Raw genomic sequence first — 54,782 nt, 5'->3', positions numbered from 1 at the left:
CGCGCACCTCGTCCTGGGTGACGATGCCATCGGCCTTGGCCATCTTGGCCGACAGCGCAATCATCGCCACCGAGAAGGCAACGCGCCGGCGCAGATCCGCATCGCCGGAGAAAACCGTGCGCACGGCTTCGACCACTTCGGCGACGCCCGAAGTAGCTGAAGAGGAAACGCGGGTGATGAACTCGCCGAGGCGATCCCAAATCGACATGAAGGCTTATTAGGGCCGCCGGCCACCGCTATCAAGCGAAGACAGTGCCGCAGGCGCCGCCAACCGGTTCACGAAGAGGTCACCAACTCGGCAGCAGCCGCGCTGCGCCGCCAGGCATCACAAGGAAAGGCCGGCATAAAGCCGGCCTCCCTACTCGTCAGAACTCAACTCGTCACGCTACTACTGCGCAGGGGCAGCAGGAGCCGGTGTTGCCGGAGCCGGTTCAGCAGGCTTCGTTGCATCCGGAGCAGCAGGCTGCAGCGGCTGATCGGCGGCCGGCGGGTTGGTGCTCTGGGTGGTGGTGTTGTCCGTGCCGCTATCGCTGCACGCGGCTACGCCGAGCAGCGCAAGGGCGGAAATCGACGCGAGAATGAGCTTTTTCATAACATCTCTCCTTCAAGACACGCTCACATTGCCGTGAGCGATCGAAAGGAAAATGCGCCAGCAGGCCATGAGTTTCGTAACGTTGCGTGTCCGCATGTAACATCCAGCGCTTGACCGTTGCCGCCCAAGCCATTGCGAACTAACAGATGGCATCGATGAAAGTGCCGGGGCTACCGCATGAGCGCACAATGGGATTTCTGGATCGACCGCGGCGGCACCTTCACCGATGTCATCGGCCGCGATCCGCAGGGCTGCCTGCATCCCAAAAAACTTCTGTCGGAAAATCCCGAAGCCTATGCCGACGCCGCCATCCAGGGCATTCGCGACCTGCTCGGCGTTCAATCCGGCGCTCCCATCCCCCCGGGCCTGATCGGCGACGTCAAGATGGGCACCACGGTGGCCACTAATGCGCTGCTGGAGCGCAAGGGCGACCGCGTGCTGCTGCTCATCACCAAGGGATTTCGCGATGCGCTGAAGATCGCCTATCAGGCGCGGCCCGACATCTTCGCCAAGGAGATCATCCTCCCCGAGCAGCTCTATGAGCGCGTCATCGAGATCAACGAGCGGGTGCGCGCCGACGGCTGCGTCGAACAGTTGCTCGACATCGCCGCCTGCCGGCCGGCGATCGAGCAGGCCAAGGCCGACGGCATCGATGCGGTGGCCATCGTCTTCATGCATGCATGGAAATATCCCGACCACGAAAAGGCGGTGGCAAGGGTCTGCCGAAAACTTGGGTTCGGCCAGATCTCGGTCAGCCACGAGGTCTCGCCATTGATCAAACTGGTCGGCCGCGGCGACACCACGGTGGTCGACGCCTATCTGTCGCCGATCCTATCGCGTTATGTGCAAAGGGTGGCGGGGGAAATCGGTCCGTCCCCTCACCTGATGTTCATGATGTCGTCAGGCGGTCTCACCGCCGCCGATATGTTCCAGGGCAAGGACGCGTTGCTGTCCGGACCGGCCGGCGGCGTCGTCGGCATGGTCGAGACGGCAAAACGCGCCGGCTTCGAAAAAGTCATCGGCTTCGACATGGGCGGCACCTCGACCGACGTCGCGCATTACGACGGCGACTATGAACGCGCCTTCGACACTGAGGTCGCCGGCGTGCGCATCCGCGCGCCGATGATGCGCATTCACACCGTCGCCGCCGGCGGCGGTTCGATCCTGCACTACGAGGCCGGGCGTTTCCGCGCCGGCCCGGACTCGGCCGGCGCCAATCCCGGCCCCGCCGCCTACCGACGCGGCGGCCCGCTGGCTGTCACCGACGCCAATGTCATGCTCGGCAAGCTGCAGCCGGATTTCTTCCCGGCCATTTTCGGACCCGGACAGAACGAAGCTCTCGACGTCGAGACGGTGCGTGCAAAGTTCACGGCGCTTGCCACCGAGATCGGCGATGGCCGAACACCCGAGGCCGTCGCCGAGGGCTTCATCACCATCGCCGTCGAGAACATGGCCAACGCCATCAAGAAGATTTCCGTGCAGCGCGGCTATGACGTCACCGAATATCTCCTAAACTGTTTTGGTGGCGCCGGCGGCCAGCATGCTTGCCTGGTTGCCGATGCGCTCGGCATGGAAGCCGTGTTGATCCACCCCTTCTCCGGCCTGCTTTCGGCCTATGGCATCGGCCTGTCATCGGTGTTTGCCTCGCGCCAGCAGGCGCTACTGAAGCCCCTTGCCGAAGAGTCCAGAACCGAAATCGGCAGCCTCATTGCCACCTTGAGGAAAGCGGTCATCGCCGAGCTCGCGGCGCAAGGCATCGCCGAGGATGCGGTTGCCGCGAAACCGGTGCTGCACATCCGCTATGACGGCACCGACACGACACTGCCGGTGAATTTCGAGGAAGCCTCGATTTTCCAGGCCAGGCGCGATTTCGAAACCGCCCACAAGGCGCAGTTCGGCTTCATCTATGACGACAAGCCGATGATCATCGAGACCGTCGGCGTCGAAGGCACCGACACCGGCGGCACCGGCCGCGACGAAAGCGATTCAGTTCTTGAGGACATCGTCGCAAGTCCTTCCAAGAGTCGGAAAATCTTTGCCGATGGCATCTGGCACGATGCCGGCATCTTCCTCCGTGAAGCGCTCAAGCCGGGCAACAAGATCGCCGGCCCTGCCCTGATCATCGAGCCAAACCAGACCATCGTCGTCGAGCCCGGCTGGCAGGCCGAGATCACCGCCAAGGACCATGTGCTCCTGCGCCGCATCGAAGAGAAGCAGCGCAAGGCGGCGCTCGGCACCAAGGCTGATCCGGTGATGCTGGAAGTCTTCAACAACCTCCTCATGTCGATCGCCGAACAGATGGGCGTGACGCTGCAGAACACCGCCTATTCGGTCAACATCAAGGAACGGCTGGATTTCTCCTGCGCCGTCTTCGACCGCACCGGCGCGCTGGTTGCCAATGCGCCGCATATGCCGGTGCATCTCGGCTCGATGGACCGCTCGGTCGAGACCATCATCCGGTTGAACTCGGGCGACATCCACCCCGGCGACGTCTTTGCCCTCAACGCACCCTACAATGGCGGCACGCATCTGCCCGACATTACCGTGGTGACGCCTGTATTTTCCCTCCCCCTCGAGGGGAGGGTGGCCGCGAAGCGGCCGGGTGGGGTCCTCTCAGAAGGAACCACCGGAACGTCTAGCACTGCCGCAGCGACCCCCTCCGCCGCCTTCGGCGGCACCTCCCCCTCAAGGGGGGAGGAGATACTCTTCTACGTTGCCTCACGCGGCCACCATGCCGATATCGGCGGCACCGCGCCCGGCTCGATGACGCCGCTGGCCACCACGGTCGACGAAGAAGGCGTGTTGTTCGACAATTTCCGCATCGTCGATCGCGGAAAATTCCGCGAGGCGGAACTGCACACGCTGCTCACCGATCATCGCTGGCCGGCGCGCAATCCGCACCAGAACATCGCCGACCTCAAGGCGCAGATCGCCGCCAATGAAAAAGGCGTCGCCGAATTGCGCAAGATGGTCGCGCATTTCGGTCTCGGCGTGGTCGAAGCCTATATGGGCCATGTCCAGGACAATGCCGCCGAAAGCGTGCGCCGCGTGCTGGAGCGGTTGCCGGATTCGTCGCAATACGAATACCCGACCGACACCGGCCAGGTCATCAAGGTGAAGATGTCAGTCGACCGGCAAAAGCGCGAGGCAACGGTCGACTTCACCGGCACATCGCCGGTGATGAAGAACAATTTCAACGCGCCGGAGCCGGTTGCCCGCGCAGCCGTGCTCTATGTTTTCCGCGTCATGGTCGAGGACATGATCCCTATGAATGCCGGGTGTCTGCGGCCCATCAACATCATCATCCCAGACGGTTGCATGCTGAAGCCGGCCTATCCAGCCGCGGTCGTCGCCGGCAATGTCGAGACCTCACAGCATGTCACCAACGCGCTGTTCGGCGCCATGGGCGCGATGGCCAACGCGCAAGGCACGATGAACAACCTCACCTTCGGCAACAAGCAGTACCAGTATTACGAGACGATCTGCTCAGGCTCGCCGGCCGGACAGATGAACTCCGGCCGTGGTTTTGCCGGCACTTCCGGTGTTCACACCCACATGACCAATTCGCGCCTCACCGATCCCGAAGTGCTGGAACTGCGTTTTCCTGTCCTGCTCGAGGATTTCCACATCCGCGAAGGTTCGGGCGGCAAGGGCAAATGGAGCGCCGGTGACGGCACCAAACGCACCATCCGCTTCCTCGAAAAGATGGAATGCGCCATCCTGTCCTCGCATCGCAACCGCCCGCCGCAAGGCATGGACGGCGGCGGTGATGGCGAGGTTGGCTCGACCAAGGTCCGCCGCAAGAATGGTCAGGTCGACATGCTGAAGGCCTGTGACCAGACGGTGCTTGAGGCTGGCGATGCCGTCATCCTGACGACACCGACGCCTGGCGGTTTTGGTCGGCCATGACGGGTGCTTGCTAGACGCCTGTCGGCGGGGCAATGGTGCGGCAGGTCAGGAGGCGGGTCGATGAGCGAAAGCGAACACGAAGAGGCGACGCATGTCGCATCGATCGAACTGTTCTTCGACCTTGTCTTCGTTTTCGTCATCACCCAGTTCACGCAGCTTGTCGAAGAAGCCCACTCGCTGGGCGATATTCTTCTGGTATTGTTGGTGCTGGTGCCTGTGTGGTGGATGTACGCGGCCTTCAGCTGGCTGACCAACAATGCCGGTGAGAGTACGCTGCTGCGCCTGATCCTGATCGCCGCGATGGCAGGGTTTCTGGTGATGGCAATCGCCATCCCCGATGTCTTCGGCGACGGCGCGCTTGTCTTCGGCTTCTCCTACCTCTTTGTCGTCATCCTGCATCTGTTCGGCTTTGCCTGGCGCGGTCGCCATGGCGCAGCGCGCGCCATCCTGGCCACCATGCCGATCAATCTCGGCGCATCCGCGCTGCTGATCGGCGTTGCCCTGGTGGACAAGCCCTGGAAGTGGCCGTTGCTTGTCGCCACGACGCTCATCTTTGTCATCCAGATCGTCCGCATGATTACCACGCATGAACAGCGTTTCGCTCTAAGCGGCGGCCATTTCGCCGAGCGGCACCGCCTGATCGTCATCATCGCGCTTGGCGAGTCGATCGTGGCCGTCGCGGTGGGTACCGGCGGCAACGCCACCGAAATCAGCGGGCTTTCAGGTCTGGCGCTGGCCCTGGCACTGGTCGCGGCACTGTGGTGGAGCTATTTCGACCACGAAGACCAGCGCGCCGAAGACCATTTCGTCAATGCCGCGCCCGACATGCGCACCCGCATGGCTCTTCTCGGTTACTGGGGCGGCCACCTCGTCTTGCTGTTCGGCATCATCCTGGTTTCGGCCGGCATCAGGGAATTGCTCGATACAGGCCATGACGCCTCGTCGCATGCTCCATGGCTGCTCAGTGGAGGCATCTCGGTGTTCATGGTTGGCGAGATGCTCTTTCGGGCAATGCTGGGCATTCGCCCCCTGCTGAACAAGCTTGTCGCCGCGGTGCTTGCGCTTGCCCTCGGCCTGATCGGCTCGGCATGGCAGCCAATGGTCTTTCTGGCCATTGCCACCGCGCTCGTCATCGGTGTTGCCGCGGCCGAACGGCGATTCCAGGTGCGCTAGCCCCAACCCTGGCATTTGCATTGCCAACTGCCACTGTCATGCACCTGTCATCAGCCGGCGCTACCCGCTTGCGACAAAGCAAATGGGGAATCAGCGGCATGACGGACGTTTCCGGAGAACTGGTTTTTCGCCGCGGCAAGGAAGTTGGAAAAGCCGTCTACCAGAACCGCCCGCTGTCGAAGGCCGGCCTCTCCGAACGGCTTTTTGCCTTGCTGTTTTCCGGCCTCGTCTATCCGCAGATCTGGGAAGATCCCGATGTCGACATGGATGCCATGCAGCTTGGCAAGGGTCACCGCGTCGTCACCATCGCCTCCGGCGGCTGCAACATCCTCGCCTATCTCACGCGGTCACCGGACCGGATCGATGCCGTCGATCTCAACGCCGCCCACATCGCGTTGAACCGCATGAAGCTCGAGGCGGTGCGCCATCTGCCCTCGCAGCGCGACCTGTTCCGCTTCTTCGGCGCCGCTGATACCCGTCACAATTCGGAAGCCTACGACCGCTTCATCGCCCCGCATCTCGACCCGGTCAGCCGTCACTATTGGGAACACCGCAGTTGGCGCGGCCGTCGCCGCATCGCCGTCTTCGACCGCAATTTCTACCAGACCGGCCTGCTCGGCCTGTTCATCGCCATGGGCCATCGCACTGCCAAATTCTTCGGCGTCAACCCGGCCGGCATCATGGAAGCCAAAAGCATCGCCGACCAGCGCCGCTTCTTCAACGAGGAGCTGGCCCCGGTCTTCGAAAAGCCACTGCTGAAATGGGCGACGTCACGCAAGGCCTCGCTGTTCGGCCTCGGCATTCCGCCGGCGCAATATGATTCACTGATAACCTCGGGCGACGGCACCATGGCCAGTGTGTTGAAGGCCCGCCTCGAAAAGCTTGCTTGCGACTTTCCGCTGGAGAAAAACTATTTCGCCTGGCAGGCTTTTGCCCGCCGCTATCCGAACCCCGGCGAAGCCGCCCTGCCCGCCTATCTCGAAGAGCGCAACTACAAGGCGATCCGCAACAACATCGATGGCGTTGCCATCCACCACGCCAATCTGATCGAGTTCCTGGCCGGCAAGGACGCTGGTTCCGTCGACCGCTTCGTCCTGCTCGATGCGCAGGACTGGATGACCGACGACCAGCTCAATGCGCTGTGGGCAGAAATCACCCGCACGGCCTCGGCAGGCGCGCGTGTCATTTTCCGCACCGCCGCCGAACCCAGCCTGTTGCCCGGCCGCGTGTCGAATTCGCTGCTTGATCAATGGCGCTATGAGGACGAGGCTTCGCGTGAGTTTTCAGCCCGCGACCGCTCGGCCATCTATGGCGGCTTCCATCTCTATGTGAAGCAGGCCGCATGAGCACGACCGAGCTGCCGGCCAGCCATGCCGAGCTGATGGACGGCGTCTACCGCTGGCAGCGCCATATCTACGACCTGACCCGCAAATATTATCTGCTTGGCCGCGACCAGATGATATCGGGGCTGGATGTGCCGGCCGGCGGCACGGTGCTGGAACTCGGCTGCGGCACCGGTCGCAACATCATCCTCACCGCCCGCCGCTACCCCGATGCCCGCTTCTTCGGCCTCGACATTTCGGCCGAGATGCTGGAGACAGCCGGTGCCGCCATTGCCCGCGAAGGCCTGTCCGGTGCTGTTGTGCTGGCACGCGGCGACGCCACCGATTTCAGTGCGAAGGCTCTGTTCGGCATCGAGCATTTCGACCGTATTTTCGTGTCGTATTCGCTGTCGATGATACCCGGCTGGGAGAAGACGGTGGCGGCAGCATTCGCCGCGCTTGCGCCCGAGGGGTCATTGCATGTCGTCGACTTCGGCCAGCAGGAAGGCCTGCCGCGCTGGTTCCGCACCCTGCTGCGCGGCTGGCTCAGGAAATTCCATGTCGCGCCGCGTGAATCTCTGCGCGAGGTTCTCGAATCGGAAGCTGCGAGAATCGGGGCAAGCCTCCGATTCCAAAGGCTTTATCATGGCTATACGTCGCTCGCGGTCATCAGGCGCGCAAGTAACCGGGGCAGCGCCGGTTGAGGCCTTGGCGGCTGTCCAGGACAGTTCGACGCAACGCACGAAAAATGGTATATCGGCCCGTCTCTATTTCCCTCAAGGAGGAGAACATGAGTGCGCGGGGACTCTTTTCGTTAGCTGCTTGCATGATTTTTTTGAGCTCGTCTGCAATGAGCAACTCGAGCCTGAATGTGCCAACCAAGTTGAATATTTCATACCCTGGCAATACCGAACAACAAAGCCGGCCGACAAACCAATTTCTTCAGACTGCGCAGCAGGATGTCTGCTGTCCTGGTGGCTATCCCTGGTATCGCAATTCGACAAATACGTGCTACGGCAGCTATGAAGACTGCCACGATACTGATGGCGGAGGTTGGTCCTGCAGACAGGTCAACGCCTGCTAGGATCATGACCGATTAGATCGCGTGCTAGTGCAGCGCTTTGACCAGCGCTGCCGCCATCGTCTGCGGCCGATAGCCGAGCTTGGCCGGCGTCAGCCCCAGCCGCACCACCACCAGTTGCTCGGACGGGATGATGGCGACCGTCTGCCCATCATGGCCCTCCATCCAGTAGGTATCCTTGGGCAGGCCTGAGGCAATGCCGGCGCCGGGGCTTCCCTCGTCGCCCGGGCCTTCGATCCAAAGCTGGCCCTTGCCGTAGACCTTTGAGGCCGGTGCCGGCTCCCGCATCCAGTCGACGAAGCCGGCCGGCAGAATGTCCTGGCCGTTCCAGACGCCACCCTGCAGCAGGAATTGACCGAAGCGCGCCCAGTCATGCGCCGTGGCATAGAGATAGGACGAGCCGACAAAAGTGCCCTGCTCGTCGGTTTCCAGCACGGCGCTGTTCATACCGAGCAGCCCGAACAATGCGGTCCGCGGCCACTCCAGCGCCTTATCCTTGTCGCCGATGGCGTCCTGCCACAGCCGCGACAGCATCACCGCCGTGCCGCTCGAATAGGAAAACACCTTGCCGACGTCGCCATTCAGCGGCTTGGCAGCGGCAAAGCCGGCCATGTCGGGTTCGAGGTAGAGCATGCGTGTGACGTCGGCGACGTCGCCATAGTCCTCGTTGAACTCCAGCCCGCTCGACATCGCCATCATGTCGGCAAGGCTTATGGCGGCGCGGCCATCAACCTTCCATGGCGCGAACAACCCCTTGTCGGTGACAGTCATCTTGCCGTCCTTGACCAGCGTGCCAAGGATCGCCGCATTCACCGTCTTGGTCATCGACCAGCCGAGCAGCGGGGTCTTTGGCGAAAAGCCGTCGCCATAGCGCTCGGCAACGATATGGCCGTTTTTCACCACCACCACGGCCCGCATCCCGGTGCCTGTCTCGCCCGGATCGTCGAGAATTTTGGCGACCTCGGGATCCTGTGAGCTGTCGACCCGCTCGCCCTCCGGCCACAACACGTCCTGCTTGGTAGCGGCCGGTTCGATATGGATCGACGTCTGCCGCGCTTTGGTAACGTTCCCGTCGGGAACCGACGCACAGCCGAGACCATCGCGGGAAACCGCAATACCCTTGCCGAGCACGCCGAACAGGCCCGCCGAGACCGTCCCCCTATTCTTGTCCACAGACACCCGCATCAGCCTGAGCAACGGGTGACCAGGCGCCTGGACATCGATGGCCAGAACATCGTTGGCATCGCGTCCGGCGATGAAGACATTCGAGCAGACGATCTTGGCCGAATAGCCCGAACCGACGCGGATCAGTTCCGGCGGCGCGATATAGAGCCAGGCAACCAGCGCCGCGATCGCCAGCACGACCAGCCCCAGGAACCATCTGACCATCTTCACAACGATCCGCATTTTTCCGCCCTTAGGGTTCGCGTTCGGACTTATGTCATCGATTTGCCGCCATTGCTTCCGCAAAATCGGCGTTCTTGTCGAGCGCCATCAACCTGTTATCAACCATGATCGGCGATCACTGGAGAATCAGGCGATGCTGTGGGGCGATCGCCCGAGGGGCACCTGTAACAACAACCCAACAGCGACCGGCTGATTCCGGCTCGGGAAATGCGATGCGCCGTTTCGCGGCCCTCATCACGTTGACGCTGCTGGCTGCATGCTCGACCGTCGGCGACCTTGTGCCGGTCATGTCCTCGTCCAGCAGCCCGACGGTTGCGGTGCGTGCCCCGCGCTTCGAGGACTCCAAGCCGCATGAATGGGACAGCGGCGCGCCGTGGAACTATGCCATTCACGGCACCGACGTTTCCAAATACCAGACCTCGGTCGACTGGCCGGCGGCCAAGGCCAGCGGCATTTCGTTTGCCTTCATAAAGGCAACCGAAGGCGGCGACCGTTTCGACGAGTATTTCAACGAGCATTGGGCGCGCACGAAAGCCAACGGGATTCCGCGCGCGGCCTATCATTTCTTCTATTTCTGCACGCCTGCCGCCACGCAGGCGCGCTGGTTCATCGAGAACGTGCCCGTTGACCGTTCGGCGATGCCGCCGGTTCTCGACATGGAATGGAACCCGAAATCGCCAACCTGTCGGTTGCGCCCGGACCCGGCCACGGTGCGCGCAGAGATGACCACTTTCCTCGAAATGGTCGAACGGCACTATGGCAAGAAGCCGATCATCTACACTTCGGTCGATTTCTTCGACGACAACAACCTGTCGACCTTCCGCGGCTATCCCTACTGGCTGCGTTCGGTCGCCGGACACCCGCGCCAGAAATACGGCAGCCATCCCTTCACCTTCTGGCAATACACCGGAACCGGCATCGTTCCGGGCATGACCGGCAAGAGCGACATCAACGTTTTCAACGGCACGGAAGCTGCCTGGAACAAGTGGTTGCGGCAGAACACCCGATAACACCGGGTTCAATGGCAGCACCGCCTTCAAAAAGGGGCTGCGGCAGAAGAACCGTTGACACCGGCGCTCCCGCCTGCTTTTCGACAGCCAACAACCCACGTCTACAACCGCTGGTGATCTTGTCTCGAAAGGATGGCGATGCGACTGCGCTTTGAAATTCTCTCGGCGCTGTTGCTGACGGCCACGGCCCTGCCGTCGCAGGCGCAGCAATGCGGCGGCGATTTCGAGGCGTGGAAGCAAGGCGTCGCGGTGGAGGCCAAGGCGGCTGGCGTCGGGCCTGCCGGTCTCGATGCCCTGGAAGCTGCCACCATAGACGACAAGGTGCTGGCGCGTGACCGTACTCAGGGCGTCTTTTCCCAGACCTTCATCGAATTCTCCAACCGCATGATTGCGCCTTACCGGCTGAAGCAGGGCGCGGCCAATCTGAAGAAATACGCCGATGTCTTTGCCCGCGCCGACCAGCAGTTCGGTGTCCAGGCGCCGATCATTGCCGCCTTCTGGGCGCTGGAAACCGACTTCGGTGCCGTGCAGGGCGATTTCCACACGCTGAATGCGCTCGTTACGCTGTCGCATGACTGCCGCCGCCCGGAACTGTTCCGGCCGCAGATCGTGCCGCTGTTGACGCTGATCGATCACGGCGTCGTGCCGGCAGACGTCGAGGGCGCCTGGGCCGGTGAGATCGGCCAGACGCAGATGCTGCCGTCCGACTATCTCGCCCGTGGCGTCGACGGCGACGGCGATGGGATCGTCGACCTGCGCAGCAGCGCGCCCGATGTCATCATGACCACCGCCAACAAGATCCTGTCGCGCGGCTGGAAACGCGACCAGCCCTGGATCGAGGAAGTGCGCGTTCCCGAAGACATGCCGTGGGACCAGACGGGCCGCACCAACAAGCTGCCGCTGTCGCAGTGGGCGCTGTGGGGCGTCACCAATCCCGACGGCACGCCGCTTATCGACAACGGCCTGAAGGCCGGCCTGGCCCTGCCGATGGGCCGCAAGGGCCCGGCCTTCCTCGCCTATGACAATTTCGACGTCTATCTCGAGTGGAACCAGTCCTTCACCTACGCGCTGACCGCAGCCAACCTCGCCGCCAGGCTGGCGGGGGCAAAGCAGTTCGACCCGCGCAATCCGGAAACCGGCCTCAACAACGATCAGATGAAGGAACTGCAGACCAAGCTCGAGGCCAAAGGCTACGACGTCGGCACGGTCGACGGCATCCTGGGCACCAACACCCGCGAAGCCATCCGCAAGGAGCAGATGCGCCTCGGCTTGCCGGTCGACGGCTGGCCAACGCCGGAGCTGCTGGCGAAGCTTTAGCGAGTAGCGAGTAGCGAGTAGCGAGTAGCGAGTAGCGAGTAGCGAGTAGCGAGTAGCGAGTAGCGAGTAAGATAATTCCCCTATTCGCTACTGCCTATTCCCTATTCCCTATTCCCTAATCCGCCATCGTCTCCAAACTCGCAAACCCTTGCGGCGCGTCGCCCTCGTCGAAGGGTGTCGTCACCTCGACGAAGGTGTCGGGATAAAAACCGTTGAAGCGCGTTCTGAGCGACAGCGAGTAGGCGCCGATATGGCCGATCTCGATCCAGTCGCCGGTGTCGACGGTTTCCGGCAGCCAGAATGGCCTGGACAGGATGTCGACGGAATCGCAGGTCGCGCCGCAGACCTTGAACGGCACGATGTTCTTTTCCTCGCCATTGCGAGAGCGGATCGCCGGATCGGGAATGAAGCGCGCCGGCAGCGTGATCTTGCCGGTCCATGAATCCGACAGCGACGCCCAGATACCGTCATTGATGTAGAGCCGCTTGCCCTTGCGCAGCAGCACCCGCACGATCAGCGACAGGCAGCGCGCCACGATCACCCGGCCAGGCTCGGCCACGAGCGGCATCTGGTCGAACTGGTATTCCTTGAGGTCGCCCGACAGCCGCGACATGATCTGTCCGAGCGACGGCATCTCGACCTGCTTGCGGTTGGGATCATGGCCATATTCGGCGGGAAAACCGCCGCCGACATCAAGACCGGCAACGTCGAAGGTCAGCCGGTTGCGCACCCAGTCGGCCGAGGCCAGCGCCCGTTCATAGGTGTCGGGATCCTCGATCTGGCTGCCGACATGAAAACACAGCCCCACCTTGTAGCCGGTGCGGTTCAGCCGCTCGGCGAGTTCCACCCCATAGGCCGGGCCGGCGCCGAACTTCTTCGACAATTCGTAGGCGGCCGATCCCTTGGTCTGGATACGCACGAACACTGTGATGGCGCCCGGATCGATGTCGAGCGCCCGCACCACGCGGGTCAGCTTGGTGATCTCGTCCTCATGGTCGAGCGAGATGACGCGGATGGCGTATTTCTCCAGCGCCAGCTTGATGTCCGACTGCGCCTTGACCGGATGCATGTAGAGCATCTCGGCATCGGGCGAGACCGCGCGCACGGCGGCGAATTCGCCTGGCGAGGCGACATCGAAAGCGGTGACACCGGCTTCGACCAGCGCCTTCAGCACAATCGGTTCGCCATTGGTCTTCACTGCATAGGCGGTCTTGCCCGGGAACATGCCCATGAAATGTTTGGCGTCCGCCTTCAGCACCTGTGGGCGAAAGCAATAGATCGGATCGTCGGGACGAAGCGCCAGTGCCGCCTCGCGGGCATTTTCGAATCGCTGCATCGACGAATCCTCAATCAGGGCTGCGCACAATTAATCCAAGCTAGCGGCTAATGAAAACAATTCTGTGTCTCCCGCTCCTGACGCATCGTCGCTACGGCAATTCCAGGAGTGCTACGCCATCGATCAGGTTTCGGGTGGCCCTTGTCATCGATCCGGATATGGCTTGAACAGATGCCTGACTTGCTGGCATTCGGACCCGTCTGGGAGGACCACATGGCTGTAGCTGCTACCCCCGCAACGGCACGCGGACCGATGGTGCTCAAGGACTGGGCGCAGCTTCTGCTGCTCGGCGCCATCTGGGGCGGCTCGTTCTTCTTTGCCCGCATTGCGGTTGGCGAGCTGCATCCGCTGGTGCTGGTACTGTTTCGTGTCGCCATCGCGGCGATCGCACTTCAGCTTTATCTCGGCTTGCGCGGGCCATCCTTCCGTCTTGCGTTGCCGCATGCCGGCCTGTTCTTCCTGCTGGCGCTGACCAACAATATCATCCCGTTCTCGCTGATCTTTGCCGGCCAGACTGAGCTTGGCGCCGGCGTCGCCTCGGTGCTCAATGCGACGACACCGTTCTGGACGCTGATCCTCGCCAATGCGCTGACATCGGACGAAAAGCTATCCTGGAACAAGCTGGCCGGCATCGCGCTCGGCATTGCCGGCACGGCGGTGATGATCGGCCCCGGCCTGCTTGCGGGACTCGGCGGCCCGGTCTGGGCGAAGTTCGCGCTGATCGGCGCCTCGCTGTCCTATGCAGTCGCTCTGATGGTCGCCCGCCGCTTCAAGAGCGTGCCCTCGCCGGTCATCGCCACCGGACAATTGACGGCATCGACCATCATCATGATCCCGGTCGTGCTCTTCACCTATGGCCCGGCCGGCCTGTTCTCGGCCTCGCCGCCGGTCTGGGCGGCGGTGTTTGCGCTGGCGCTGCTGTCCACCGCCTTCGCCTACATCCTCTATTTCAACCTCGTCGCCTCGGCCGGCGCCACCAACGCCTCCCTGGTCACGCTCATCGTACCGGCCAGCGCCATCCTGCTCGGTTTCCTGTTCTTGGGCGAACGGCTTGAACTGTTTGAACTCGGCGGCATGGCGCTGATCGCGTTTGGTCTTGTCACCATCGACGGCCGCCTGTTCGGCCGACGGTAGCGCTGTCATGCCTCCGTCCGGCCCCGGCTTTGCCACATTTTATTCACAGGTCTGAAGCCGGCTTTTGCCGAAGAGTTTCAATGCCTAACAGCAAATGGCAGGTCGCAAATTCCACAATCTTGTCGCAATGCAGCACATTTTCCGCTTGCCTGTTGCACAAATGACCCTAGACTCCTGTCAATAGCTCTTTAAGAGGAGGCTATGACATGGGACTGACGAGGCCAATCAACGCATTGATGATTTGTGCTGCGTTCGCATTCATCGGAGCCCTCATTATGGGCTTTCTTCCATAAGACCGCTGGAGCGGAGGAAGACCAGCACTAAATAGTCCAAATCATTGAAAAGGCCGGGTTTTTACCCGGCCTTTTTGCATTCTTGAGGTACAACGGAGCTCTAAGCAGCCGCCGATCCCGCCACCTCTGCCTCATGCGAGCGGATGCCGATCATGTGGCAGATGGCGAACACCAGATCCGCCCGGTTCATGGTGTAGAAATGGAAATCGCCGACGCCGCGCTCGACCAGGTCGAGCACCTGCTCGGCCGCCACCGCCGAGGCGACCAGTGCATGCGTCTGCGGGTCCTTCTGCAGCCCCTCGAATCGCTCGGCCAGCCATGCCGGCACCAGCGCGCCGCAGCGCGCCGAGAAGTTGGCGACCTGGGTGAAATTGTGCACCGGCAAGATGCCCGGCACGATCGGGATGTAGATGCCGGCCCGCCGCGCCCGCTCGACATAGCGCTCGTAGAGATCATTGTCGAAGAAGAACTGGGTGATCGCGCGCGTCGCGCCATTGTCGACCTTGCGCTTCAGCATGTCGATGTCAGTGGCGAAGTCCGGGCTTTCCGGATGCTTTTCCGGATAGGCGGAGACCGAAATGTCGAAATCGCCGGCGCTCTTCAGCGCCCCCACCAATTCTGCGCCATTGGCATAGCCATCCGCATGCGGCCGGTAGGCGGCGCCGACGCCTTCTGCCGGATCGCCGCGCAAGGCGACGAAGCGCTTCACGCCCATATCGGCGAATTCCTGGATGACGGCGTCGACCTCATGACGCGCCGCATCGACGCAAGTCATGTGCGCTGCCGGCGTCAGGCTGGTCTCCTTCAGGATGCGGCTGATCGTGCGGGCCGTGCGCTCGCGCGTCGAACCTCCGGCGCCATAGGTCACCGAGACGAATCTCGGCTTCAGCGGCTCCAGCCGGGTGACGGTGTCCCACAGCCTGGCTTCCATCTCGTCGTTCTTCGGCGGGAAGAACTCGAACGACACCCTGACCTTGTCGCCAATGTCGGGACGACGGGAAAAGCGGAACTGGTTCATCAGGCGATTTCCCCCATCGGGTAAGCTTGGGTGGGTTGGCTGTCGTTGGAGGGCTCGGCGATCAGCATGCGGCGGTCGCGGCCGAGCCACAGCTTAACGGTCAGCTTGGCCTCGTTGCCGCCGCGCGGTTCGAACTCTTGGGCATCCTCGAGGTCGAGCCCAGCCTCGGAAAACCACTCTGCGATTTGCCGGTCGGAAAAGCCGAGCCGCATATGCGCGTGCTGGTCACGCAGGAATTCCAGCGCATGCGGCGCGAAATCGACGATCACCAGCCGGCCTGCCGGCCGCAGCAGCCTTGCTGCCTCGCGGATGGCGCGGGCGGGGTCATCGAGATAGTGCAGCACCTGATGGATGGTGACGAGATCGAAGGCGTCGCGCTCGACCGGCGGTGCGAAAATATCGCCTTGCCGCACCTGCGCGTTCGACACGCCCGCCTTGTCGAGATTGGCGCGCGCCACCGTCAGCATCTCTCGCGACATGTCGATGCCGACGCCGCGCCGGTAGAGCGGTGAAAAGATCTCGAGCAGGCGCCCGGTGCCGGTGCCGAGATCGAGCATCGACTGGAATGGCCGCTTGCCGACGAGCTTGATGAGGGCCGCTTCGACGGCACGGTCCGCCACATGCAGCGAGCGGATTTGGTCCCAGCTGGCGGCGTTTTCGGAGAAATATTCGGCGGCGCGGTCCTGCCGCTTGCGCTTGACCGAAGCCAGCCGCTCGAGATCGCGTTCGACCTGCGGATCGGCACCCCTTATTCCGGAAACGAGCCGCAGCACGAAATCACGCGCCGAATCGGTATCCGACAGCCGGAAGAAGGCCCACGACCCCTCCTGGTAGCGGCCGATCAGCCCGGCTTCGAGCAGCAGCTTCAGGTGGCGCGACACGCGCGGCTGCGACTGGCCGAGGATTTCGGTGAGATCGGAAACGGTGAGGTCGCCGCGCGACAAAAGCGCCAATATGCGCAGCCGGCTGGATTCGGCCGCGGCCTTCAACGTATCCACCATCGTATCGAGCGCGACATGCATTGGCGTATTTCTCTTTGAAAAAGATATAAACATATGTTTATGTCGATTTTCACCGCCTTGCAAGACCTATGTCGCTGCTGGACAAGAAAATGCCGCTGGCGTGATCCCCACGCTTTTCGGTCACGATCGGCGGGGAACATGTGATAGAGGCGAAAACCATGTTCGAGACCCGCGATGGCGAAAAGCTTCTGGAAACCGATCCGGCTGATATGGCGCCGGACGGTCATGTCGTCTTCATCGGCCGCATCACCTCGCCATGGACCTCGCGCGAGACCTGCCCGAAGAACATGAACGCGGCGCGGGACACGGGACAGAAAGCATTCCTCACAATCGAGGCGCCCTATCGTCCCGGCCTGCTTGCCCTGGAACGCGCCAGCCACATCGTCATCCTGTCGTGGCTGCACCACGCGCCGCGGCGACTGATTGTGCAAAACCCCCGCCATGCGGCTGAACCGAAAGGTGTTTTCTCGCTGCGCTCCCCTGCCCGGCCGAACCCTGTCGGGCTGCATATCGCCAGGCTGATCGCCGTCGACATCGACAGCGGCCGCATCGATATCGACGCCATCGATGTGCTCGACGGCACGCCGGTGATCGACATCAAGCCCTACTTCGCCTCGACCGACGCCTTTGCAGAGGCGACCATTGCCGGGCGCGACGAACAATGAGCGCGCCGACCGGACGCCGCCGCGCCATCGCCAAGGCGCTGACTGCACTTCTGCCGCTGGCGCCCTATGCCGACATGGAAAAGATCCGCACCGACGCCGGTTCGGTGCATATGAAGACTTTGCCGCCGACGATCGCCGTTTGGCTGGCAACCATCGCCCATATCCGCCATGTGCACACCGACTACGAAAAGCTGCTCGCCGAGGGTTATGACCGCGACTCCGCGCGCTTCTTCGTCATCGAACAGACCAACATCGTGCTCACCCGCTGGCGCGCCACGCGTCTGCTCGACCCCGATGATGAGGAAGAATAGCGCGACGCGCCGCTATTTCCGCGTCAGCACGGCGACCGCGTTATAGGGCTGGCCGTCCGCCTGGCCGACCCAGGTCCAGGACAGATTGCCCTTGAAAAACCTGACGGTGATCGCGCCGCCATCGATGCACTTGTCCTGGCCATAGGTAATGGTCTCACGGTACTCGGCAGACGTGTCGTCCCTGGAAATCTGCGCCAGCGATCCGCCGCAGCCGAGCGACGGATAGTCGATCGACGCACCGCTGTCGTTGATCGTCATGGCAATCGACCAGTCGGCGCCGGCGGCGCCGGCAGGGCTCTGATGGCCACTGCCGACCCAGGTGCCGGTCAGCGACGGCACATTGACCGCGCAAGGCACGTTCTGGAAGATCGGCGTCAGCTCGCTGCCCGTTTTCTCGCAACGGTATGTCTGGCCGCTCTGGCACAGTTCCTCGCCCTCGCGTGTGCACTGTGCAAAGGCTTCGCCAGTGGCAAGGAAGACCCCCATTGCCAGGATGATGGCTCGAAATCCAGTTTGCATGCCCTTGTCCCCCCAACCGGCTACATTCGCCCGAGAATTGTAAGTCAACCCTGATGCATCAGCCAGATCGCCATTGCCAGATCGCCATTGAAGGACAACCAGCGCAATGTGGGTGGCTCTATGCCTTCCGCCAGATGCGAATAGCGTGATCGGGGCGCATCGAGCGACGGCAAGGAGATCGTGATGAGCCAAAACATTGCAGTGCCTGTAGCAGGCCAGCTGCCGCCCCTTTCCGACCGCCACATCGATCCGCATGCCTATCCCGATGGCGTTGCTTTCCTAGACGGTCAGTACCTGCCGATGTCGCAAGCGAAAATCTCGGTGCTGGACTGGGGCTTCCTGCATTCCGACGCCACCTACGACACGGTGCATGTCTGGAACGGCCGTTTCTTCCGTCTCGACCTGCATCTCGAGCGCTTCTTCGGCGGCTTGGAAAAGCTGCTGATGACGATCCCGTTCGACCGCGATGGCGTAAGCGAAATCCTGCACAATTGCGTGGCGCTGTCCGGCCATCGCGCCGCCTATGTCGAGATGCTGTGCACGCGCGGCGCCTCGCCGACCTTCAGCCGCGACCCGCGCCAGGCGATCAACCGCTTCATGGCCTTTGCCGTCCCCTTCGGCTCGGTCGCCAATGCCGAGCAGTTGCAGCGCGGCCTGCATGTTGCCATCAGCGGCAAGGTGCGCATTCCTCCAGCCTCGATCGATCCGGCAATCAAGAACTATCACTGGCTCGATCTGGTGCGCGGTCTCTACGACGCCTACGACCACGGCGCCGAGACGGCGCTGCTCCTCGATTTCAACGGCAATGTCGCCGAAGGCCCAGGCTTCAACGTCTTTTGTGTGAGGGATGGCAGACTGTCGACGCCGGCCGTCGGCGTGCTGCCCGGTATCACCAGGCGCACCGTCTTCGATCTCTGCACCGAGGCCGGACTTGCCGCCACCGCGGCCGATGTCAGCGTCGCCGCGCTGCGTGCCGCCGATGAGGTCTTCATCACCTCGACCGCAGGCGGCATCATGCCGGTGACGGTCATCGACGACGCCCCGGTGGCGGACGGCAAGGTCGGCACGATCACCAGCCGGCTGATGGCACTCTATTGGCAAAAGCACGACGACCCGGCCTGGTCGAGCCAGGTACACTACCCCTGACCAATCCCTTGCCATACGCCTTGCCCGCCCCACATCAACAAAATGTGCGTCAATCTTGGATGCTCTGACGTCGCTTCATATATGAACGAAACGGAGAAGCCTCCGTTTCGGCCATGACCCCAAAAAGTGGACTCCGGTTTTTGGAAAGATCATGGTCAAGCAAGAACTCTAAATCATTGAGAACTGGTGGATCATGACAAACAAGGTTTGGTTTATTACCGGATCGTCGAAAGGCTTTGGCCGCGTCTGGGCGGAAGCAGCACTCGCCCGTGGCGACCGGGTTGCGGCGACCGCGCGTGACGCCGGCACGCTTTCCGATCTGGTCGAAAAATATGGCGACAGGATCGCCGCGATAAAGCTCGACGTCACCGACAAGGCGGCTGTCGATGCCGCGATTGCCGAGGCGCACAAGCGCTTTGGCCGGCTCGACGTCGTCATCAACAATGCCGGCTATGGCCATTTCGGCGCCATTGAGGAAGTCAGCGAGCAGGAAGCCCGCGACCAGATGGAAACCAACGTGTTCGGCGCCCTGTGGGTCACCCAGGCTGCGCTGCCGATCATGCGGGCGCAGCGTTCCGGCCACATCATCCAGATCTCGTCGATCGGCGGCGTCAACGCCTTTGCGTCGCTTGGCCTCTACCATGCCTCGAAATGGGCGCTGGAAGCCTTCAGCCAGTCGCTCAACATCGAAGTCGCGGAATTCGGCATCCACGTCACGCTGGTCGAGCCCGGCGGTTTTGCCACCGACTGGTCCGGCGCCTCCGCCAAGGTTTCCAAACCGATCGAGGCCTATGCGCCCGCCCGCGCCAAGATGGCCGAGCGCCGCGCCAATTCGGTCGCCGGCGATCCCGAGGCAACCGGCCCGGCGATGCTGGCAATCGTCGATGCCGCCGAGCCGCCGCTGAGAGTGTTCTTCGGCGATGGCGGCCTGCCGATGATCAAGCAGGAATACGCCAATCGCATCGCCACCTGGGAAAAGTGGGATCATGTCTCCGACATCGCGCAAGGCGCGAAGAAGAACCGCAAGGCCGCCTGAGGCAATATCGCTACGCCGCTCAGGCGGCGTAGCCCTGCCCTGCTAGCTCTGATAGATCCACTGCTCCGGCACGCGCACCGAAATCTCCTCACCGGCCTTGATCGTGCCACGCTTCTCGACCCAGGCGACGAGGCCGCGCAGTCGTTTGGCGGATTTGGGAAAGAGCAGCGCACCGGCTTCGACGTCTGCCATCCCGGCATTTTCGGCGATCGATCGGCCGGCGATGCGGCACGGCCCGTTCTGTGCGTCGACCTTGATGGTGACGCCGCCTTTAAAGAACAGCAGCGTGCCTGAAGGCAGCATGGAGAGGTTCGGCACCCCTTCGATCACGAGATTGGCGCCGATCCATTCCGGCTTGACCTCGGCCAGCCCCATGCGGTCGGCGACGATCGCCAGTTCGTCCGCCGCCACGATCGACAACTGCCGCTCGTTGCGCATTTCGGTACCGCGCGGGTACCAGGGCTCGCGCCCGCCCGAGCGCCGCGTCGCGCCGGCGTGGAAATCGCCTGATATGCCGTCAAAGCCAAGCTGCAATTCCTCCACCGGGCGCGTCTCGAAGTGATCTGAAGGCGCGACGTAGAGGGCGGAGACTTTGGCGGCGAGCTTTCGCCCCGGGATGATTTCGACCGGCTTTTCAGCTTCCGGGAAGAGATCCAGCATGGCTTCATTCCTTGGATGATGTGCCTTGGTTTTGCCCCTCCGCCGGCCACGCCGCAAGAGCGGTTTGGGCCAAACTGCGCAACTCTTCGGTCGAAGCGCCGTCTCGCGCCTGGATCGACATGCCATTCATGACCCCGGCCAGATATTTGGCGAATCCCTCGACGGAGAGGTTTTCCGGCAGATCGCCCTTTGCCCGCCCCATCGCCAGACGCGCCGCAATCGCCGCTTCGCTCGCCTTGCGGAAGTCTCTCAGTTCATCGGCAATGTTCTGCGCCTGCGGCGAGGCGGCAAGCGCGCCCCTGACGAACAGGCAGCCGCCGGGCTTGCCCGGTCTGGAATAGGCCTCCGCCGCCCCGAGCAGCAAGCGCCGGACCGCCTCCCCTGTCGAGACCGGCGCACTGAGCGCCTCCAGCGCAAACCCTATCTCTGTCTCGTGGTAGCGCGCGAGCGCCTTGCGGAACAAAGTCTCCTTGTCGGTGAAGGCGCTATAGATCTGCGGCGGCGTCAGCCCCATCGCCTCGCGCAACATGGCCAGCGACGTCGCCTCATAGCCGTGTTGCCAGAACAGATGCATCGCAGCATCGAGCGCCTGGTCGGGGTCGAAGGCGCGTGGACGGCCGCCACGCGGTTTTTCAGAATTATTCATAGCGATCGATACGAAACCTGTTGACTGCCTTCTGATCATAACGTATCGATTGATATGAAACATGGCAAGAGAGCTTCACCAAGGCCATGTCGTTGAAACGGAGGAGAGACCCCAATGCCAATCACCGTGACCGCGCCGGAAGGCGTACTGACGCCAGCGGGCGAACGCGAAATCCTGCCGCGCCTGAGTGCTGCCCTCATCGAAGCCTCCGGCGCCACCGGCAATTCATTCTTCACATCGATCGTCGGCGGTACCGTCCACATTCTGCCGCCACATCACATCTACGCCGGTGGCGCCAATCGGCCCGTTATCATGGTCGAGTTGAAACTGCCGAACATCGGCCTCGGCTCATTCGAAGCCCGAAGCGCCTTCATCACCGCTGCCGCAGGGATTGTCGCCGAACTCTGCGTGCCGGATCACAAGCCTGAAAACACCTGGATCAACATTCTCAATGCTCCCGACGGCGGCTGGGGCATCGGCGACAGGCAATATACAGGCGACGCGCTGATCGCCGCTTCGATATGATGCGGCTGTCCCCTTCGCTGTTCTTCACCACCGACTGCGAGCCGGCGCTGGCCTTCTACGAACAGTGCGGCCTCGGCCGGGCAACGATCCTGCTGCGCTGGGGCGACAACAACATGCCGGTGCGCACCGAAGCCATGCGCGGGAAAGTTCTGCATGCGCGGTTCGAAGGTCCAGGCGTGCTGTTTCATGCCTCGGACAATGACGATGCCGAACCGATGAAAGGCTCCGCCATGATGCTGGAGTTCGACGACCTGGCCACAATGCGGGAGCTTTTCGGCCGCATGGCCGCAGGCGGCCGGATCACCGTGCCCCTGGCGCGACAATATTGGGGAACCAGCTTCGGCATGCTCGTCGACGCCTTTGGCGTGCAATGGATGTTCTCCGGCGAATGAGCGCGGATCACGATCTTCTTACCCCGAATTGGGATTGTTTCGGTGCCGCGCCGCATTGCCGCCGCGTCACGCCGATTACATGATGGCCTCAGACCAAGGGGGTTCGTCATGCGTCCAGGATCTGCAATCGCGGCTCTTTGGCTGATCTGGGTCGTATCCTGGGCGGCCGCCGCCTTCTGGGCCGACCCGGCGCAAAAGCGCGCCGGTTTGCAGGCCGAATTCCCCTACCGGGCCGTGCTGGTGCTCGGCACCATCCTGCTCTTCATTCCGGCACATAACTATGTCGGGCGACTTCGCCTGTGGTTTCCCAACCTTGCCGAGGCATGGATCTGCGTCGCGCTTATTGCAGCCGGGTTTGCCTTCTGCTGGTGGGCGCGTGTGCATCTCGGCCGGCTGTGGTCGGGCACGGTTACCGCCAAGGCCGAGCATCGTGTCGTCGACACCGGACCCTACGGCCTCGTCCGCCACCCGATCTACACCGGGCTACTTTTGGCCATCCTCGCCACCATGGCGGCAAAAGGCACGATCTGGGGCGTTGCCGGCGCCGTCCTTCTCACCATTGGTATCGTCATGAAGGCGAGGCTCGAGGAACGCTTCCTGCGCGGCGAACTGGGTAGCGCCTATGACGACTATGCCAGGCGGGTCCCGATGCTGGTGCCATTTACACCGGCCTGACGCAGCAAAACGAGTTGGACGGCAGCTCAGTTTGTCTTTCCTGCCACACTGCTTTGCTGGAAGTGTTCGACGGCCCCGTCGATTTGAAGCCAATCATGTTTCGACTGCTCGAAAACCGATCTGACTGGCGGCGGGTATTTGGGGTCTGCCAGCGCACCAACGGCAACGCCGATTAGCGACGGTAGCCTGTCGGCTCTCCAATAGACCGTCGAGCCGCAGTCTGGACAAAAGTAGCAGTGAACCTTCCCGCCACTGGCTGCATTCCGCGTGAACTCTTTCGCGGTTCCGGAAACGGCGACGGCGTCGACCGGATAGAAGGCGCCGACGCCAAATGGCGCGCCGGTTCTGCGTTGGCAGTCGAGACAATGACAGGCGACAACCAGTTTTGAAGATCCTGGAAGCGTCAGGGTGAGAGCGCCACAACTGCATCGGGCATCAAGCATTGGGAAAACCTCCGTTTCATGAAGCGAGACCATGTTGGGGTTCGAACTGAGACACTCCCGAAAACGCAGGGAGTGTGGAGTTTCAGGTCGGGCTGAGGGGGAGGGGAAGACAGGGCGGAGCAGCCAGACTGGGAGATCAGAGGACCCGGAACGGGTACCTCGCCGCCATTTGCAGGTCGGCTGAATATCAAGATGCCTAAAGCATTCTCAGCAGCGCGCCACCTATAGAATACCCCGCGCCAAACGCGCAGATCAACCCGAAATCGCCAGGCTTCATGTCGGCGTGGTTCTCCGACAGCGCGATGATGGCGCCGGCGCCGGCGGTGTTGCCGAGCCGCTCCAGCACCATCGGCGCGCGGTCGTGGTCGACCTCGTGGCCGAAGGCCAGTTTCAGGATCATCGCATTCATGCGGGCATTGGCCTGGTGCAGCCAAAAGCGCCGGATCGCTTGCGGCGTCAGCCCGTGCTCGCCGAGGAATTCGACGATGAATTTGTGCCCGGCAACGGTGACTTCCTTGAACACCTTGTTGCCGACCTGCTTGATCAGATTGCCTTCCAGGTTGATCATGTAGGGATCGTCCTGGGCGGTGCGGGTGTGATAGCCGAGATTGGTGCGGATGTTGTTGGACATCTGCGTCCAGGTGCGGGTGTCCAGAACCTCGAAGCGGCCCCGCCGCCTTTCGCCCTTGGCGAGCCCCTCGACCACCATCGACACCGAAGCGTCGCCGAAAATGAAATGCGTCTGCCGGTCGCGGAAATTGAGATGGCCGGTGATGATCTCGGGCGTCGTAATAAGCACGCGCTTGTGCGCCCCCGTCCGCACCAGATTGACCGCGATGTGCAGAGCCGCTGCCGCCGACGAGCAGCCGAGTCCCATGTCGAAGCCGGCGCCCTTGGTGCCCAGCGCCTCCTGCATCTCGATGGCGATCGCCGGATAGGGCCGCTGGTGATGCGAAGCCGAGCAGATCAGCAGGTCGATATCCCCGGGCTTCAGCCCGGCGTGGTCGAGCGCTTTGCGAGCTGAGGCGATGCCGAACTCGGCCTCCAGCGACAGCGCCTCGTCGGGCCGCGCCGGAATGCGCGGCGTCATCCGGGTCGGGTCGAGAATGCCTTCCCGCTCGATCACGTGCCGGGTCTGGACGCCCGAGGCATGGACGATGAAAGCGCTGTCGGATTTCGATAGCGGCGGCTCGTCGGTGCCCTCGCGACGCGCATTCTCCATGTCGACCCAGGCATTGAAGCTGGTGACCAGTTCTTCATTGGTGATCTTGGGTTCGGGGATTTCGACGCCGATGCCGCTGATGATGACGCGATGCATTTCCAGTCCGTCCCATGCGCAGGCGTTGCGGCTTCATGTGGGCGTCGAGAATGCCCGGCGCAACACTTTTCTCATACCGGCGAATTACGCCAACTCAAACCATGTCGGCTGAACCCCACCAGGCGCAGAGCCTGGTGTTGGTCTGCCGGTTGTTCCAGCACGCCACCTCCTGCCGCGCGGGCAATTGATCGCGATCTCACAACGAGGAAATGCGCATGGTGGCGAAATCGGGTCAAGCGTCCCGGCCCGGCGTGGCTAATCGTTTCTATGCGGCCTGTTTGGCAACAATGAAGAGCCTGGGAAAGCGCAACAGCACCTTGCCGTTCGCCGTTTTCGGATAGGCCTTGGCGATCTTCGCCGTGTAGTGATCGAGGAACATCTTTCGCTCGTCCGTTTCAAGCGGATCGAGAAACGGCTTCAGCCCGGTCGCCTTCACCCATTCGACGATGGCCTCGGCATCGGCCAGCGGATGATTGTAGGCGGTGTGCCAGATGTCGAGCCGTTCGGAGAATGGCGACAACAAATCATAGTAGAATGACACCGGCGGCAGCGGCCCGCGTGCCGCTCCGGCCATCTTTCCGGCGAACGGCATTTCGGCTGCCGTCTCGCGCATCAACTGGTGCGAGGGCTCACCGAGATTGTCCGGCATCTGGATGGCCAGCGCGCCGCCCGGCGCCAAAAAACCCATCAGCCGCTGGAAGACCGCGGGATGCTCCGGCAGCCACTGGAACACCGCATTGGCGAAGATCACGTTGACGGGCTCGGGCGGCTGCCACTTGGACGCATCCGCCAGGTCGAAGGTGACGCTCGGCAGGCGCGCCCTCGCCTTTTCGATCATGTCGGGAGAGGTGTCGAAGCCGCTCACCTGCGCATCCGGCCAGCGCTCGACCAGAAGTTCGGTCGAATTGCCCGGCCCGCAGCCGATATCGACGACCCGGCGCGGAAAATCCACCGGCACCTGCGCCACCAGGTCGCGCGCCGGCCGCGTGCGCTCGTCCTCGAACTTCAGATATTGGGCGGCGGACCAGTCAGCCATTTCAGCTCCTCAATCATCCGAGAACCCGCCCCCAAATCAATACCTTACCGCGTCAGCCTCTTATAGGTCATGCGGTGCGGATTGACGGCATCCGGTCCGAGCCGGCGGATCTTGTCCTGCTCGTAATCCTCGAAATTGCCCTCGAACCATTCGACATGGCTGTCGCCTTCGAAGGCGAGGATGTGCGTCGCCAGGCGATCGAGGAACATGCGATCGTGGGAGATGATGACGGCGCAGCCACCGAAATTTTCCAGTGCGTCTTCGAGTGCGGCCAGCGTTTCCGTATCGAGATCGTTGGTCGGTTCGTCGAGCAGCAGCACATTGCCGCCGGTCTTCAGCATTTTGGCAAGATGCACGCGATTGCGCTGGCCGCCGGAGAGATTGCCGACCTTCTGCTGCTGGTCGCCGCCACGGAAGTTGAACGACGCGCAATAGGCGCGGGTGTTGGCCTCGAACTTGCCGAGCTTGACCACTTCGGCGCCGCCGGAAATCTCTTCCCACACCGTCTTTGACGGATCGAGTGCGTCGCGGCTCTGGTCGACATAGCCGAGCTTGACGGTTTCGCCGATGCGGACCGAGCCGCCATCCGGCTTTTCCTGGCCGGTGATCATGCGAAACAGCGTCGTCTTGCCGGCGCCGTTCGGGCCGATGACGCCAACGATGCCGCCCGGCGGCAGCTTGAATTCCAGACCGTCGATCAAGAGCGTATCGCCAAAGCCCTTCGACAGGCCTTCCGCCTCGATCACCACATTGCCGAGCCGCTCGCCATGCGGAATGACGATCTGCGTATCGCTCGGACGCCGCTTGTCGGCTGCATCCAGGAGATCCTGGAACGCCTGGATACGCGCCTTGGACTTGGTCTGCCGGGCTTTCGGGCTGGACTGGATCCACTCGCGCTCGCGGCCGATGGCGCGCTGGCGGGCATCGTCCTCGCGGCCTTCCTGCTTGAGGCGCTTGGCCTTGGCTTCGAGGTATTTGGTGTAGTTGCCCTCATAGGGAATGCCGCGGCCGCGATCGAGTTCGAGGATCCAGCCGGTGACATTGTCGAGGAAGTAGCGATCGTGGGTGATGATCATCACGGCGCCCGGATAGGCGCGCAGATGCTTTTCAAGCCACGCCGTGGTTTCGGCGTCGAGATGGTTGGTCGGTTCGTCGAGCAACAGAAGGTCGGGTTGGCGCAGCAGAAGCTGGCAAAGCGCGACGCGGCGACGCTCGCCGCCTGACAGTTTGGTGACTTCCGAATCCTTGGGCGGGCAGCCGAGAGCTTCCATCGCCATCTCGACCTGCTGTTCGAGATCCCACAGGTTCAGCCGGTCCATCTCGTCCTGGAGCTTGGCCGACTCGTCGGCCGTCTCATCGGAATAGTTCATCATCAATTCGTTGTAGCGCTCGATGATGGCGGTCTTGGCGGCAACGCCTTCCATGATGTTTTCGAACACGGTCTTCTTCGGATCGAGCGCCGGCTCCTGCGCCAAATAGCCGACGGTGGCGCCTTCGGCCAGCCACGCTTCGCCGTTCCACTCCTTGTCGAGCCCGGCCATGATCTTGAGGATCGTCGACTTGCCCGAGCCGTTGGGGCCGAGGATGCCGATCTTGGCGTCGGGGTAGAAGGAGAGATGGATGTTTTCGAGCACCTTCTTGGTGCCATAGGCCTTGTTGAGGCCGGCCATGTGATAGATGAACTGGCGTGCCACGCGCGCTTTTCCTTGATCAGAATGGATGGAAGTTGCGCGCTATGTAGGCGATGCCGTGCCGAACGGCAATCGCTTTTGGCGCTTTGACGCTTTCCCCAGGCTGAAGCGCCGATCTTGTCAGCGAAGTTTTCGGATCGCTGCCAACCCGGCGAAAGCAGCGGTTAAGGATTCGCCGTCAAAACGGTATCGGATGGGAATCGCCGGCACGTGGCGATTCCCGCAGAGATCGGGATCGACGGCATTGCTGAACAGTTTCCTGCTCCTTGCCGAAGCGGTTCTCTACTTCGGCGTCATGGTCTCGCTCTTCCGTTTCAGGCACCGCATCGGCCTTGGCGTCTTCGTCTGCGCGCTCGGCGTCATGCATTTCCTGGAAACCTACCTCGCCAGCGTCTTCTACGTCGCTTTGCCCTTCGGCATGGTGTCACCGGGCTCCGCCGTGCTGTTTTCCGGCAAGCTGGTGATGCTGCTGTTGCTTTATCTCAAGGAGGACGCGGCCACCGTCCGCCAGCCGATCTACGGCCTGTTGCTCGGCAACGCGCTGATGATCGGGCTTGTGCTGATCCTGCGCCTGCATGCGATTTCGCCGCTTCCCGACGGCAAGCTTCCGGACATCGGCTTCATCGACGAGATGGGCTGGCTGATGGTCTGGGGCACGTCGCTGCTGTTCATCGACGCCATTCTGATCATCCTGCTTTATGAAAAGCTTGGGCGTTATCTTCGCCAGGCGCCTTTCACCCGCATCCTGATCTCCGTCGCTTGCGTGCTGACCTTCGACCAGGCGGGATTTTTCACCGCGCTGCATTTCGTCGCCGGCGCGCCGCTCCAGGTTTTCTTCGGCGGCTGGTTCGCCAAGATGGCCGCAGCGCTGACCTACAGCGCCATGCTTGTCGCCTATCTCCGCTGGTTCGAAACGCGGCAGATCGCGGCGCCACGTGGACTTTCCGACATCTTCGACACGCTGACCTATCGCGAGCGCTATGAGGCGCTGGTCAAGCATGTAGGCCGCGACGGCCTCACCGGCCTCTTGCATCGCGGCAGCTTCGAAACCGACGGTGAAACCGCCGTAGCAGCCAGCCTGCGCATGGCCAAGCCGCTCAGCCTGCTGATTATCGATGTCGACCACTTCAAATCGATCAACGACCGCTTCGGCCATGCCGAGGGCGACAAGGTCCTGAAAACCATTGCCGCTGTGCTGACCGAAGCCGTGGGCGCCGAGGGTCAGGTGTTCCGGATCGGCGGCGAGGAGTTCGCCATTCTCTGCGCCCGGCCGCATCCGGTCGCCAGATTGCTGGGCGAAAGCGTCAGGCACGCGGTCAAGGCATCCGCTAACACCAGAAAGTTCGACCTGACCGTCAGCGCCGGCGTCTCCACCGTCAGCGACAGCACGCAACGCCTTGCCGATCTTTTTGCCCTTGCCGACCAGCGCCTCTACAAGGCCAAGCTGACCGGACGCGACCGTGTCATCGGCGAACCCAATGCCGACAGGCTTGACGCATGGAACCGCTCAGAACAGGGCGCCGGCGGATAACGTCTTCACTGACCCGTTCGCCCACGGGCAGCCGACGGTCAGCCCTGCTTCTTTCGTTGCAAGGCGCCGACCCCAACTGAAACCGCCATCAGCGCGATCGCCAGCCATTTCAGCGCGGTGATGATCGGGCCGGCGTTGATGTCGTAGGCGATGAACAGAAGAATGCCCGGCACCAGCAGGCCGCACATGACGAGCATGATGCGATTGATCTGCCAGGACACTTTTGCCGCAAGGGCCTCGTCACCAGGTGCGGCGACCAATGCTGCGCGTATGGCTTGCGAGGCGACCAGCGCGCTTGAGAGGCGCATGGAAATCGGCAGGCCGAGCCCGATGATCAGAAACGCGCAGGCCGCCAGCAGCAGCGAGAACTTGAGCGCGCTGGTCTCGGCCGGCACCGGGAAAAGCAGCGTTGCCAGCGGCAGGAAGACGCAGAAAATGCCAAGCGCGGCAATGGCGATGAAGATCGCGGCATTGACCCAAGTGAACAGCTGGTAGGTGCCGGCGCCGATCGGCGCGGCAAGCGTTCGCATGCGCGCCCACTCCGGATCGGTGTAGGAAAAACCCGGCCATTCCATGCGACCGTCCCGGATTGCTGTCATGCCCCTGGCCCAGAACGCCAACCGCGCCAGCTCACTATTCGTGACGTCATTCATTGCCACCACCACCCAATAATGCGCACGACGCACGATAGCATCGGGCGCAGCCAAACCGACAGCCGGTGCCTACTGGAACCCGACCGGGTCGACGCCACCTTTCGGGCAACCGGCCTTGGTCGTCGGCGCGGAGGCGAGCATCAGGTCGCCCAATGAACTGTTCGGACCGATCGGACCGGTCAGGCCGAGCGTCAGCTCGCCGATCAGCCGTCTGCCGCTTGAAGGATCGACCAAACAGGAGACACGGACCCGCTCACCCGCACCGGCGCCGAAAGCGCTGTCGAAAGCGCTGCGGATCGCATCCGAGGTCAGCTGCTTGCCGACGTTTTTGGTGAACAGGTCGCGCACTGGCGAAGCGTTCACCGCGCGCATCAGGTTCAAGGCGTCGGCAAAATACTCCTGCTGGCTCTTGCCGTAGCAGGTGCCGTGCTTGATCCACTCATGCCGCTCGAGCTTGGAAGCCGTGCCCGGCATCACCTGGTCAAGCTCGGCTCGCGTAGTCGCATCGAGCTCGACCGCCGGCAGTTCCTTCCAGTGAGCGGGATTGTCGTTGGCCTTGTCGCTTGCCGGCACCTGGCAATAGAAATTGCTATTCGGCTGCGGCCACAGCCCGTGCAAGGTGAAATGCGTCGCGTCGAAACCGGCGCCGCTCTGGGCCTGGCATTCGGGCTTGCTCGATTTGGTTTCGCAGAACGCCGGCTGCCAGCTCAGCGCGAAGACATATTCGGGGTTTCCCGAGGCTGCCGGCTTGCCCTGGTCGGCCGGCGCGGTGGCCGCGCTGCCGCCGGAGACATGGCCGCAGCTGATCTTGACCCAGCGGCGCTCCGGATCGGCGCCGGGCACGCGGATGAGATAGTGGGTCGGCGCATCCTTGTTGCCCGCCAGCAGATCGTAGCTCTGCCCGGCCGCAGTCGAAACATTGCCGGGGTTCTTGCCGCTCTTGATGCCTTGCGTCGCCGGACAGGCGGCATCGGCCACGAAGGAGCCGCTCATCTTCACATCGGCTTGCGCCACGCCTGTGCCAGCCAGTGCAAGAAACACCGCACCCCATATCGCCGATATCCGCATTCCAGCACTCCTAACGATTCAGTCGGGCAACCTAGAACTTGCGACATGTCAGAATTACGATTTCTTTCGCCTGTCGCAAAAACAATCGCTGCAGCGCCTGTCCGTCATACCTCACGAATGGTTGATCAGGATCAGCCCGCCTCCACCCGCTTCGTCAGTGTACGCAGCAGATCAAGCGAGGCTTTCAGCACCTCGGCGTCCAAGCCCTCGGAAATCAGGTTCGCCCAAACGTGCTGGCGGCTGCCGATATCCTTGATCGCGGCCCAGCCGGCATCGGTCATCGACAGCAGCTTGGCGCGGCGATGCGCCGGATTGTCGGCGTAAGCGGCAAGGCCCTCAGCGGCCAGTATGTCGGCCAGCCGCTGCACGCTCTGGCGCGCGAGACCCATGTCGCGGGCGATGTCGGCCACGGATTTCGGCTCCTTCAGCACCGCACCCAGAACCTGCCAGCGCGCCGCCGTCAGCCCGGTTGGAGCGGCCAGCCGGTCGGCCGCTTCCAGAAAACTGCCGTTCAGTCTGAAGACAGCAAGCACCAGTTCTGTGAGCGTATCCCCGGCTTCGGTCCTGGTCGTCATTCGTAGCCGGCCTCGATGGTCGCGATGAATGTGTTGACGGCTTCGGCCACCACTTCGGGCTTGTCAAGCATCACCCAATGGCCGCTGTCCGTGACCACTTGGTGCGGAATGTCGGTGCGAAGCCGGTAGAGCGCTGCCGGATTGTCATTGGCCTCGGTGGCCAGCACCAGCATCGGCCCGCGATAGGCGTTGAGCGTCGGTTCCGGATTCCATTCGGCCAGTGCCTTGCCCACTCCTGCCCTCGCTGCCGGATCGACCACGGCCGCATCAGCCAGAACACGCTGGCGGACAGCCGTGTTGGAGCCGGCAATCGAGGTGTAGTAGGCGTTCAAGGCATCAAGGCTGTGCGGACCGGCCAGATCGCGCACAAAGCCCTCGCGGATCTCCTTTGGCAGTGCACGCGGATCGGTCGCCGGATCGACGAACAAAATGCCGGCGACCCGGTCGGCATGGCTGGCGGCATAGGCCAGCGCCACCCCGCCACCACCGCTGTGAGCGACAAGGACAAACCGCTTCAAGCCGAATGCATCTGCCACCGCCCCGACATCAGCCGCCCGGCCGTCATAGCCATAGTCACGGTCCTGCGCCGGTGCGGATGCGCCGTGGCCACGAAAGTCGAAGGCAACCGCGTCGCGGCCATCGGCAGTCAGGTGCATGACCCGGTCCCACTGCGAAGCCCGGCTGCAATCGCCATGCAGGAATAGGATCGGCAAGCCATTGCCGCTGTTAAGACTATAGGTGGCAAGCTGGCCCTGCGGGCCGGGAATGGTGGACGTCGTCATGGTCATCTCCTTGGTTTCCTGACTGAACGCGGCAAGGGCTGGCAACAGGATTGCCGTGGTGGAGGCGAAGCTCGCCAGCAAGATTGCGCGCCGCGAAATGGTCGAAGTGGTTTTCATGATCACGCTCCATTTGACAGCATCCTGTCATAAAATCATATTGACAGCATGCTGTCAATCTCTCCTAAGTGGGAAGGTGACATCCCTTGACGTTGATCGCGCCGTCGCCCAACAGTCGCCGACGGAGCGAGACATGCCATTTGACAAGCAGACGACGCTGGCCTCACCGACCGGGGCCGCGCTCAACCTCTATGTGAAGCACGCGACAGGCGCCGCGCGCGCCGTCGTCCAAGTCAATCACGGGTTGGCCGAGCATGCCGCGCGCTATGCCCGCTTCGCCGATTTCCTTGGCGAGCGCGGCTACCATGTCTACGCGCATGATCATCGCGGCCACGGCGCCACCAGGGCGCCCGACGCCCCGCTGGGCAGGTTCGCCGACACGCAGGGTGGCGCCAAGGTCATCGCCGATGTCGTCGCCGTCCATGATCTCATCGCCAGGGAGCAGCCGGGCCTGCCGGTCATTGTCTTTGGCCATTCCATGGGCGCGTCTGTGGCGCTGAATTTCGTCCTGCGCCACTCCGCACGCATCCATGCCGCCGCCATCTGGAACGGCAATTTCTCCGCCGGTCTGCTCGGCCAGGTGGCTCTGGGCATTCTTGCCTGGGAGAAATTCAGGCTGGGTTCCGACGTGCCGTCGCGCGTGCTGCCCAGACTGACCTTTCAGGCCTGGGGCAAGGCCGTGCCCAATCACCGCACGATGTTCGACTGGCTGTCGCGCGACGAGGCAGAGGTGGCCAAATACATCGCCGATCCGCTGTGCGGCTGGGATGCATCGGTGTCGATGTGGCAGGACATCGTCCAGATGGCACTCAACGGCGGCGGCAACCGCAATTTCGCGACCGTGCGGCGCGACCTGTTCGTCAATCTGGTAGGCGGTGAGAAGGACCCGGCCTCGGATGGCGGCAAGGCGGTCCGCCATCTCACCGGGCGCATGCACATGATGGGCTTTTCGAATCTCGTTTCAAAGGTTTACGCCGAGACCCGCCACGAAAGCCTCAACGAGGTGAATCGAGATATCATCATGGACGATTTCGCCCTATGGGCCGACGGCGTACTGAAACCCTGACCGGTTGGCCCATTGCAAGGGCCGTGACAGCAGCGATAGGGATTGATAGAGGCTGCGCTTTCGAGCAATCACGGTGATCCATGACTGAGCCTCCGCTGAAAGGCATCCGCGTCATTGAACTGGCCCGCATCCTTGCCGGGCCATGGGCGGGACAGTTGCTTGCCGATCTCGGCGCCGACGTTATCAAGGTCGAGAGCCCGGACGGCGGCGACGACACCCGCAAATGGGGTCCACCCTTCGTCATGAGCCATGACGGCGAGAACCTGTCGGCCGCCTACTATCATTCCTGCAATCGCGGCAAGCGCTCCATCGCTGTCGATTTCTCGACGCCGGAGGGAGCCGAGACCGTACGCCGGCTGGTGGCGCCCGCAGACGTGCTGATCGAGAACTTCAAGCTCGGCGGTCTCAGGAAATACGGGCTCGACCATGACAGCCTGCGCAAGATCAACCCGCGTCTTGTATATTGTTCGATCACCGGTTTCGGCCAGGACGGGCCTTACGCGCCCCGCGCCGGCTATGATTTCATCATCCAGGCCATGGCCGGCATGATGTCGATCACCGGCGAGGCCGGCCGTGAGCCGCAAAAGGCCGGCGTCGCCATCTCGGACATTTTTACCGGCCTCTACTCGGTCATAGCCATCCAGGCAGCCCTTCGCCATGCCGAGAAGACCGGCGAAGGCCAGCACATCGACATGGCGCTGTTCGACACTCAGATCTCGGCGCTCGGCAACCAGAACCTCAACTATCTGGTCTCCGGCAAATCTCCGGTGCAGATGGGCAACGCGCATATGAACATCGCGCCCTACGAGGTTGTGCCGGTCCGGGACGGCCACATCATCCTGGCGGTCGGCAATGATGGCCAGTTCGCCAAATTCTGCGCCGCCGTCGGGCTCGACGACCTGCCGGCGAACCCCGATTTCGCCACCAATCCGGCCCGGGTCGCCAACCGGGCGAAATTGCGCGAACGCATGATCGACGCGCTGAAGATTTTTGATCGCGATCCATTATTGGCAAAGCTGGAGGCGGCAAGCGTGCCGGCCAGTCCGATCAACACTATCGGCCAGATGTTTGCCGATCCGCAGACCATCGCGCGTGGCATGCGGCTCGACCTCGATGACGGCCATGGCAATCTTTTGCCCTCGGTGCGCGCGCCGATGGTGATGTCCGGCACACCGCTGGTCTATGAGCGCCCCTCGCCGCGCCTGGGCGAACACACCGAAGAAATTCTTGCTGAGCTGGAGAGATCAGGACAATGAAGACCGGCGGACAACTGATCGTCGACGCGCTCGAAGCCAACGGCACCGACCGCATCTATTGCGTGCCTGGCGAATCCTACCTCGCCGTGCTCGACGCGCTGCACGATTCAGCGATCCGCACCATCGTCTGCCGCCAGGAAGGCGGTGCCGCGATGATGGCTGACTGCCATGGCCGCCTGACCGGCAAGCCCGGCATCTGCTTCGTCACCCGCGGCCCCGGCGCCACCAACGCCTCGGCCGGCATTCACATCGCCATGCAGGATTCGGTTCCCGTCATCCTGTTCATCGGCCAGGTCGCCAGCCACGCCAAGGAACGCGAGGCCTTTCAGGAAGTCGACTATAAGCGCTTCTTCGGCGATATCGCCAAATGGGTGGTCGAGATCGACGACGCCTCGCGTATTCCCGAATTCGTCACCCGCGCCTTCGCGGTGGCGACATCAGGCCGTCCCGGCCCGGTGGTCATCTCGCTGCCGGAAGACATGCTGACAAGCCTGGTCGAAGCACCCGCTGCCTTGCCGCATACGCCCGTCGAAACCCGGCCCGGCGAGGCCGAGCTCGACACGCTGGAAAAGCTGCTCGGCAAGGCCAAGCGGCCCTTCGTCATTCTTGGCGGCACGCGCTGGGATGCAGAAGCCGTCGCGCAAATACGCACGATCGCCGGGGCCTGGTCGCTGCCGGTCGGCTGCTCCTTCCGCCGGCAGATGCTGTTCGATCATCTGCACCCGAACTATGCCGGTGATGTCGGCATCGGCATCAACCCCAAGCTGGCGACGGCGATCAAGCAGGCCGACCTTGTCCTGCTCATCGGCGGCCGCATGGGCGAAATGCCTTCCTCCGACTACACGCTGCTGAAAAGCCCCTATCCCGACCAGACGCTGGTCCATATCCATGCCGATGCCGGCGAGCTTGGCCGCGTCTACCGGCCGACGCTGGCGATCAACGCCTCGCCATCCGCCTTTGTCGAAGCCTTTGCCAGGCGCAAGCCTTCCGGCGAGCCGGCATGGGCGACTGAGACGCCGAAACTTCATGCCGTCTATCTCGACTGGTCGACGCCGCCGGAAAGCGGTCCCGGCTCCGTCCAGATGGGGCCGATCATGAATTACCTGGAAAAGATGCTGCCCGACGACGCCATCCTTACCAACGGCGCCGGCAACTACGCCACCTGGGTGCATCGCTTCCACCGCTTCCGACGCTTCGCCACCCAAGGCGCGCCGACCTCAGGCTCGATGGGTTACGGCACACCGGCGGCGGTTGCCGCCAAAGAGCTGTTCCCGGACCGCGATGTCATCGCCTTTGCCGGCGACGGCTGTTTCCTGATGAACGGGCAGGAATTTGCCACCGCCGTGCAATACGACCTGCCGATCATCGTCATCGTCGTCAACAACGGCATTTACGGCACCATCCGCATGCATCAGGAGCGCGAATATCCCGGCCGCGTCGTCGCCACGGATCTCAAAAATCCCGACTTCGCGGCTTTGGCCCGCGCCTATGGCGGCCATGGCGAGACGGTCGAGAAGACCGCCGACTTCGCCCCGGCTTTCGAGCGTGCCCGCGCCAGCGGCAAGCCGGCGATCGTCGAGATTAGGCTCGACCCGGAGGCGATCACGCCGACGCGGACCATGACCCAGATCCGCGACAAGGCCTGACGAAACAAAAAGGGGCGGTCGCCCGCCCCTTTTGTCAACTCGTCTTGCGCTACTTCGCCGCCTCGATCTGCCCGCGGATCTCGCCGTCCTTGTTGGCGGCGGTGTGGACATTGACGTAATAGTTGCCGGCCGCCAGGTCGGCGGCCTGCGCGTCGGTCAGCTCCGCCGAACCCTTGATCGGGCTCTTGAGCTTGCCTTTGAACGGGATGACGGGAGGTGCGCTCGCACCCACCGCCGCCGGACCGTGAATATGCGCGGCCGTCGCCGCCCCGCTGAGGCCGGAATATTTGACGTTCCAGCTCAGCTTCTTCTTGGCGGTGTCGAAGGTGAAGGTTGCGGTGCCTTTGCCCTTGGTGGTGACGGGTGGGCTCTGCTGGCTGCCATCGAGCGTCGCCTTGTACTTCACCACCTCGGCCATGGCCGGGGATGCGAGCAGGAAAGCCGTCGAAATGGCCAGCGCCGAAAGCACTGGCAGGAAAGAGTGTGTGCGCATGAAGAACCTCCGATTGGCTTGTCGCATACGTCGCTGCCCCCGGCACGCGCATACCTCAACGCAACGGCTGGGCGGCGCAATGTTTCCCTGCACACGTTTTTGTGACTGGGAAACCATCAAAAAGGGGCGGTCACCCGCCCCTTTCCAGCTTCCAGAAGAAGCCGTCAGACGGCCGCGAGCGCCTGCGTCAGATCGGCGATCAGATCGTCCGGGTGCTCGACACCGATGGAGAGTCTGACCGTGGTCTCGAGCACGCCGATGCGCTGGCGCACATCGAAGGGAATACCCGAATGGGTCATGGCCGCCGGATGGCTGGCCAGCGATTCCGTTCCGCCCAGGCTCACCGCCAGCTTGAAGATCTGCAGCCCGTTGAGAAAGGCGAAAGCCGCCTTCTGCCCGCCCCTTATGTCGAACGAGAAAGTCGAGCCGGCGCCGGTGCACTGTGCGAGATAGGCGCGGCCCGCTTGCGTATCCTCGCCCAGGAACGGCAGGTAATGCACCTTCTCGACCTTGGCATGATCGCGCAGGAATTCGGCGACCATGCGCGCATTGTCGTTCGCCCGCTCCATGCGGATCGACAGCGTTTCCAGCGAGCGGCCGAGCATCCAGCAGGAATGCGGGTCGAGCTGCGTGCCGATAGCGCCGCGCAGCGCCTTGATCGGCTTGGTGACCGCCTTGCTGCCCATGGCCGCACCGGCGATCAGATCGGAATGGCCGCCGACATATTTGGTCAGTGAATAGACGGAAACGTCGGCGCCGTGTTCGATGGGCCGCTGAAACACTGGGCCGAGCAGCGTGTTGTCGCAAACGATGATCGGCGCCACACCTTGCCTGGCGCCGATCTCGTCGGCGATCTTCCGCATCAGCGCGATATCGACCAGGCTGTTGGTCGGATTTGACGGCGTCTCGATCAGAATGACCGAGACGCGGCCTTTCGCGACGGCAGCTTCGGCAGCCGCGCGCACCGCCGTCTCGTCGACACCATCGGCGAAGCCGACGGCGCCGATGCCGAAGCCGGAAAGCGTGCGCGTCAACAGCGTCTCGGTGCCGCCATAGAGCGGCTGCGAATGCAGGATGACATCACCCGGGCGGGCATAGGCCAGCAATGTCGTGGCGATCGCCGACATGCCTGACGAAAACAGGATGCAGGCATCCGTCCCCTCATAGATCGCTAGCCGGTCCTCGACGATCTCTGAGTTGGGATGGTTGAAGCGCGAATAGACCAGACCGGACGCCGTGCCACTCGGCGGTTCCTTGCGGCCGGACGTGTAGTCGAAGAAGTCGCGCCCCTCTTCGGCCGACTTGAACACGAAGGTCGAGGTCAGGAACACCGGTGGCTTGACCGCGCCCTCGGAAAGCTGCGGATCGAAGCCATAGCTCAGCATCAGCGTCTCCGGGTGGAGCTTGTGGTTGCCGATATGGGTTTTCGAAGGGCGTGGCGCGGGCATGGCTGTTTCCTGCTTCTCGAGTGATATCGCGCGGCAATTTATGCGATCTCCGGCACGCAGTCCTTGCTATTTCCGGGCTGCCATGGCTGCATTTGCGCAACGAATTGCTGAAAGAGCGCAAAAATGCAGCAGAAGATAGCCGATGATTTCGACCGCAAGATCCTGCATGAACTGCGGGCCGACGCGCGCATCACCAACAACGAGCTTGCCGAGCGCATCGGCCTGTCGCCGTCGCCTTGCCTCAGGCGCGTGCGGCGGCTGGAGGAAACCGGTGTCATCCGAGGCTACACCACGTTGATCGATCCCGCCGCCTTCGGCTGGAGCATGGTCGCCATCGCCACCGTCCGGCTCAGCCGCCAGAACGAAGACGAGATCGTCATGTTCGAGGACGCGATCCGCGGCTGGGAAGAGGTGCTGGAATGCCACCTCGTCACTGGATCGCGCGACTATGTGCTGAAAGTGGTGACGGGCAGCCTCGAACAGTATGAGCGCTTCATCAAGGAAAAGATCGCGCGGCTGAAATGCGTCGCCTCGATCGAGACCAGCTTCGTCATGAACACCATAAAGGAACGGCGCCTCTGACAATGCATGTCGCCCAAAAGTGGGCAGCGGTTTTGGGGACAACGACTGCATCAAACAAAGAAAGAGAGCGGTTCTTTCGAACCGCTCTCTCAGAGGCGCCGTTTTTGAGATCGGAATACTGCCAGGCTTATTTGATCGCCTTGTCGGTGATGGCGGTCGTATAGGCGCCGGTCGGCTCCTTAGTGATGATCTTCTGGTCGAGCAGCGCCTTGGCGGTGCGTTCGTAGGTCGCCGGATCGAGCTTGCCGTCTGCATTGTCGACCAGCTTGGCGACTTCGCCCATCATGCGCTTCTGGTGGTTCTCGTCCTGGCCGCCATTGTCCATGACGATGCCTGCCGCCTCGTCATTGTTGTCGACGGCGTATTTCCAGCCCTTCATCGACGCGCGCACGAAACGCACCATCTTGTCTTCGAAGGCCGGATCCTTGAGCTTGTCTTCCGAGGCATAGAGCCCGTCTTCAAGCAGATCGTTGCCCATGGCCGAGTAGTTGAACACCGTCAGCTGATCCGGCTTGTAGCCAGCGTCGATCAGCTGCCAGTACTCGTTGTAGGTCATGACCGAGATGCAATCCGCCTGCTTCTGGATCAGCGGCTGCACGTCAAAGCTCTGCTTCAGCACGGTGACGCCATCGGCGCCGCCTTCGGTCTTCAGGCCAAGCTTGTTCATCCAGGCATAGAACGGATATTCGTTGCCGAAGAACCAGACGCCGAGCGTGTGGCCCTTGAAGTCGGCTTCGGTCTTGATCGGGCCGTCCTTCGGGCAGACCAGCTCCATGCCGGCCTTCTTGAACGGCTGCGCGATGTTGACCAGCGGCACGCCCTTTTCGCGTGCGGCCAGTGCGCCGCCCATCCAGTCGACGATCACGTCGGCGCCACCACCGGCAATCACCTGCTCGGGCGCAATGTCGGGACCGCCCGGCTTGATCTCGACGTCGAGGCCTTCGGCTTCATAAAAACCCTTGGCCTTGGCGACATAGTAGCCGGCGAACTGAGCCTGCGTGACCCATTTCAGCTGCAACGTCACCTTGTCGGCGGCCATGGCCTGGAACGCAGCAAGCGACATCGCGCCGGCCAGCATCGGAATAATCAGTTTTTTCATGTTTTTACCCTCTGAAGTTAACACCCTAAACCCACCGCCCCTATCCACCACGGACAGAGGGATGCCAAAACGTGACGGCTCTCTCGAAAAGAGCGACCACGCCATAAAAGACCGAACCCGCAAGTGCTGCAACTGCGATTTCGGCCCAGACCATGTCGATGTTCATCCGCCCGACCTCGGTCGAAATACGGAATCCCATGCCGACCACCGGCGTACCGAAGAACTCGGCGACGATGGCGCCGATCAGCGCCAGCGTCGAGTTGATCTTCAGCGCGTTGAAGATAAAGGGAGCGGCGGCCGGCAGCCTGAGCTTGAACAGCGTCTCCCAGTAGCCGGACGCATAAGTGCGCATCAGGTCGCGCTCCATGTGACCGGAGGCGGTAAGTCCGGCGACCGTGTTTACCAGCATCGGGAAGAAGGTCATGATGATGACCACCGCCGCCTTGGACTGCCAGTCGAAGCCGAACCACATGACCATGATCGGCGCCACGCCGATGATCGGCAGCGCCGAGACCATGTTGCCGATCGGCAGCAGGCCGCGGCGCAGGAACGGCACGCGGTCGGCCGCGATGGCCACGAGGAAGCCTGCGCCGCTGCCGACGATATAGCCGAAGATCACCGCCTTGAAGATGGTCTGCCTGACGTCCGCTCCCAGCACCGGCAGGGAGCCGGCAATGCGCGCGCCGATGGCGCTTGGCGGCGGCAGCAGGATGAAGGGGATGCCGGCGCCACGTGTGATCGCCTCCCAGAGGATCAGGATCCAGGCGCCGAAGATGGCAGGGATGATCAGGCGCAGTACCGTCTTCGCCCAATTCGCGACAGGGCGCAGGGAAGACAGCACCGCCACGCAGCGCCATCCCAGAAGCCACGCAGCGGCGAGCACCAGGAAATACGGCGCCAGTGCCGCACCTTCGAACCCGTTTATTCCCGTGATCAACAGCCAGGCGGTGAGATGCGCGCCGACGAACAGCACCAGAGCTTCAACTATGGCCGGCAGCTTGGTCATCGAGACTAACGCTGCGATCACAAGCAGGCCGTACATCAACCCCTTCGTCACCAGATAGGGATAGTCGAAGGATGCTTCAGGTTGCGCCAACGCCGCCGCTTCCGGCTTCGACATCGCGCCAAGCGCGATTGCGATCAGGCACAAGAGGATCGCCAGCACCGTCTGCCAGGAGGGCTTCAGCCAGTTCATGCCGGCCTCCCGCCCATGGCGCGGTCGACGATGCGCCCGGCGATGCCGACCACCATGACCAGCAACGCCGCCACCACCGAACCGGCAACCAGCGTCGACCAGATATCGATGGATTGGCTGTAATAGGCACCTGCCAGCAGCTTGGCGCCAATGCCGGCGACAGCACCCGTCGGCAGTTCGCCGACAATGGCGCCGACCAGGCTCGCCGCCACAGCCACCTTCATCGAGGTGAACAGGAACGGCACCGAAGCCGGCGCCCGCAATTTCCAGAAGGTCTGCGAACCGCTGGCATTGTAGGTGTGCATCAGGTCGAGATGCATGATCTCGGGCGAGCGCAGCCCCTTCACCATGCCGACGGCCACTGGGAAGAACGACAGATAGGTCGAGATCAACGCCTTCGGGATCAGCCCACTGATGCCGATCGCCCCCAGCACGACGATGATCATCGGCGCCACCGCCAGGATCGGAATGGTCTGCGAGGCTATGATCCACGGCATCAGGCTGCGGTCGAGCGTCGCCACATGCACGATGCCGACCGCAATGATGATGCCGAGCGCTGTGCCGAAAGCGAAACCGAGCAGCGTCGACGACAGCGTCACCCAGGCATTGTAGACGAGGCTGCGGTTCGAGGTGATGGGCCGCAGGAAAGTGTTTTCAAAAAAGTTCACCGCAACCTGGTGCGGCGCCGGCAATGTCGGCTTCGGCTGTGACAGCGTCTTGCCGATGAATTCGACGACCCCCGGCGCCTCATTGGAGCGGCGGTCGAGATCGCGCTGGAACGGCGCGTTGAGGACAACGGCCATGATGTACCAGAGGATCACCACGCCAGCGAGGATCGAGGTCACGGGGATGAGCTTGTCGCGGAAAGAGTCCATCTAGCGGGCCTCGCAAGCGAGGCGCCCGCCCCGCGTAACGCGGGCGGCCCACCACGCCTTCGTCATCCTAGGGCGAAGCAGGCGCGAAGCGGCCTGCGTAGACCCTAGGATCCATGCTGTGACGTTGGCCGAAGGGTCAAAACGGTTGAGAATACCCAGCAAGCACGACGTCGCGGAAGGTGGTGTATTCTGCACCGTTGCGGGGCGCGAAGGTAACGGCATGGATCCTAGGGTCTGCGCCGCGTCGCTTCGCTCCTTGCTTCGCCCTAGGATGACGAAGGCATGGGTGGCCGCCCGGTCTGCGCACGCCGCTTCGCGGCTGGTTTGCCCTAGGATGACGAAGGCGTGGTTGGCCGCTCCCTCGTGAGGCGGAGGCAGAAGCCCGGTCTGCATCCCCTCAATCATCGTAGCTATGCCCTGCCCGCAGCCCGTCGCGCACGCGCGCTGCGATCGCCAGAAACTCCGGCGTCTCGCGGATGTCGAGCGGCCGCTTCTTCGGCAGGGTCGATTCGATGATGTCGCTGACCCGGCCCGGCCGCGGCGACATGACGACGATCCGCGTCGACAGATACACCGCCTCCGGAATGGAATGCGTGACGAAGCAGATGGTCTTGTTGGTGCGTTCCCAAAGCTCCAGCAGCTGTTCGTTGAGATGGTCGCGCACGATCTCGTCCAGCGCGCCGAACGGCTCGTCCATCAGCAAAAGATCGGCATCGAAGGCGAGCGCGCGGGCGATCGAGGCGCGCTGCTGCATGCCGCCGGAAAGCTGCCAGGGATATTTCTTCTCGAAGCCTGAGAGGTTGACGAGGTCGAGCGTGCGCTTGATCCGCTCGGCTTGCTCCGTTTTGGACAGGCCAATGATCTCCAGCGGCAGCCCCACATTGCGCTCGATCGTGCGCCACGGAAACAGCGCCGCCGCCTGGAAGACGTAGCCATAGGCACGCTTTTCGCGCGCCTGCTCGGGCGTCATGCCGTTGACCGAGATCGTTCCCGAGGTCGGTTTCTCCAGGTCGGCGATGACGCGCAGCAAGGTGGTCTTGCCGCAGCCGGACGGTCCGATGAAGGAGACGAATTCACCCTTGCCGATGGTCAGGTCGACATTGGACAGCGCCTGAACCGGACCGTCATTGGTCTGGAAGGTCAGGCCGAGTTTGCTTGCCGAAACGACGGCTGGCGAAGTCCCTGTCATCGGCTGCAGCCTGCCGTTTCCCGCCGCTGCGGCGCAGACTGAAATCCGATTGATTTTGCCCCGGTGTTGCTTTCCACTCGCCTTGCCCCATCAGATAGACGCCCGGAGTTACCCCGATGTCGCCCAAACCCACTTGTCATCTTATCCGCCCTGAAAGCACTTACCAAGGTAAGCAGGGATTGACCTATTTCGCCGGCATCGCCACGGAGTCGGTCGGCTCCTCCGGCATCTGCATGCATGTGCTCACCATGCCGCCCGGCGCCCGCGCCAAGGCGCATCTGCATGAGAACCATGAAACCGCGATCTATGTGCTCTCCGGCGAAGTCCATACCTGGTATGGCGATCGGCTCGAGAACCACATCGTCGTCAAGGCCGGCGACCTCTTCTACATTCCCGCCGGCGTACCGCATCTGCCGGCCAATCTGAGCAACGCCCCGTCCTCGGCCGTCATTGCCCGCACCGATCCCAACGAACAGGAAAGCGTCGTCCTGCTGCCGGAACTGGATGCGCTGGTCGCCTGAGGCCGGGGCAGAAGCCGTCATCGGCATCGGGACACTTCCCCCATGACATTGCCGTCGGCATCGGCAATCACCAGTTTCTTGGCGTTCTTCGGGCTGCGTTTGACGGTAAACTCGCTTGGCGACTGGCCGTCTTCGCCTTCCGCTTCGCACTGCGCCTTGATGGCAAGCGAGCCATCGGGTTTCGCCTGCTTATCTGTGAAGGTGCAGGCGCTTGCCGCGGTGATCAAATCGGTGCCCGTCAACAGCAGCATATCCTCGGCGTAGACTTCCTGGCCGTTCTTGTTGATGCAGCCGGACTTGTTGCCATAGGGCTTGGACAGGTCGATCGCCTCCGCCGAAGCCGAGCCCGCCGCCAGCACGACAATCATCGAAATGGACAGACCAAAACCGCGCAAGCTCATCCCCCTGGTGCCCAAATTCACAAACATGATTGCAATGGCCCCATTTCTTCAAGGCCGGGAATGGTGACGAAGAAGCCGTCCTCACCCCTATTGGTGACCACAATTGTTTCGGTCGTCGTCCCCGCCTCGCCCTCCGCGGAACAGGTTGCATCAAGCGATTGGGCGCCCGGCACTGAGGTCAATCGCTGTTCGAACCGGCAACCACTGCCATAGGTCTCGATGCCTTCGGCGGTCAAAACGATATACGCATCGCTGTCCTGATAACCCGCCTTGACGCCGGCACAGCCGACATCATTGCCCCAGGAGCCAGCCAGCACGCCAGCCGCCGTTGCCGGGCCGCCGGCCATGGTTGCTACCACCAGTGAAATGAGCGCTGCCGTGTTGGCCAAGCTCAAACCCCGGTCGCCGGAATGCCGGTACGCTCGACCTTGCGCGGCGCAGAAATTTCCTTCCAGGTCGACAGCGCCCGATTGACTGCGGCATTCGGCTCGCGGCCGACGAATTCGCCATGGCCGGGCTTGGCCTTGACCTCGGCTTCCTGGATCGACAGTTCGCCACGCGAGAACACGAAGCGCGGCAGGCCGGTCACCTCAAAACCTTCGAAGACGTTGTAGTCGATCACCGATTGCTGCTTCTTGGCCGAAATCTTCTTCTTGCGTTTCGGATCCCAGACGACGAGGTCGGCGTCCGCGCCTTCGACGATGGCGCCCTTCTTCGGGTACATGTTGAGGATCTTGGCGATGTTGGTCGAGGTCACCGCGACGAACTCGTTCATCGTCAGCCGGCCGGTGTTGACGCCGGTCGTCCACAGCACCGGCATGCGGTCCTCGAGCCCGCCGGTGCCGTTCGGGATCTTGGTGAAGTCGCCGACGCCGTTGCGTTTCTGCTTGGTGGTGAAAGCGCAATGGTCGGTCGCCACCACTTGCAGCGATCCCGCCTGCAGGCCGGCCCACAGCGAATCCTGATGCGATTTGTTGCGGAAGGGCGGGCTCATCACGCGGCGTGCCGCATGGTCCCAGTCCTTGTTGAAATATTCGCTCTCGTCGAGCGTCAGGTGCTGGATCAGCGGTTCGCCGAAGACGCGCATGCCCTTCTGCCGCGCCCGGCGAATGGCTTCGTGCGCCTGCTCGCAGGAGACATGCACGATATAGAGCGGCACGCCGGCCATATCGGCGATCATGATGGCGCGGTTGGCCGCCTCGCCTTCCACTTCCGGCGGCCGCGAATAGGCGTGTCCCTCCGGCCCATTGTTGCCCGCGGCCAAGAGCCTTTGCGACAGAGCGGCGACCACGTCGCCATTCTCGGCATGCACCAGCGGCAGCGCGCCGAGATCGGCACAGCGCTGGAACGACGCATACATCTCGTCGTCGTCGACCATCAGCGCGCCCTTGTAGGCCATGAAATGCTTGAACGAGGTGATGCCTTTGTCGACGACGGTCGCCATCTCGTCGAACACCTGCTTGCCCCACCAGGTGATCGCCATGTGGAAGGAATAATCGCAGGCAGCCTTCGAGGTCTTGTTGTCCCACATCTGCAAGGCCTCGAGCAGCGATTGCTGCGGCGCCGGCAAGCAGAAATCGACCACCATCGTCGTGCCGCCAGCAAGGGCGGCGCGGGTGCCGGATTCGAAATCGTCGGCAGAATAGGTGCCCATGAACGGCATTTCGAGATGGGTGTGCGGATCGATGCCGCCGGGCATGACGTAGCAGCCGGTGGCGTCGAACTCATGGTCGCCATGCAGGTCCGGCCCGATGGCGATGATCTTGCCGTGCTTGAAAAGCACGTCCGCCTTCCAGGTGCGGTCAGCGGTAACGACGGTGCCGTTCTTGATGACTTTCGACATTTTCTTGTTCCCCTGTTCTCTTCGCGCTTCTTTGCGAGCGGCGTTGGAATCCAGATTTCTAGCTCACTCCACGATGATGGCCGTCTCCACCACCGCATGGAACAGCACGTCGGCACCGGCCGACGCCCATTCCTTGGAGATGTCCTCGGCCTCGTTGTGGCTGAGACCGTCGACGCAGGGGCACATCACCATGGCCGTGGGCGCAACGCGATTGATCCAGCAGGCGTCGTGGCCGGCGCCGGAGACGATGTTGCGGTGGGAATAGCCAAGCCGGTCGGCGGCATCGCGGATCGCCTTGACGCAGCCAGCATCGAAGGTGACCGGGTCGAAATGGCCGACCTGTTCGATCTTGTACAGGATGTCGAGCGCCTCGCAGATCGTGTCGATGCCCTCGCGGATGCGGCCATCCATGGCGTCCAGCACTTCCTTTTCCGGCGAGCGTATGTCGACGGTGAAGACGGTGCGGCCGGCGATGATGTTGCGCGAGTTCGGAAAGACTTCCATGTGGCCGACCGCACCAACGGCGTCGGGCTGGTAGTCCATGGCGATCTCGTGCACCAGCTCGATCACCCGCGCCATGCCAAGCCCTGCATTGCGGCGCTTGGGCATCGGCGTCGAGCCAGTATGCGCCTCCTTGCCGGTCAGCGTCACCTGCAGCCATTTCAGCCCCTGGCCGTGGGTGACGACGCCGATGTCGATGCCTTCGTCCTCGAGGATCGGCCCTTGCTCGATATGCAGCTCGAAGAAGGCGTGGATCTTGCGATCGCCGACCTTCTCGGTGCCTTTCCAGCCGATGCGCTCCAGCTCCTCGCCGAATTTCTTGCCCTGCTTGTCGACATGTTGGTAGACGTCGGCTTGGTCGAGCACGCCGGCGAAAACGCCGGACGCCATCATCGCCGGGGCAAAGCGCGAGCCTTCCTCATTCGTCCAGTTGGTGACGACGATCGGATGTTTGGTCTTGATGCCTAGATCGTTGAGCGAGCGCACCACTTCCAGCCCGCCCAGCACGCCGAGCACACCGTCATACTTGCCACCGGTCGGCTGCGTGTCGAGATGGCTGCCGACATAGACCGGCGGCAGGCTGGGGTCGGTGCCTTCCCTGCGGGCAAACATCGTGCCCATCTCGTCGAGGCCCATTTCGAGCCCCGCTGCTTCGCACCAGCGCTTGAACAGATGCCGCCCCTCGCCGTCCTCGTCGGTCACGGTCTGGCGATTGTTGCCGCCGGCAACGCCGGGGCCGATCTTCGCCATCTCCATGATGGAATCCCACAAACGGTCTGAATTGATTCGCAGATTCTCGCCGGGTGCGGCCATTCAAGATCCTCTCATCTCATTCACGCAAAAGGCGGCGGTTCCCGACGCCGCCCTTTGCCCGGTCAAGTTTTAGTCGACCGCCCTCAAGACTTCACGGACATGGTCGATCAATTCGTTGATCTGGCCCTTGGTGATGATCAGCGGCGGCGACAGCGCGATGATGTCGCCGGTGGTGCGGATCAGTGCACCGCGCTCGAACGCCTTGACGAAGGCCGAGAAGGCCCGCTTCGTCGGTTGCCCGGCAATCGGCGCCAGCTCGATCGCCCCGATCAGGCCGATGTTCCTGATGTCGATGACGTTCGGCTCGCCCTTCAGCGAATGCAGCGCGTCCTCCCAATAGGGCGCCAACTCCTCGCCGCGGGTCAGCAAGCCTTCTTCCTTGTAGGTATCGAGCGTGCCGAGCGCCGCCGCGCAGGCGATCGGATTGCCCGAATAGGTGTAGCCGTGGAAGAATTCGATCATGTGCTCGGGGCCGGTCATGAAGGCGTCGTGGATCTCCTTCTTGACGAACACCGCGCCCATCGGGATGACGCCGTTGGAAACGCCCTTGGCGGTGGTCATGATGTCGGGCGTGACACCGAAATAGTCGGCGGCGAACGGCGTGCCTAGGCGGCCGAAACCGGTTATGACCTCATCGAAGATCAGCAGGATGCCGTGCTTGGTGCAGATTTCGCGCAGCTTCTGCAGATAGCCCTTGGGCGGCAGGATGACGCCGGTGGAGCCGGCGACCGGCTCGACGATGACGGCGGCGATTGTCGAAGCGTCATGCAGGGCGACGATGCGCTCCAGCTCGTTGGCCAGCTCCGCGCCATGTTCGGGCACGCCCTTGGTGAATGAGTTTTTCTCCGGCAGATGCGTGTGCGGCATATGGTCGACGCCGCCGAGCAGCGTGCCGAACATCTTGCGGTTGCTGACGATGCCGCCGACCGAAATGCCGCCGAAATTGACGCCGTGATAGCCGCGTTCGCGACCGATCAGGCGCGTGCGCGCGCCTTCGCCCTTGGCGCGATGATAGGCGATTGCCATCTTCAGCGCGGTGTCGACCGATTCCGATCCGGAATTGGTGAAGAAGACATGGTCCATGCCCTTAGGCGCGATGTCGACCAGCCGATTGGCCAGTTCGAACACGATCGGATGGCCCATCTGGAAGGCCGGCGCATAGTCGAGCTCGGCCGCCTGGTGCTGGATCGCCTCGGTGATCTTCGGCCGGCAGTGGCCGGCATTGACGCACCAGAGACCCGCTGTGCCGTCCAGCACCTTGCGACCGTCGCTGGTCGTGTAATGCATGTCCTTGGCGGACACCATCATGCGTGGTGCCTGCTTGAACTGCCGGTTCGCCGTGAACGGCATCCAGAATGCGCTGAGATCGTTCGGCGTGACTTTCAGCCGGTTGGACATGACCAAGACTTCCCCTTGTAACCTGTTTCGCTGCGGCCAACGCTTGGTCTTTGTTGCGATTTCGTGCTACGCAAATTTTTGACCGATTGGACAAACGTTAGCACCGCCCTGTCGGCGGTCAAGGGATTACTAGCGGAAATGCGGCATCTGAAGTGCGCTCCACAGGTCAGAGAAAAACTGGTCCAGAGAATTGGTCCAGATGACCCTCGAAGCCAAGGGCTGCCGGGGTGAGCACCGATATGGAAGTCCCCGCCCCGCGCCGCACCCGCATCCAGCAGGAAAAGCGCGAGCTTATCCTGGAGGCGGCGCTCGAGGTCTTCTCCACCAATGGCTTTCGCGGCTCCACCATCGACCAGATCGCCGAGGCCGCCGGCATGTCGAAGCCAAACCTGCTTTATTATTTCCGCCGCAAGGAAGACATCCACGAAACGCTGATGGAGCGGTTGCTCGCGACCTGGCTGGCGCCGCTGCGCGAATTGGACGACATCGGGGATCCGCTGACCGAACTGCGCAGCTACATAAGGCGCAAGCTCGAAATGGCGCGCGATTTTCCCAGGGAAAGCCGGCTGTTCGCCAACGAGATCCTGCAAGGCGCGCCGCGCATCATGCCGCTGCTGGAAGGCGAACTAAAGACGCTGGTCGACGAGAAGGCTGGAGTGATCAAGGGCTGGATGCGCGCTGGCAAGATCGCCAAGACCGATCCCTGGCACCTGATCTTCTCGATCTGGGCAACGACCCAGCATTATGCCGATTTCGACGTCCAGGTCCGCGCCGTGCTCGGCGCCGACCGCGGCGGCGACGGCCGCTTCGAGGATGCCGCCCGCTTCCTGGAACAACTGTTCATCGAAGGGCTGAAGCCGAAGGGGTAACAGGCGAGATCGCGCCTGGGGCTGCCGCAGACGATGGAGATTAGCGAAGCGCATATTGATTTCGTCATTCTAGGGCGAAGCAAGGAGCGCAGCGACGCGGCGCAGACCCTAGAATCGATGCCGTGACGGTCGCCAAAGAGCACGGCGGTTCAGAATGATCGTCGCGCCCAGCCAGAGCTAGTTCTGCACCGTAGCAGCGCTTTGAAGTCGCGGCATGGATCCTCGGGTCTCCGCGTCCGCTGCGCTCCCGCTCCGCCCGTGGATGACGAAGTCGACGGGCGCCGCCACCAACGTCAGGCAGTACGCCGTTCGACGGGTAGCGCGTCCACCAATGCCTGCAGCTTGGCGATCGAGTTCTGCTCGGCGAGCGGCGTGTAGACGATCAGCTTCATGTCCGAGCCGTCGTCGATCGACAGGCTCATATGTTCGAAGGTCATGGCGCCCGCGCTCGGATGCCGGACATGCTTCACCCCCGACAATCGGCGCGCCACGTCGCGTTGCGGCCACCAGTCGCGGAACTCCGGGCTCGAGCGCGTCATCAACGCGATCAGCCGTTCGAAATCCGCATCGCCGACATAGCGGGCGCTTTCCGCCCGGAACGAGGCCAGCACGGTGCGCGCCAGCTGCTCCCAGTCGACCAGCAGGCGCCGGTGGTGCGGATTGGTGAACACCATGTGGACGATGTTGCGGGCGTCGCCCTCCAGCAGGCCATAGTCGCCGAACACCGCTACAGCCGCCGGATTCCAGGCCAGCACATCCCAGCGCCGTCCCACGACATAGGCCGGCTGCAGCACCAGGCTTTGCAGCATATGCAGTAACGGACCGTCGACCTTTTCCGGCGCAACAGTGCGACGCTCCGGCAACTGACGGCCGGCGAGAATGAACAGATGCCGCTTCTCGGCCGCGTCCAGGCGCAGCGCCTCGCTGAGCGCCGCCAGCACCTCCACCGACGGCCGGACCTCACGCCCTTGCTCCAGCCAAGTGTACCAGGTGGTGCCGACGCCGGCGATCATCGCCACTTCTTCGCGCCGCAGCCCTGGCGTGCGCCGCCGCATGCCGGTCGCAATGCCGGTGGCCGACGGCGTCAGCCTTTCGCGGCGCGAGCGCAGGAAGGCGCCAAGCTCGCGCCGGCGACTGTCTTCGGCGGAATGCGACGGGGACTCCATGAGCATATTATAGCAGTATTGATACCAGGATAAAGTTTGAACTGTTTGCGACGCGCCGAGCGCTCCATCTTCATGCTCGGAGCGATGGAGGCTCAGAGCATGGACCTGAAAGACAAGACAATCCTCATCACCGGATCGACCGACGGCGTCGGCCGCGTCGTCGCGCAAAGGCTCGGCGCCGGCGGCGCCCACGTCCTCGTGCACGGCCGTGATGCGACGCGCGGCCAGGCAGTCGTCGCCGAAATCGAAGCCGCCGGCGGCAAGGCCGAGTTCCTCGCCACCGATCTTTCTTCGTTGGCCGAAGTGCGCCGCCTCACTGAGGCCGTGCGCGGAAAAACCAGCCGGCTCGACATCCTCATCAACAATGCCGGTATCGGCACCGCCGGCGCCAGACGACAGGTCAGCGCCGACGGCTTCGAATTGCGTTTTGCCGTCAACTATCTCGCCGGCTTCCTGCTCACCAGTGAGCTACTGCCGCTGCTCAAGGCGAGCGCGCCTTCGCGCATCGTCAATGTCGCTTCTGCCGGCCAGCAGGCGATCGATTTCGGCGACGTCATGCTGACCCGCTCCTATGACGGCGTGCGCGCCTACTGCCAGAGCAAGCTGGCGCAGATCCTGTTCACCATCGACCTGGCCGAGCAATTGAAAGGCACCGGCGTCACCGTCAACACTTTGCACCCGGCCAGCTACATGAACACCACAATGGTCCGCCAGGCCGGCGTCACGCCATGGAGCTCGGTCGAGACCGGCGCCGAGGCCATCCTCAACCTTGCGACGTCGCCTGATCTCGAAGGATGTAGCGGCCTCTATTTCGACGGTCTGAAGGAATCGCGCGCCGATGCGCAAGCCTATGACGTCAAGGCCAGACAGCAATTGCGCGATTTGAGCCTGGACCTCGTCGGCCTCGCCTCCCCATCATCGAAGGAACAGCATTCATGAGTGAAAAAATCCAGCACACCGTCATCATCGGCGGCTCATCCGGCATCGGCCTGGCGACGGCGCGAAAACTGCTTGGTCGGCATGAAAGTGACCATCACCGGCCGCAACCAGGAAAAGCTCAACAGCGCCTGGAAGAGCCTTGGCGGCGCTGCCGAGAAGGCTGCGTTCGATGCCGCCAAACCGGACGAGGTCAGCCGGTTCTTCAGGGAACTCGGACCTTTCGATCACCTCGTTTTGGCGGCAAGCGGCGGCAAGGGGCTTGGCCCATTCCAAACCCTTGACCTTGCCGACATTGCAGGCGGCGTCGACGAGAAAGTCCGGCCGCAGCTATCTTGTTTGCAGGCGGCCTTGCCGACCTTGAACAAAGGCGGCTCGGTGACCTTCATTTCGGCGGTATCGGCACAACTGTCGGCGCCCGGAGTCGCCGGCATTGCCGCCGTCAACGGCATGCTGTTGACCGTGGTGCCGATCCTTGCGGTGGAGCTCAAACCGCTGCGCGTCAATGTCGTCGCGCCCGGCGTCATCGACACGCCGTGGTGGGATTTTCTGCCTGAGGAGCAGAGACAGGCGATTTTTGCCGACTATGCCGGCAAGACCCCGGTGGGCCGCGTCGGTCGCGCCGAGGACGTCGCGGATGCCATTGCCTTCCTGGTCTCAAATGGTTTCGTCACCGGCCAGGTGCTGACCTGCGACGGCGGCCTGCGATTTGCGGCGTGATGGACATTGGCGGCTGCCCGGAGGCCGCCGCCAATGATGAACAATCAGGCGGCCTTGGCAGCCGGCATCGGATGGATGGCGTGGAACGGGATGCACAGTCGGTTCCAAATGTTGATCATGCCGAGCGCGACCGACAGCTTGACCAGTTCCTCCTCGGAGAAATGCTCGAGCGTGCTGGCATAGAGCGCGTCCGGCACACCGTTGCCGGCGATCAACGTCACCGCCTCGGTCCAGGCGAAGGCGGCGCGCTCGCGCTCGGAAAACAGCGGCGATTCCTTCCAGGCCGAGACGAGATAGAGCCGCTGCTCGGTCTCGCCGTCGCGACGCGCCTCGCGGCTGTGCATCTCGACGCAATAGGAGCAGCCATTGATCTGCGACGCCCTGAGCTTGATCAGGTGCAGCAGGCCCGCCTCGAGCCCGCATTCGTCCACCGCCTTGTTGAGCGCCGATACCGCCTTCATGATTTCCGGCGCCTTGGCAAAGAATTGCAGTCTCTGTTTCATCGTCTTTCCTTTCACGTATGTCTGGCGGGGGTCTAAACTTGCTTGGTCGAAGCGGATTTCTGCGGCCGCTGATGGCGGGCGACAAAGGCACAGCTTGCGGCAATCGATCGCGGATCGCCTTCCGCCTGGTAAGTTGCCATGATGTCGGACAACCGGGTTTCAGCGAGAGCGGCGCGATAGGCACGCTCTGCTTTGAGCATCGCGGCGTTGATGCCGCACAGCTTCACATAGGCCGAAGCATCGAGCTTGACCGGCCCGTTGCGGCGAATCTCGCCGCAACGAAAGGCCGGCTCACGCCCTTCTACCGCCAGCACGATATCGAGCAGCGTTACGCGCTCGGCCGGCCGCGCCAGCCGGTAGCCGCCGGCCGGGCCCGGCACCGATTCCAGGATGCGCGCCGCCGCGAGCTGATTGAGATGCTTCAGGAGATAGCTCGGCGACAGGCCGAAGCACTCCGCCAAGGCTGCGCCCGGCATGGTGCCGTTGCCCTCCACGCTGGCCAGCGTAGCCGCACAATGGATGGCCGCTTCGACGCCTTCGCCCAGCTTCATGGTGTTGATCTCCAATTCATGGATAGTTCTTATCGTGGATAATTTTTATCTGCAATAGGAAAATGAAAAACGGCGCCCGAAGGCGCCGCTTTTTCGTAGAATGCCGTACCCTATTCCGCAGCCACCTTGGCCATCGGGTTGTTCGGGTGCGTCGTCCAGTTGGCATAAATCGGCGACACCGGCTTGCCGGTGCGCTGGTCCATGGCGCCGACCGCCAGCGGTTCCATGGTGATGCAGTTCTCGACCGGGCAGACATTGACGCACAGATTGCAGCCGACGCATTCGGCCTCGATCACTTCAAAGTGCCTGACACCATCGACCATGTTGGTGATCGCCTGATGCGAGGTGTCCTCGCAGGCGATGTGGCAGCGGCCGCACTTGATGCAGGCGTCCTGGTCGATATGCGCCTTGGCGATGTAATTGAGGTTGAGATACTGCCAGTCGGTGACGTTGGGCGTGGCACGTCCGATGATGTCGTCCAGCGAGGCATGGCCCTTCTCGTCCATCCAGTTTTCCAGGCCGGCGATCATCTCCTGCACGATCTTGAAGCCGTAGGTCATCGCCGCCGTGCACACCTGCACATTGCCGGCGCCGAGCGCCATGAATTCAGCCGCGTCCCGCCAGGTGGTGATGCCGCCAATGCCGGAGATCGGCAGACCATGCGTTTCGGGATCACGGGCGATCTCTGCCACCATGTTCATGGCGATCGGCTTCACCGCCGGACCGCAATAGCCGCCATGCGAGCCCTTGCCGTCGATGGTCGGCTCTGGCGCAAACGAGTCGAGATTGACGCCAGTGATCGAATTGATGGTGTTGATCAGCGACACCGCGTCGGTACCGCCGGAGAGTGCGGCACGCGCCGGCTTGCGGACATCGGTGATGTTCGGCGTCAGCTTGGTGATGACCGGCATGCGGGTGTTGGCCTTGCACCACCGCACCACCATTTCGATATATTCCGGCACCTGGCCGACGGCGGCACCCATGCCGCGCTCCGACATGCCGTGCGGACAGCCGAAATTGAGCTCGATGCCGTCGGCCTCGGTCTCCTCGACCACCGGCAGGATCGCCTTCCAGCTTTCCTCGACGCAGGGCACCATCAGCGAGACGACGATGGCGCGGTCGGGCCAGTCCTTCTTGACCTGCTTGATCTCGCGCAGATTGACCTGCAGGTCGCGGTCGGTGATCAGCTCGATGTTGTTGAGGCCGAGCAGGCGGCGGTCGGCGCCCCAGATGGCGCCGTAGCGCGGACCGTTGACGTTGACCACCGGCGGGCCTTCCTCGCCCAGCGTTTTCCAGACGACGCCACCC

Annotated in this window: 55 protein-coding genes and 1 pseudogene (2 of these 56 cut by a window edge); 23 read left to right on the top strand and 33 right to left on the bottom strand. The window is 62.6% G+C overall.

Features of this window, described 5'->3' with window-relative positions:
* Together AC1D0N_RS13545 and AC1D0N_RS13540 are read right to left on the bottom strand one after the other, a co-directional pair.
* Window positions 1-208, bottom strand: partial view of a TerB family tellurite resistance protein gene (locus AC1D0N_RS13545; protein ID WP_477244598.1) — the start only. It extends 512 nt beyond the left edge of the window; only the first 208 of its 720 coding nucleotides appear in the window; the start codon lies at window positions 206-208; its stop codon lies beyond the left edge, outside the window.
* A 180-nt stretch (window positions 209-388) separates the two neighbouring features.
* On the bottom strand, window positions 389-592 hold the full coding sequence (locus AC1D0N_RS13540) for a hypothetical protein (protein ID WP_477244596.1): 204 nt from the start codon (window positions 590-592) through the stop codon (window positions 389-391).
* A gap of 177 nt (window positions 593-769) precedes the next feature.
* On the opposite strand from AC1D0N_RS13540, the gene AC1D0N_RS13535 reads away from it, so the two are divergent.
* The 4 genes from AC1D0N_RS13535 to AC1D0N_RS13520 all read left to right on the top strand — a co-directional run bounded on the left by AC1D0N_RS13535 (window position 770) and on the right by AC1D0N_RS13520 (window position 7,700).
* Entirely contained in the window at window positions 770-4,501 is a 3,732-nt protein-coding gene (locus tag AC1D0N_RS13535) for a hydantoinase B/oxoprolinase family protein (protein ID WP_477244594.1), read from the top strand.
* Between the two features lie 60 nt (window positions 4,502-4,561).
* Window positions 4,562-5,674: a low temperature requirement protein A gene (locus AC1D0N_RS13530; RefSeq protein WP_477244592.1), complete on the top strand. Its 1,113-nt coding sequence runs from the start codon at window positions 4,562-4,564 to the stop codon at window positions 5,672-5,674.
* Window positions 5,675-5,772: 98 nt separating this feature from the next.
* A complete protein-coding gene (locus AC1D0N_RS13525) occupies window positions 5,773-7,020 on the top strand; it encodes a BtaA family protein (protein ID WP_477244590.1) in 1,248 nt (415 codons plus the stop codon).
* A complete protein-coding gene (locus tag AC1D0N_RS13520; RefSeq protein WP_477244588.1) occupies window positions 7,017-7,700 on the top strand; it encodes a class I SAM-dependent methyltransferase in 684 nt (227 codons plus the stop codon). Before AC1D0N_RS13525 ends, AC1D0N_RS13520 begins: the two co-directional genes overlap by 4 nt.
* 404 nt (window positions 7,701-8,104) lie before the next feature.
* On the opposite strand, the gene AC1D0N_RS13515 is transcribed toward AC1D0N_RS13520, so the two are convergent.
* On the bottom strand, window positions 8,105-9,484 hold the full coding sequence (locus AC1D0N_RS13515) for a serine hydrolase domain-containing protein (RefSeq protein WP_477244586.1): 1,380 nt from the start codon (window positions 9,482-9,484) through the stop codon (window positions 8,105-8,107).
* 212 nt (window positions 9,485-9,696) lie between these two features.
* Here AC1D0N_RS13515 and AC1D0N_RS13510 point away from each other — a divergent pair, with 212 nt between their 5' ends.
* Window positions 9,697-10,494, top strand: a complete 798-nt coding sequence (locus AC1D0N_RS13510) for a glycoside hydrolase family 25 protein (RefSeq protein ID WP_477244584.1) — start codon at window positions 9,697-9,699, stop codon at window positions 10,492-10,494.
* A gap of 138 nt (window positions 10,495-10,632) precedes the next feature.
* Window positions 10,633-11,811 carry a lytic murein transglycosylase gene (locus AC1D0N_RS13505; protein WP_477244582.1) on the top strand — a complete coding sequence of 393 codons (1,179 nt, stop codon included), beginning with the start codon at window positions 10,633-10,635 and terminating at the stop codon, window positions 11,809-11,811.
* A gap of 115 nt (window positions 11,812-11,926) precedes the next feature.
* On the opposite strand, the gene AC1D0N_RS13500 is transcribed toward AC1D0N_RS13505, so the two are convergent.
* A complete protein-coding gene (locus AC1D0N_RS13500; RefSeq protein WP_477244580.1) occupies window positions 11,927-13,147 on the bottom strand; it encodes a type III PLP-dependent enzyme domain-containing protein in 1,221 nt (406 codons plus the stop codon).
* Between the two features lie 213 nt (window positions 13,148-13,360).
* On the opposite strand from AC1D0N_RS13500, the gene AC1D0N_RS13495 reads away from it, so the two are divergent.
* On the top strand, window positions 13,361-14,281 hold the full coding sequence (locus AC1D0N_RS13495; protein ID WP_477244578.1) for a DMT family transporter: 921 nt from the start codon (window positions 13,361-13,363) through the stop codon (window positions 14,279-14,281).
* A gap of 393 nt (window positions 14,282-14,674) precedes the next feature.
* On the opposite strand, the gene metF is transcribed toward AC1D0N_RS13495, so the two are convergent.
* Both metF and AC1D0N_RS13485 read right to left on the bottom strand, forming a co-directional pair.
* Window positions 14,675-15,592: a methylenetetrahydrofolate reductase [NAD(P)H] gene (gene metF / locus AC1D0N_RS13490; protein ID WP_477244577.1), complete on the bottom strand. Its 918-nt coding sequence runs from the start codon at window positions 15,590-15,592 to the stop codon at window positions 14,675-14,677.
* A complete protein-coding gene (locus AC1D0N_RS13485) occupies window positions 15,592-16,614 on the bottom strand; it encodes an ArsR/SmtB family transcription factor (protein WP_477244575.1) in 1,023 nt (340 codons plus the stop codon). Before AC1D0N_RS13485 ends, metF begins: the two co-directional genes overlap by 1 nt.
* 158 nt (window positions 16,615-16,772) lie before the next feature.
* Here AC1D0N_RS13485 and tsaA point away from each other — a divergent pair, with 158 nt between their 5' ends.
* Together tsaA and AC1D0N_RS13475 are read left to right on the top strand one after the other, a co-directional pair.
* Window positions 16,773-17,279 carry a tRNA (N6-threonylcarbamoyladenosine(37)-N6)-methyltransferase TrmO gene (tsaA, locus tag AC1D0N_RS13480; protein WP_477244573.1) on the top strand — a complete coding sequence of 169 codons (507 nt, stop codon included), beginning with the start codon at window positions 16,773-16,775 and terminating at the stop codon, window positions 17,277-17,279.
* Window positions 17,276-17,590, top strand: a complete 315-nt coding sequence (locus AC1D0N_RS13475) for a DUF2293 domain-containing protein (protein WP_477244571.1) — start codon at window positions 17,276-17,278, stop codon at window positions 17,588-17,590. The genes tsaA and AC1D0N_RS13475 overlap by 4 nt, the downstream gene beginning before the upstream one ends.
* Window positions 17,591-17,602: 12 nt before the next feature.
* Here AC1D0N_RS13475 and AC1D0N_RS13470 read toward each other — a convergent pair whose 3' ends face one another.
* Entirely contained in the window at window positions 17,603-18,109 is a 507-nt protein-coding gene (locus AC1D0N_RS13470) for a hypothetical protein (RefSeq protein WP_477244570.1), read from the bottom strand.
* Between the two features lie 44 nt (window positions 18,110-18,153).
* A complete protein-coding gene (locus AC1D0N_RS13465) occupies window positions 18,154-18,306 on the bottom strand; it encodes a hypothetical protein (RefSeq protein ID WP_477244568.1) in 153 nt (50 codons plus the stop codon).
* Here AC1D0N_RS13465 and AC1D0N_RS13460 point away from each other — a divergent pair.
* Together AC1D0N_RS13460 and AC1D0N_RS13455 are read left to right on the top strand one after the other, a co-directional pair.
* A complete protein-coding gene (locus tag AC1D0N_RS13460) occupies window positions 18,293-19,255 on the top strand; it encodes a D-amino acid aminotransferase (protein ID WP_477244566.1) in 963 nt (320 codons plus the stop codon). The two genes, AC1D0N_RS13465 and AC1D0N_RS13460, sit on opposite strands and share 14 nt — an antisense overlap.
* Before the next feature lie 193 nt (window positions 19,256-19,448).
* The gene (locus AC1D0N_RS13455; protein WP_477244565.1) at window positions 19,449-20,291 is read left to right on the top strand and encodes an SDR family oxidoreductase; all 843 of its coding nucleotides are present in this window, start codon (window positions 19,449-19,451) and stop codon (window positions 20,289-20,291) included.
* 42 nt (window positions 20,292-20,333) lie between these two features.
* Here the strand turns inward: AC1D0N_RS13455 and AC1D0N_RS13450 are convergent, their stop codons facing one another.
* Both AC1D0N_RS13450 and AC1D0N_RS13445 read right to left on the bottom strand, forming a co-directional pair.
* Window positions 20,334-20,951 (bottom strand): MOSC domain-containing protein, encoded by a 618-nt coding sequence (locus AC1D0N_RS13450; RefSeq protein WP_477244563.1) that lies wholly within the window; start codon window positions 20,949-20,951, stop codon window positions 20,334-20,336.
* A gap of 4 nt (window positions 20,952-20,955) precedes the next feature.
* The gene (locus tag AC1D0N_RS13445) at window positions 20,956-21,597 is read right to left on the bottom strand and encodes a TetR/AcrR family transcriptional regulator (RefSeq protein ID WP_477244561.1); all 642 of its coding nucleotides are present in this window, start codon (window positions 21,595-21,597) and stop codon (window positions 20,956-20,958) included.
* A 114-nt stretch (window positions 21,598-21,711) separates the two neighbouring features.
* On the opposite strand from AC1D0N_RS13445, the gene AC1D0N_RS13440 reads away from it, so the two are divergent.
* From AC1D0N_RS13440 to AC1D0N_RS13430, 3 genes are all read left to right on the top strand, one after another.
* On the top strand, window positions 21,712-22,122 hold the full coding sequence (locus AC1D0N_RS13440; RefSeq protein ID WP_477244559.1) for a hypothetical protein: 411 nt from the start codon (window positions 21,712-21,714) through the stop codon (window positions 22,120-22,122).
* A complete protein-coding gene (locus AC1D0N_RS13435; protein WP_477245018.1) occupies window positions 22,122-22,514 on the top strand; it encodes a VOC family protein in 393 nt (130 codons plus the stop codon). Before AC1D0N_RS13440 ends, AC1D0N_RS13435 begins: the two co-directional genes overlap by 1 nt.
* A 108-nt stretch (window positions 22,515-22,622) precedes the next feature.
* Window positions 22,623-23,189 (top strand): methyltransferase family protein, encoded by a 567-nt coding sequence (locus tag AC1D0N_RS13430; protein WP_477244557.1) that lies wholly within the window; start codon window positions 22,623-22,625, stop codon window positions 23,187-23,189.
* A 26-nt stretch (window positions 23,190-23,215) separates the two neighbouring features.
* Here the strand turns inward: AC1D0N_RS13430 and AC1D0N_RS13425 are convergent, their stop codons facing one another.
* The 4 genes from AC1D0N_RS13425 to ettA form a co-directional block, all read right to left on the bottom strand.
* A complete protein-coding gene (locus tag AC1D0N_RS13425; RefSeq protein ID WP_477244555.1) occupies window positions 23,216-23,632 on the bottom strand; it encodes a GFA family protein in 417 nt (138 codons plus the stop codon).
* 196 nt (window positions 23,633-23,828) lie between these two features.
* Window positions 23,829-24,950, bottom strand: coding sequence for a beta-ketoacyl-ACP synthase III (locus tag AC1D0N_RS13420; RefSeq protein WP_477244553.1), 1,122 nt, complete (start codon window positions 24,948-24,950; stop codon window positions 23,829-23,831).
* A 265-nt stretch (window positions 24,951-25,215) separates the two neighbouring features.
* Complete coding sequence (gene tam, locus AC1D0N_RS13415; protein WP_477244551.1) at window positions 25,216-25,986, bottom strand: trans-aconitate 2-methyltransferase; 771 nt, start codon at window positions 25,984-25,986, stop codon at window positions 25,216-25,218.
* Window positions 25,987-26,030: 44 nt separating this feature from the next.
* Window positions 26,031-27,680, bottom strand: a complete 1,650-nt coding sequence (ettA, locus tag AC1D0N_RS13410) for an energy-dependent translational throttle protein EttA (protein ID WP_477244549.1) — start codon at window positions 27,678-27,680, stop codon at window positions 26,031-26,033.
* Between the two features lie 241 nt (window positions 27,681-27,921).
* Here ettA and AC1D0N_RS13405 point away from each other — a divergent pair, with 241 nt between their 5' ends.
* Window positions 27,922-29,208: a GGDEF domain-containing protein gene (locus AC1D0N_RS13405; RefSeq protein ID WP_477244547.1), complete on the top strand. Its 1,287-nt coding sequence runs from the start codon at window positions 27,922-27,924 to the stop codon at window positions 29,206-29,208.
* A 38-nt stretch (window positions 29,209-29,246) separates the two neighbouring features.
* On the opposite strand, the gene AC1D0N_RS13400 is transcribed toward AC1D0N_RS13405, so the two are convergent.
* The 4 genes from AC1D0N_RS13400 to AC1D0N_RS13385 all read right to left on the bottom strand — a co-directional run bounded on the left by AC1D0N_RS13400 (window position 29,247) and on the right by AC1D0N_RS13385 (window position 32,403).
* On the bottom strand, window positions 29,247-29,861 hold the full coding sequence (locus tag AC1D0N_RS13400) for a hypothetical protein (RefSeq protein ID WP_477244545.1): 615 nt from the start codon (window positions 29,859-29,861) through the stop codon (window positions 29,247-29,249).
* A 69-nt stretch (window positions 29,862-29,930) separates the two neighbouring features.
* Complete coding sequence (locus AC1D0N_RS13395; RefSeq protein ID WP_477244543.1) at window positions 29,931-30,929, bottom strand: ribonuclease T2 family protein; 999 nt, start codon at window positions 30,927-30,929, stop codon at window positions 29,931-29,933.
* Window positions 30,930-31,060: 131 nt separating this feature from the next.
* Window positions 31,061-31,504: a MarR family winged helix-turn-helix transcriptional regulator gene (locus tag AC1D0N_RS13390; RefSeq protein ID WP_477244541.1), complete on the bottom strand. Its 444-nt coding sequence runs from the start codon at window positions 31,502-31,504 to the stop codon at window positions 31,061-31,063.
* Window positions 31,501-32,403, bottom strand: coding sequence for an alpha/beta fold hydrolase (locus AC1D0N_RS13385; protein WP_477244540.1), 903 nt, complete (start codon window positions 32,401-32,403; stop codon window positions 31,501-31,503). The genes AC1D0N_RS13390 and AC1D0N_RS13385 overlap by 4 nt, the downstream gene beginning before the upstream one ends.
* 133 nt (window positions 32,404-32,536) lie before the next feature.
* Here AC1D0N_RS13385 and AC1D0N_RS13380 point away from each other — a divergent pair, with 133 nt between their 5' ends.
* The 3 genes from AC1D0N_RS13380 to AC1D0N_RS13370 all read left to right on the top strand — a co-directional run bounded on the left by AC1D0N_RS13380 (window position 32,537) and on the right by AC1D0N_RS13370 (window position 36,371).
* Window positions 32,537-33,469 carry an alpha/beta fold hydrolase gene (locus tag AC1D0N_RS13380; protein ID WP_477244538.1) on the top strand — a complete coding sequence of 311 codons (933 nt, stop codon included), beginning with the start codon at window positions 32,537-32,539 and terminating at the stop codon, window positions 33,467-33,469.
* 80 nt (window positions 33,470-33,549) lie between these two features.
* Window positions 33,550-34,725, top strand: coding sequence for a CaiB/BaiF CoA transferase family protein (locus tag AC1D0N_RS13375; protein WP_477244536.1), 1,176 nt, complete (start codon window positions 33,550-33,552; stop codon window positions 34,723-34,725).
* Entirely contained in the window at window positions 34,722-36,371 is a 1,650-nt protein-coding gene (locus tag AC1D0N_RS13370) for a thiamine pyrophosphate-binding protein (RefSeq protein ID WP_477244534.1), read from the top strand. Before AC1D0N_RS13375 ends, AC1D0N_RS13370 begins: the two co-directional genes overlap by 4 nt.
* 49 nt (window positions 36,372-36,420) lie before the next feature.
* Here AC1D0N_RS13370 and AC1D0N_RS13365 read toward each other — a convergent pair whose 3' ends face one another.
* Together AC1D0N_RS13365 and AC1D0N_RS13360 are read right to left on the bottom strand one after the other, a co-directional pair.
* Window positions 36,421-36,864 carry a CHRD domain-containing protein gene (locus tag AC1D0N_RS13365; RefSeq protein ID WP_477244532.1) on the bottom strand — a complete coding sequence of 148 codons (444 nt, stop codon included), beginning with the start codon at window positions 36,862-36,864 and terminating at the stop codon, window positions 36,421-36,423.
* 164 nt (window positions 36,865-37,028) lie between these two features.
* Window positions 37,029-38,312, bottom strand: a complete 1,284-nt coding sequence (locus AC1D0N_RS13360) for a cystathionine gamma-synthase family protein (protein ID WP_477244530.1) — start codon at window positions 38,310-38,312, stop codon at window positions 37,029-37,031.
* A 123-nt stretch (window positions 38,313-38,435) separates the two neighbouring features.
* On the opposite strand from AC1D0N_RS13360, the gene AC1D0N_RS13355 reads away from it, so the two are divergent.
* Window positions 38,436-38,894, top strand: a complete 459-nt coding sequence (locus AC1D0N_RS13355; protein ID WP_477244528.1) for an Lrp/AsnC family transcriptional regulator — start codon at window positions 38,436-38,438, stop codon at window positions 38,892-38,894.
* A 127-nt stretch (window positions 38,895-39,021) separates the two neighbouring features.
* Here AC1D0N_RS13355 and AC1D0N_RS13350 read toward each other — a convergent pair whose 3' ends face one another.
* The 4 genes from AC1D0N_RS13350 to AC1D0N_RS13335 form a co-directional block, all read right to left on the bottom strand.
* Window positions 39,022-39,993, bottom strand: coding sequence for an ABC transporter substrate-binding protein (locus AC1D0N_RS13350; protein ID WP_477244526.1), 972 nt, complete (start codon window positions 39,991-39,993; stop codon window positions 39,022-39,024).
* Between the two features lie 40 nt (window positions 39,994-40,033).
* Entirely contained in the window at window positions 40,034-41,188 is a 1,155-nt protein-coding gene (locus AC1D0N_RS13345; protein WP_477244525.1) for an ABC transporter permease, read from the bottom strand.
* Window positions 41,185-42,063, bottom strand: coding sequence for an ABC transporter permease (locus AC1D0N_RS13340; protein WP_477244523.1), 879 nt, complete (start codon window positions 42,061-42,063; stop codon window positions 41,185-41,187). The genes AC1D0N_RS13345 and AC1D0N_RS13340 overlap by 4 nt, the downstream gene beginning before the upstream one ends.
* Before the next feature lie 397 nt (window positions 42,064-42,460).
* Complete coding sequence (locus AC1D0N_RS13335) at window positions 42,461-43,252, bottom strand: ABC transporter ATP-binding protein (RefSeq protein ID WP_477244521.1); 792 nt, start codon at window positions 43,250-43,252, stop codon at window positions 42,461-42,463.
* Window positions 43,253-43,368: 116 nt separating this feature from the next.
* Here AC1D0N_RS13335 and AC1D0N_RS13330 point away from each other — a divergent pair, with 116 nt between their 5' ends.
* Entirely contained in the window at window positions 43,369-43,773 is a 405-nt protein-coding gene (locus AC1D0N_RS13330) for a cupin domain-containing protein (RefSeq protein ID WP_477244519.1), read from the top strand.
* Between the two features lie 17 nt (window positions 43,774-43,790).
* On the opposite strand, the gene AC1D0N_RS13325 is transcribed toward AC1D0N_RS13330, so the two are convergent.
* From AC1D0N_RS13325 to aptA, 5 genes are all read right to left on the bottom strand, one after another.
* Window positions 43,791-44,201, bottom strand: a complete 411-nt coding sequence (locus AC1D0N_RS13325) for a hypothetical protein (RefSeq protein ID WP_477244517.1) — start codon at window positions 44,199-44,201, stop codon at window positions 43,791-43,793.
* Complete coding sequence (locus AC1D0N_RS13320) at window positions 44,192-44,521, bottom strand: hypothetical protein (RefSeq protein WP_477244515.1); 330 nt, start codon at window positions 44,519-44,521, stop codon at window positions 44,192-44,194. The genes AC1D0N_RS13325 and AC1D0N_RS13320 overlap by 10 nt, the downstream gene beginning before the upstream one ends.
* Window positions 44,522-44,565: 44 nt before the next feature.
* Window positions 44,566-46,017, bottom strand: coding sequence for a dihydropyrimidinase (hydA, locus tag AC1D0N_RS13315; protein WP_477244513.1), 1,452 nt, complete (start codon window positions 46,015-46,017; stop codon window positions 44,566-44,568).
* 63 nt (window positions 46,018-46,080) lie between these two features.
* Window positions 46,081-47,331 (bottom strand): Zn-dependent hydrolase, encoded by a 1,251-nt coding sequence (locus AC1D0N_RS13310; protein WP_477244511.1) that lies wholly within the window; start codon window positions 47,329-47,331, stop codon window positions 46,081-46,083.
* A gap of 69 nt (window positions 47,332-47,400) precedes the next feature.
* Window positions 47,401-48,729 carry an omega-aminotransferase AptA gene (aptA, locus tag AC1D0N_RS13305; protein ID WP_477244509.1) on the bottom strand — a complete coding sequence of 443 codons (1,329 nt, stop codon included), beginning with the start codon at window positions 48,727-48,729 and terminating at the stop codon, window positions 47,401-47,403.
* A gap of 239 nt (window positions 48,730-48,968) precedes the next feature.
* On the opposite strand from aptA, the gene AC1D0N_RS13300 reads away from it, so the two are divergent.
* Window positions 48,969-49,598, top strand: coding sequence for a TetR family transcriptional regulator C-terminal domain-containing protein (locus AC1D0N_RS13300; RefSeq protein ID WP_477244507.1), 630 nt, complete (start codon window positions 48,969-48,971; stop codon window positions 49,596-49,598).
* 293 nt (window positions 49,599-49,891) lie between these two features.
* Here AC1D0N_RS13300 and AC1D0N_RS13295 read toward each other — a convergent pair whose 3' ends face one another.
* Window positions 49,892-50,764, bottom strand: a complete 873-nt coding sequence (locus tag AC1D0N_RS13295) for a helix-turn-helix transcriptional regulator (RefSeq protein WP_477244505.1) — start codon at window positions 50,762-50,764, stop codon at window positions 49,892-49,894.
* A gap of 99 nt (window positions 50,765-50,863) precedes the next feature.
* Here AC1D0N_RS13295 and AC1D0N_RS13290 point away from each other — a divergent pair, with 99 nt between their 5' ends.
* Window positions 50,864-51,703 carry an SDR family oxidoreductase gene (locus AC1D0N_RS13290; RefSeq protein WP_477244503.1) on the top strand — a complete coding sequence of 280 codons (840 nt, stop codon included), beginning with the start codon at window positions 50,864-50,866 and terminating at the stop codon, window positions 51,701-51,703.
* A pseudogene (locus AC1D0N_RS13285) lies at window positions 51,700-52,420 on the top strand (SDR family oxidoreductase). Before AC1D0N_RS13290 ends, AC1D0N_RS13285 begins: the two are co-directional and overlap by 4 nt.
* Before the next feature lie 44 nt (window positions 52,421-52,464).
* Here the strand turns inward: AC1D0N_RS13285 and AC1D0N_RS13280 are convergent.
* The 3 genes from AC1D0N_RS13280 to preA all read right to left on the bottom strand — a co-directional run.
* Window positions 52,465-52,923 (bottom strand): carboxymuconolactone decarboxylase family protein, encoded by a 459-nt coding sequence (locus AC1D0N_RS13280; RefSeq protein WP_477244501.1) that lies wholly within the window; start codon window positions 52,921-52,923, stop codon window positions 52,465-52,467.
* A 32-nt stretch (window positions 52,924-52,955) separates the two neighbouring features.
* On the bottom strand, window positions 52,956-53,474 hold the full coding sequence (locus AC1D0N_RS13275; protein WP_477244499.1) for an RrF2 family transcriptional regulator: 519 nt from the start codon (window positions 53,472-53,474) through the stop codon (window positions 52,956-52,958).
* A gap of 110 nt (window positions 53,475-53,584) precedes the next feature.
* A protein-coding gene (gene preA / locus AC1D0N_RS13270; protein ID WP_477244497.1) for an NAD-dependent dihydropyrimidine dehydrogenase subunit PreA crosses the window boundary here: on the bottom strand, window positions 53,585-54,782 show its 3' portion. Its footprint extends 116 nt past the window's final position; only the last 1,198 of its 1,314 coding nucleotides appear in the window; its start codon lies off the right edge, out of view — the gene reads right to left on this strand; its stop codon occupies window positions 53,585-53,587.

The organism is Mesorhizobium sp. P2_E10, from assembly GCF_056404235.1.
Note: the sequence above shows the minus strand (reverse complement) of the source record. Positions and strands in the feature narration are given on the sequence as shown.

Coding starts and splice junctions, on each gene's coding strand:
- AC1D0N_RS13540 (WP_477244596.1), bottom strand. CDS start 592: ATGAAAAAGCTCATTCTCGCGTCGATTTCCGCCCTTGCGCTGCTCGGC.
- AC1D0N_RS13535 (WP_477244594.1), top strand. CDS start 770: ATGAGCGCACAATGGGATTTCTGGATCGACCGCGGCGGCACCTTCACC.
- AC1D0N_RS13530 (WP_477244592.1), top strand. CDS start 4,562: ATGAGCGAAAGCGAACACGAAGAGGCGACGCATGTCGCATCGATCGAA.
- AC1D0N_RS13525 (WP_477244590.1), top strand. CDS start 5,773: ATGACGGACGTTTCCGGAGAACTGGTTTTTCGCCGCGGCAAGGAAGTT.
- AC1D0N_RS13520 (WP_477244588.1), top strand. CDS start 7,017: ATGAGCACGACCGAGCTGCCGGCCAGCCATGCCGAGCTGATGGACGGC.
- AC1D0N_RS13515 (WP_477244586.1), bottom strand. CDS start 9,484: ATGCGGATCGTTGTGAAGATGGTCAGATGGTTCCTGGGGCTGGTCGTG.
- AC1D0N_RS13510 (WP_477244584.1), top strand. CDS start 9,697: ATGCGCCGTTTCGCGGCCCTCATCACGTTGACGCTGCTGGCTGCATGC.
- AC1D0N_RS13505 (WP_477244582.1), top strand. CDS start 10,633: ATGCGACTGCGCTTTGAAATTCTCTCGGCGCTGTTGCTGACGGCCACG.
- AC1D0N_RS13500 (WP_477244580.1), bottom strand. CDS start 13,147: ATGCAGCGATTCGAAAATGCCCGCGAGGCGGCACTGGCGCTTCGTCCC.
- AC1D0N_RS13495 (WP_477244578.1), top strand. CDS start 13,361: ATGGCTGTAGCTGCTACCCCCGCAACGGCACGCGGACCGATGGTGCTC.
- metF (WP_477244577.1), bottom strand. CDS start 15,592: ATGAACCAGTTCCGCTTTTCCCGTCGTCCCGACATTGGCGACAAGGTC.
- AC1D0N_RS13485 (WP_477244575.1), bottom strand. CDS start 16,614: ATGCATGTCGCGCTCGATACGATGGTGGATACGTTGAAGGCCGCGGCC.
- tsaA (WP_477244573.1), top strand. CDS start 16,773: ATGTTCGAGACCCGCGATGGCGAAAAGCTTCTGGAAACCGATCCGGCT.
- AC1D0N_RS13475 (WP_477244571.1), top strand. CDS start 17,276: ATGAGCGCGCCGACCGGACGCCGCCGCGCCATCGCCAAGGCGCTGACT.
- AC1D0N_RS13470 (WP_477244570.1), bottom strand. CDS start 18,109: ATGCAAACTGGATTTCGAGCCATCATCCTGGCAATGGGGGTCTTCCTT.
- AC1D0N_RS13460 (WP_477244566.1), top strand. CDS start 18,293: ATGAGCCAAAACATTGCAGTGCCTGTAGCAGGCCAGCTGCCGCCCCTT.
- AC1D0N_RS13465 (WP_477244568.1), bottom strand. CDS start 18,306: ATGTTTTGGCTCATCACGATCTCCTTGCCGTCGCTCGATGCGCCCCGA.
- AC1D0N_RS13455 (WP_477244565.1), top strand. CDS start 19,449: ATGACAAACAAGGTTTGGTTTATTACCGGATCGTCGAAAGGCTTTGGC.
- AC1D0N_RS13450 (WP_477244563.1), bottom strand. CDS start 20,951: ATGCTGGATCTCTTCCCGGAAGCTGAAAAGCCGGTCGAAATCATCCCG.
- AC1D0N_RS13445 (WP_477244561.1), bottom strand. CDS start 21,597: ATGAATAATTCTGAAAAACCGCGTGGCGGCCGTCCACGCGCCTTCGAC.
- AC1D0N_RS13440 (WP_477244559.1), top strand. CDS start 21,712: ATGCCAATCACCGTGACCGCGCCGGAAGGCGTACTGACGCCAGCGGGC.
- AC1D0N_RS13435 (WP_477245018.1), top strand. CDS start 22,122: ATGCGGCTGTCCCCTTCGCTGTTCTTCACCACCGACTGCGAGCCGGCG.
- AC1D0N_RS13430 (WP_477244557.1), top strand. CDS start 22,623: ATGCGTCCAGGATCTGCAATCGCGGCTCTTTGGCTGATCTGGGTCGTA.
- AC1D0N_RS13425 (WP_477244555.1), bottom strand. CDS start 23,632: ATGCTTGATGCCCGATGCAGTTGTGGCGCTCTCACCCTGACGCTTCCA.
- AC1D0N_RS13420 (WP_477244553.1), bottom strand. CDS start 24,950: ATGCATCGCGTCATCATCAGCGGCATCGGCGTCGAAATCCCCGAACCC.
- tam (WP_477244551.1), bottom strand. CDS start 25,986: ATGGCTGACTGGTCCGCCGCCCAATATCTGAAGTTCGAGGACGAGCGC.
- AC1D0N_RS13400 (WP_477244545.1), bottom strand. CDS start 29,861: ATGAATGACGTCACGAATAGTGAGCTGGCGCGGTTGGCGTTCTGGGCC.
- AC1D0N_RS13395 (WP_477244543.1), bottom strand. CDS start 30,929: ATGCGGATATCGGCGATATGGGGTGCGGTGTTTCTTGCACTGGCTGGC.
- AC1D0N_RS13390 (WP_477244541.1), bottom strand. CDS start 31,504: ATGACGACCAGGACCGAAGCCGGGGATACGCTCACAGAACTGGTGCTT.
- AC1D0N_RS13385 (WP_477244540.1), bottom strand. CDS start 32,403: ATGAAAACCACTTCGACCATTTCGCGGCGCGCAATCTTGCTGGCGAGC.
- AC1D0N_RS13380 (WP_477244538.1), top strand. CDS start 32,537: ATGCCATTTGACAAGCAGACGACGCTGGCCTCACCGACCGGGGCCGCG.
- AC1D0N_RS13375 (WP_477244536.1), top strand. CDS start 33,550: ATGACTGAGCCTCCGCTGAAAGGCATCCGCGTCATTGAACTGGCCCGC.
- AC1D0N_RS13370 (WP_477244534.1), top strand. CDS start 34,722: ATGAAGACCGGCGGACAACTGATCGTCGACGCGCTCGAAGCCAACGGC.
- AC1D0N_RS13365 (WP_477244532.1), bottom strand. CDS start 36,864: ATGCGCACACACTCTTTCCTGCCAGTGCTTTCGGCGCTGGCCATTTCG.
- AC1D0N_RS13360 (WP_477244530.1), bottom strand. CDS start 38,312: ATGCCCGCGCCACGCCCTTCGAAAACCCATATCGGCAACCACAAGCTC.
- AC1D0N_RS13355 (WP_477244528.1), top strand. CDS start 38,436: ATGCAGCAGAAGATAGCCGATGATTTCGACCGCAAGATCCTGCATGAA.
- AC1D0N_RS13350 (WP_477244526.1), bottom strand. CDS start 39,993: ATGAAAAAACTGATTATTCCGATGCTGGCCGGCGCGATGTCGCTTGCT.
- AC1D0N_RS13345 (WP_477244525.1), bottom strand. CDS start 41,188: ATGAACTGGCTGAAGCCCTCCTGGCAGACGGTGCTGGCGATCCTCTTG.
- AC1D0N_RS13340 (WP_477244523.1), bottom strand. CDS start 42,063: ATGGACTCTTTCCGCGACAAGCTCATCCCCGTGACCTCGATCCTCGCT.
- AC1D0N_RS13335 (WP_477244521.1), bottom strand. CDS start 43,252: ATGACAGGGACTTCGCCAGCCGTCGTTTCGGCAAGCAAACTCGGCCTG.
- AC1D0N_RS13330 (WP_477244519.1), top strand. CDS start 43,369: ATGTCGCCCAAACCCACTTGTCATCTTATCCGCCCTGAAAGCACTTAC.
- AC1D0N_RS13325 (WP_477244517.1), bottom strand. CDS start 44,201: ATGTTTGTGAATTTGGGCACCAGGGGGATGAGCTTGCGCGGTTTTGGT.
- AC1D0N_RS13320 (WP_477244515.1), bottom strand. CDS start 44,521: ATGGCCGGCGGCCCGGCAACGGCGGCTGGCGTGCTGGCTGGCTCCTGG.
- hydA (WP_477244513.1), bottom strand. CDS start 46,017: ATGTCGAAAGTCATCAAGAACGGCACCGTCGTTACCGCTGACCGCACC.
- AC1D0N_RS13310 (WP_477244511.1), bottom strand. CDS start 47,331: ATGGCCGCACCCGGCGAGAATCTGCGAATCAATTCAGACCGTTTGTGG.
- aptA (WP_477244509.1), bottom strand. CDS start 48,729: ATGTCCAACCGGCTGAAAGTCACGCCGAACGATCTCAGCGCATTCTGG.
- AC1D0N_RS13300 (WP_477244507.1), top strand. CDS start 48,969: ATGGAAGTCCCCGCCCCGCGCCGCACCCGCATCCAGCAGGAAAAGCGC.
- AC1D0N_RS13295 (WP_477244505.1), bottom strand. CDS start 50,764: ATGGAGTCCCCGTCGCATTCCGCCGAAGACAGTCGCCGGCGCGAGCTT.
- AC1D0N_RS13290 (WP_477244503.1), top strand. CDS start 50,864: ATGGACCTGAAAGACAAGACAATCCTCATCACCGGATCGACCGACGGC.
- AC1D0N_RS13280 (WP_477244501.1), bottom strand. CDS start 52,923: ATGAAACAGAGACTGCAATTCTTTGCCAAGGCGCCGGAAATCATGAAG.
- AC1D0N_RS13275 (WP_477244499.1), bottom strand. CDS start 53,474: ATGAAGCTGGGCGAAGGCGTCGAAGCGGCCATCCATTGTGCGGCTACG.